The following is a 57671-nucleotide window of genomic DNA, read 5'->3' as shown; positions in this document are numbered from 1 at the left end:
CACCGGCTGTTTCGTTACCCTGCTGCTGTTGCTCAATACCCTGGTTCTGTTCGGGCCGCTAATGGTGTTTGCCCTGCTCAAACTGGTCCTGCCCGGTCGCTTGCGCGATTACGCATCAAATGCGGTGATGTGGATCGCCGAGACCTGGGCCGAAATCGACAAGCTGATCTTCCGCCTGTGCATCCCCACGCAATGGGACATTCGCGGCGGCGCTGACCTGCGGGTTGACACCTCCTATCTGGTGATCAGCAACCATCAGTCGTGGGTGGATATCCCGGCGTTGATCCATACCCTCAACCGGCGCACGCCGTTCTTCAAATTCTTTCTCAAGAAAGAACTGATCTGGGTGCCTTTCCTCGGTTTGGCATGGTGGGCGCTGGATTACCCGTTCATGAAGCGCTACACCAAAGCGTTTCTGGCGAAGAACCCGACGCTTGCCGGCAAGGATCTGGAAATCACCAAAGCCGCGTGCGAACTGTTCAAGCGCCAGCCAGTGACGGTGGTCAATTACCTGGAAGGCACCCGGTTCACGGCGGCGAAAAGCACTCAGCAGCAATCACCGTTCACCCATTTGCTCAAGCCCAAGGCCGGCGGCGTGGCGTTTGTGCTGGCGGCGTTGGGTGAACAGCTGGACGCCATTCTCGATGTGACGGTGGTGTATCCGCAGCAGAAGATTCCGGGTTTTTGGGATTTGATCAGCGGCAACGTGCCGAGGGTCATCATCGACATCAACACCCGCGAACTCGACCCCGCGTTGTGGCAGGGCGATTACGAGAACGATCCGGTGTTTCGCGAAACGGTCCAGAACTGGGTCAATCAGCTCTGGATCGAGAAGGACCGACGCATCGACGCCTTGCGCGCCGAGCGCCGCTGAATCAGCTGCCGGCGCCCCAGATTCCGCCCAGGTTCTGCAGCAGCGAACCGCCGACGCCCTGCTGACCGAGGTATTGCAGAATCAGCGGGGCAAACTGACCGATCATGCCGCTGTCCATGCCCAACGCGCTGAACGCATTGTTCAGGTCGTTGGTGTCCTTGACGTTACCCAAGGCGTTGTCCAGACCAGCCGCCTTGCCGGATGAACCGAGCAAACCGGCGAGGGCACCCAGCTCTCCCCCGCCAGACAGCGCGTCGATGCCCGGTACGTTTTTGGCCAGTTCCGAATAGTCGGTCGAACTCAATTGATTCTTCGCCAGACCGAGCATCGCGCCGGTGCCGCCAACGGCTTGTTGTGGTGTCACGTTCAACTGGCTGAGCACACCCAGCAAACCGGCAGTCTGCGACGTCGGCGCAGCCGCTGTGGCGGCGTTATCGCCCTTCATGCCCGAGATGGCATTGGCCGCATCGCTCAGGTTGAACTGGGCAAAGACCGGGCTGGCCGCCAGGGTCATGAGCGATGCCAGTGCAAAACCGCGTGAAATCCTCATCCAGACATCCTCTTGTGCCATGAAAACCGCCCAGCAATGGGCGGAAAAATCTGCCGTTTTGACTCGGCTTCTGCCGGCATGTTCCTCAGGCGTGCAGCCATTTTTATCTCGCTCACGTAGATAAAACGTGAAAGACCGGATGCCGCGCGATGAATGGCACGGCGGCTTGCCGACTGGGCCGGTGCTGTATCAATGGGCGTTGGCGGTGCTCTGAAACAAATTCGACACCGCGACTGTCCGGCGGCCCTATCAGTTCTGATAGTAGCCAACCTTGCCCGATTCCCCCACAGTGCAATCCTGAAACCAAGGACTTTTCAGGGAGCCCGGCCCATGCAGTCCAATCGTCAAATGCTGCTCTGCCATTACCGATACGATCCACTCGATCGGCTGGCTGCTATTGCTCCGTCGGAGCAAGCGAGCGCCCAGCGTTACTATCTCAACGATCGGTTGGCCACCGAGATTCAAGGTTCGGTGCAGCGTTCGATCATGCAACACGATGATCAACTGCTCGCGCAGCAACAGCGCCAGAGCGGCACCGTGGAAACCCGTTTGCTCGCGACCGATCGACAGCGTTCGGTGCTGAGCCTGCTTAATGCGAATCCGCCTTGTCCACTGGCCTATGCACCCTATGGCCATCGACCGCTGGGTAACGGTTTGGTCAGCCTGCTTGGCTTTAACGGCGAGCGGCCTGATCCGGTAACGGGGTGGTATTTGTTGGGGAATGGTTATCGAGCGTTCAACCCGGTATTGATGCGGTTTAACAGTCCGGACAGTTGGAGTCCGTTTGGGGAAGGTGGCCTGAATGCGTATGCGTATTGCAAGGGGGATTCAGTGAATCTTTCAGACCCCTACGGGCATGCGAGTGGCTGGGCATTGATCAGGCAGAATTTATCTAAAATAATTACAACCAACAACAGTTCTAAAGTTAAAAATCAACTTGCAACCCATCTCCCATCAACCACAACTAAAAATCTATCAAAATCGTCTATAGACATTTATCCAAGAAATTCACCCCCCCTCCCTCTTGATACATCCTTCATTGGATACCACGGTTCGACAGATAATAGTGCCGCCAGCTTACTCGCTGGAATAAACTCAAGGCACATGAACACTGCTAGCGGATTGAGTAGCGGAAGAGGGTTCTACGCATCTCCCACACTACAAACAGCAATTGACTTCTCAGAAGCTGCGGCCAGTTATATTCCCGGCAGCAGACCTCAACTATTTGATGTCCATGTTACAAACTTTGAATCAATGCGCCCAGGAGTAGATTACCGCTTTGCAACTATGGGAGAAGGAGGATTGAATTATAGAACGCTAGGAGAAATGGAAATTTTACTTCGCGAACCAATCTTTAAAGCAATTTCAATAAGGGCGCACGGAGAGCGAAAAAATATTGTGCTTCCCAAGGCATCCGAGGCTCCTTTTTGAATACCCATAAAAATGACGATTTTTACCAGCGACCCTATCCGTTCTGCCAGTAGGCAGCCATGTCCGATTGCGCCACAGTGAAACCGGAATCAGCAGACCTTATAGGGAGCCCTGCCCATGCGGCCCAACCGGGAAACACTTCTCTGCCACTACCACTACGACCCACTGGATCGGCTGATCGATTGTGCGCCCTTCGCACAAGCCACCACTCGGCGCTTTTACCTTAACGGTCGCCTGGCCACCGAGATTCAAGGCACAGAGCAGCGTTCGATCATGCAACACGATGATCAACTGCTCGCGCAGCAACAGCGCCAGAGCGGCACCGTGGAAACCCGTTTGCTCGCGACCGATCGACAGCGTTCGGTGCTGAGCCTGCTTAATGCGAATCCGCCTTGTCCACTGGCCTATGCACCCTATGGCCATCGACCGCTGGGTAACGGTTTGCTCAGCCTGCTTGGCTTTAACGGCGAGCGAGCTGATCCGATGACCGGACACTATTTGTTGGGTAATGGTTATCGAGCGTTCAACCCGGTGTTGATGCGGTTTAACAGTCCGGACAGATGGAGTCCGTTTGGAAGTGGCGGGTTAAATGCGTATGCATATTGTTCTGGAGATGCCGTTAATTTTCAGGACCCCAGCGGTCATAGCTTACTCTCTGCTCTGACTACACTCGCATCATCGGCCAAGCCTTATTTCAAAACCAGCAGGCAGCCAAATACCTGGAACTTACCAAACTACCTGACACCCAAAAACATGAGTCAAGAATTGATTGAAAGCGTAAACCGCAACCAACCCAGCACAAAAAGGATATTAACCAGTGCAGACAACGCGCTAAATCACGCAAAACTACTGAAATATAACGGCAAAGAAGTTCAACTCCTGACCACTTCAAAAAACAAACTGGACATTTATCAATCAAACCCAAAAGAAACCATCGAAAAATTTCAAGCTGAAATCAGCTACGACTCAAACAGCAGCGGCCCAACATTAAAAGAAGTCAGTCGAACACGGTACAACGAAGCATTAGATCGTCAATCTCAAATCACACTTCAAAACACTTACATCCTTAATAAAAAACTCCTCACAATTTTAGTCGAGCCAGGCAAAAGTATTCGAAGTTGACGTCCCACTGAAATTGATTTTTAAAGTGCGCTGGTCGGCAAGCCGATTTCGCTGGCGTCGCTACAGATCTTGAAAGGCCGAGCATCGCGCCCCTATCAGCTCTGATAGTAGCTGGCGTTCTCCGACTGGCGCACAGTGATATCCGCAACCTAACCACTCTTCGGAGAGTTCGGCCCATGCAAGCCAGCCCCTCAGTGGTAACGCTCCACACGTCCCCCTCAGGTATCAGAAATAAAAAGGGCGGCATTAAGCCACCCTTTTTTTGCTCCAAACTACTTACGCCGCACTAAACAACTTATGCGGATCAATCACAAACTTCTTCGGTACGCCCGCATCGAACTCGCCATACCCACGTGGCGCATCATCAAGGCTAATAACCTCCACGCCCACGATGTCAGCAATGTGAATGCGATCCCACATGATCGCCTGCATCAGCTGACGGTTGTACTTCATCACCGGGGTCTGGCCGGTGTGGAAGCTGTGGGATTTGGCCCAGCCCAGACCGAAGCGGATGCTCAGGCTGCCCATTTTCGCGGCTGCATCGACTGCACCCGGATCTTCAGTCACGTAGAGGCCTGGGATACCGATTTTGCCGGCAACACGAACTACGCCCATCAGCGAGTTGAGCACGGTGGCCGGAGCCTCGTGTTTCACGCCGTCATGGCCGTGACCGCGTGCTTCGAAGCCTACGGCGTCGACGGCGCAATCCACTTCTGGTTCACCCAGCAGTGCGGCGATCTGTTCGTGCAGCGGGGTGTCCAGCGAAAGGTCGGCGATTTCGAAGCCCTGCGCCTTGGCGTGTGCCAGTCGAACGGTGTTGACATCACCGATGATCACCACGGCTGCGCCCAACAGGCGAGCGGAAGCGGCAGCGGCCAGACCGACCGGGCCGGCGCCGGCGATGTACACGGTGCTGCCAGGGCCAACGCCGGCCGTCACTGCGCCGTGGTAACCGGTTGGCAGGATGTCGGAGAGGCAAGTCAGGTCGCGGATTTTTTCCATCGCGCGATCGCGATCAGGCAGTTTCAGCAGGTTGAAGTCAGCGTACGGCACCATCGCGTACTCGGCCTGGCCGCCAGTCCAGTCGCCCATGTCGACATAACCGTAAGCACCGCCCGGACGCGCCGGGTTCACGCTGAGGCAGACGCCGGTGTGCATTTCCTTGCAGGAACGGCAGCGCCCGCACGCCACGTTGAACGGCACGGACACCAGGTCGCCGATTTGCAGGTTCTCGACGTCGCTGCCCTTCTCGATCACTTCACCGGTGATCTCGTGACCCAATACCAGACCGGTTTGAGCGGTGGTACGACCGCGCACCATGTGCTGGTCAGAACCACAGATGTTGGTGGAAACCACGCGCAGAATGACAGCGTGATTGATCTTCCTGCCACGCGGGTCCTGCATTTTCGGATAGTCGATTTTCTGTATTTCGACTTTGCCATTGCCGAGATACACCACACCACGATTGCCAGACATGCTTTCACCTCGCTGTTGTTTTTATGTAGCGGTCGCGTCGCCATGGATCGGCGGCGCGTTGATTGCTCGGGTACAGATGCTGTTTATGTGTTGCTTGTAATGGCCTGATCGCTAGCAGGCTAGCTCCCACAATGATTCGGGTGAGCACAGGATTTTTGGACAACCCAAAACCCTGTGGGAGCTAGCCTGCTAGCGATGGCAATTTAAAGAACGACGGTGCGATTGGCGTTCAAAAACACGCGTCGTTCAATGTGATACCCAACCGCCCGGGCCAACGTCAGCCCCTCGATATCCCGCCCCTTGGCGATCAGGTCTTCCGGGTAGTGACTGTGGTCCACGACCTCTACGCCCTGAGCGATGATCGGTCCTTCGTCCAGGTCGTTGTTGATGTAGTGCGCCGTGGCGCCGACCAGCTTCACGCCTTTGTTATAGGCCTGGTGATACGGCTTGGCGCCTTTGAAACCGGGCAACAGGGAGTGATGGATGTTGATCGCCTTGCCATCGAGTTTGCGGCACAGCTCCGGCGACAAAACCTGCATGTAGCGCGCAAGGATCACCAGTTCGGCACCGGACTCTTCGATCACCTGCAACACCTGACGCTCTTGCGATGGCTTGTCGTTCGGGTCGAGCGGGAAGTGGTAATACGGAATCTGATGCCAGTCGGCCAACGGCTTGAGGTCCGGGTGGTTGGAGACCACGGCAGCGACGTCCATCGACAACTGGCCGATGCGTTGGCGGTAAAGCAAATCGTTGAGGCAGTGATCGGCCTTGGAGACCATGATCACCACTTTCGGCCGGTAGTTCGGCGGGGTCAGTTCGAAGATCATGCCAAAGGCCTGGCCACGCTCTTCCAGCCCTGCGCGGAAGGCTTGTTCGTCGAAGCCGTCAGGCTGACGGAATTCCACGCGAATGAAGAAACGACCCGAGAGACGGTCATCGAACGAATGGTGCTCGGTAACGTAGCAGCCCTGCTCGAACAGAAAGCGGGTCACCGCGTCCACGGTGCCGAGAACGCTGGGGCAGTCGGCGGTCAGAATCCATGTGTCTGGGGCGCGGCTCATAGTGCGGTGACTCCTGTTGTTATGGGCAACCGCTGCGCGGTTGATCGCCGGCAAGCTGGCTCCTAAAGGGTTTTGGTGCCCCTGTAGGAGCCGGCTTGCCGGCGAAAAATCTCAAGCCTGAACGCTAAGCCCGTACTCGGCCGCCGCATCCTGCAACCACAACCACCAGTAATCCGAGAAGCTGCGGCGAATCACCAGTTCCCAGGTGTCTTCGGCGGTGTGGCGGATCACCAGTTGCGACTTGGCAAACACGGTGCCGACAGCCTTGCCCACTGGAAAACTGTTCGGGTGCACGTCGTAGCTGGTGGATTTCATCAGCACCTGACGCACGTTCGGGCCGCTCAGTTCGAGGACTTGCTGGCCACCGCTGACATTGACGATCTGAATGTGCAGGTCGCCCAGCGCTTCACGGAGTTTTTGCTCGGCGGCGAACTCTTCGCCGGTCGGCACGATCAGCAGCCACTCATCAGGCCCGACCCATTGCAGGCTGGTTTCACCTTTGACGATGACGCTCAGGGCGCCCGGCAATTCGATGCCCAGGGCCTTGTGCACGCCAGCGGAAAACGCCGAATCATGGCCATCGCCACGGATCGTCAGGTGGCCGAGGAGTTTTTTCTCACGCACGATCACGCCGGCGTTTTTGCGGCCCTTGCCGACCAGGCTGGCGAGGTCGGCATGATGCAGCGACGACTCGGCCTTGGCCCCGGTGGTTGGGCGTTGTTGGTAAACATTGGCTACGGTCATAAAGCACCTGTTCCTGAATTCTGTTGGTTCCTGTGGTGGCTGCACTGCCGTCATCGCCAGCAGGCTAGCTCCCACATTCAACCGCGTTCCCCTGTGGGAGCTAGCCTGCTAGCGATTGGTAGCCCACCCACAGGTATCGAGGCCATTAAACGTTCTGGCGATCACCTTTCGGATCGAAGAACACCGAAGAAACGATTTCCGCCTCGATCACGCTGCCATCGGCCAGCGGTGCGAACACGCGCTCACCGATCCGCTTCAAGCCGCCCTTGACCACGCCCATGGCAAACGAATAGCCCAGGGAGTTGTGCAGGTAGCTGGAGGTGACGTGACCGACCATGGTCATCGGAATCGTCTGCTTGGTGTTGAACACCAGTTGCGCACCTTCCGGCAGCCATTTGGTCGGATCGATCGGCTTGAGGCCCACCAGTTGTTTGCGCTGATCACGCACGCAGTCTTCGCGGTTCATGCCACGCCAGCCGATCCACGAGAACGGTTTGGTGCGACCGACACACCAGCCCATGTTCAGGTCATCCGGAGTCATCGAGCTGTCAGTGTCCTGACCAACGATGATGAAGCCCTTCTCCGCCCGCAGGATGTGCATGGTTTCGGTGCCGTACGGCGTCAGGTTGTACTGCTTGCCGGCCTCGACGATTTTCTCGAGCACGCCCATGGCGTAGTCGGCTTGCACGTTGACTTCGTACGACAACTCACCGGTAAACGAAATCCGGAACACCCGCGCCGGCACACCGCCGACCAGGCCTTCTTTCCAGGTCATGAACGGGAAGGCTTCGTTGCTCAGGTCGATGTCGGTGACTTCGCTGAGCAGCTTGCGGCTGTTCGGCCCGGACAGGGTCATGGTTGCCCAGTGATCCGTCACGGAAGTGAAGTACACCTTCAGCTCTGGCCATTCGGTCTGGGAGTAGATTTCCAGCCATTGCAGCACGCGTGCCGCGCCGCCAGTGGTGGTGGTCATGACGAAGTGGTTGTCGGCGAGGCAAGCGGTAACGCCGTCGTCGAACACCATGCCGTCTTCTTTGCACATCAGACCGTAACGCGCCTTGCCCACGTCGAGCTTGGTCCAGGCGTTGGTGTAGATGCGGTTGAGGAACTCGCGCGCATCCGGGCCTTGAATGTCGATCTTGCCGAGGGTAGATGCGTCCAGCAGGCCGACGCTGTCGCGCACGGCTTTGCATTCGCGTTTCACGGCGGTGTGAATGTCTTCCCCGTTTTTCGGGAAGTACCATGGACGCTTCCACTGACCGACGTCTTCGAACTCGGCGCCATTCTTCACGTGCCAGTGATGCAGCGCGGTGTAACGGACAGGTTCGAAGATGTGCCCGCAGTGACGGCCGGCCACGGCACCGAATGTCACCGGCGTGTAGTTCGGACGGAACATGGTGGTGCCCATCTGCGGGATGGTCACGTTCAACGAACGGGCGGCGATGGCCAGACCGTTGACGTTGCCGAGCTTGCCCTGGTCAGTGCCGAAACCGAGCGCGGTGTAGCGTTTGACGTGCTCGACCGACTCGAAGCCTTCGCGGGTCGCCAGTTCGATGGCGGCGGCGGTGACGTCGTTTTGCAGGTCGACGAATTGCTTCGGTGCCCGTGCGGTGTTCTTTTCGTGCGGCACCTGGAACAGCGCCAACGTAGGTTCTTCCAGACGGCTCAGGGCTTTCGGCAGGGTGCCTTCAACCACGCTGAAACCGGCTTCGCTGGCGGCGCGAGCGCCACCTTCAAAACCATCGGCCAGCGAATCACCGAGGCCGTAGACGCCGTTGATGCCACCGACGCACACGCGTTTCTGCGGTGCTTCGCCCGGTACGAAACCGAGGATGTCTTCGCGCCAGATCGGCTTGCCACCCAGGTGTGAAGCCAGGTGAACCACCGGGCTGTACCCGCCAGAACTGGCGATCAGATCGCAATCGAGCCATTCGCCAGGACTGGTCACGGCGTGTGCTTTGACATCGATCGCGGCGACGCGAGCGGCGGTCACGTGCTTGCTGCCACGGGCCTCGATCACGGCGCTGCCGGTCAGGATGCGAATGCCTTTGGCACGCGCTTCTTCCACCAGCGCACCGCGAGGATTGCTGCGGGCGTCAGCGATGGCCACCACTTGCAGGCTGGCATCGAGCCAATCCAGGGCAACGCGGTAGGCGTGATCATTGTTGGTCGACAGCACCAGCTTTTTGCCCGGTGCCACGCCGTAACGACGAACGTAAGTCGAGACTGCACCGGCAAGCATGTTGCCCGGCACGTCGTTGTTGCCATAAACCAGCGGACGCTCGTGAGCGCCGGTCGCCAGGACCACGCGTTTGGCGCGAACCCGGTGGATGCGCTGGCGCACCTGGCCAATCGGGGCGCGGTCGCCGAGGTGATCGGTCAGGCGCTCGTGAATGGTCAGGAAGTTGTGGTCGTGGTAACCGTTGACCGTGGCGCGCGGCAACAGCAGCACGTCCGGGGTGTCTTTCAGTTCGGCAATGACGCTGGCGACCCACTCGGTGGCAGGCTTGCCGTCAAGGCTTTCGCGGGAATCCAGCAGGCTGCCGCCGAACTCTTCCTGCTCATCGGCCAGAATGACGCGAGCGCCGCTGCGAGCTGCTGCCAATGCGGCAGCCAGGCCCGCCGGGCCACCGCCGACGATCAGCACGTCGCAGTGCTGGTTCATGTAGTCGTAGGTGTCCGGATCGTTCTCGGTCGGCGAGCGGCCAAGGCCGGCAGCCTTACGGATGTACTTCTCGTAAGTCATCCAGAACGATTGCGGGTACATGAAGGTTTTGTAGTAGAAGCCCGGCGGCATCAGCTTGCCGCCGACCTTGCCGAGAATCCCCATCATGTCGTTGTTCACGCTTGGCCAGCCGTTGGTGCTGGTGGCGACCAGGCCTTGGTACAGCGCTTGTTGCGTGGCGCGTACGTTCGGAATTTGCGTAGCTTCGGTCGCGCCGATCTGCAGCACGGCGTTCGGCTCTTCGGCACCGGCGGCAAAGATGCCGCGCGGACGGGAATACTTGAAGCTGCGACCGATGATGTCGACGCCGTTGGCCAGCAGTGCAGCGGCCAGGGAATCGCCTTCAAAGCCTTTGTAGACCTGGCCGTTGAAGGTGAAGCTCAGCACTTTGTTGCGGTCGATCCGTCCGCCGTTGGACAGGCGATTGATCTGGCTCATACCTTCTCTCCCAGAGCCGTCGTAGCCGCTTTCGAGCTATCGGTCTTGTCGGTGAATTGTGGCTTGGTGCCGATCTTGTAGGTCTCGAGAATCTCGTAGGTCACGGTGTCGCGGGTGACGTTGAAGTACTGACGGCAACCGGCAACGTGATCCCAGAGTTCGTGGTGCAGACCGCGAGGGTTATCGCGGAAGAACATGTAGTCGCCCCACTCCTCGTCGGTGCAGCTGTTCGGATCCAGTGGGCGCGGGATGTGCGCCTGGCCGGATGCGTGGAATTCCTCTTCGGAGCGCAGTTCGCCGCAGTGAGGACAGAAGATATGCAACATGGGGATTTCTCCTGTTAGTGGGCAACCGCAGCAGCGCCGTGTTCATCGATCAACGCACCGTTGTGGAAACGGTCGATGGAGAAAGGTGCGGCCAATGGGTGCATTTCGCCCTTGGCCAGGCTTGCGGCAAACACGTTGCCCGAGCCAGGTGTTGCCTTGAAGCCACCGGTGCCCCAACCGCAGTTGAAGAACATGTTCGGGACCGGGGTTTTGGAGATGATCGGGCAGGCATCCGGCGTGGTGTCGACGATGCCGCCCCACTGCCGGTTCATGCGCACGCGGGACAACACCGGGAACATCTCGACGATGGCCTGGATGGTGTGCTCGATCACCGGGTACGAACCACGCTGGCCGTAGCCGTTGTAGCCGTCGATACCGGCGCCGATCACCAGGTCGCCCTTGTCGGACTGGCTGATGTAGCCGTGCACGGCGTTGGACATGATCACGCTGTCGATAATCGGTTTGATCGGCTCGGACACCAGCGCTTGCAGCGGGTGCGATTCGATCGGCAGACGGAAACCGGCGAGCTTGGCCATGTGCCCGGAGTTACCGGCAGTGACCACGCCGACGCGCTTGGCGCCGATGAAGCCCTTGTTGGTTTCAACGCCGATGCACACGCCGTTTTCCTTGCGGAAACCGATCACTTCGGTCTGCTGGATCAGGTCCACGCCCAGTGCGTCGGCGGCACGGGCAAAGCCCCACGCCACGGCATCGTGACGGGCCACGCCGCCGCGACGCTGAACGGTTGCGCCCATCACCGGGTAGCGAGTGTTCTTCGAGCAGTCGAGGTACGGGATCTCGTCGGCTACTTGCTTGGCATCGAGCAGTTCACCGTCCACGCCGTTGAGGCGGTTGGCGCTGACCCGACGCTCGGAATCACGAATGTCCTGCAGGGTGTGGCACAGGTTGTAAACGCCGCGCTGGGAGAACATCACGTTGTAGTTCAGGTCCTGGGACAGGCCTTCCCACAATTTCATCGCGTGTTCGTACAGGTGCGCCGATTCGTCCCACAGGTAGTTGGAGCGAACGATGGTGGTGTTGCGCGCGGTGTTACCGCCGCCCAGCCAGCCTTTCTCGACCACGGCCACGTTGGTGATGCCGTGTTCCTTGGCCAGGTAGTAAGCCGTGGCGAGACCATGCCCGCCACCGCCGACGATGACCACGTCATAGACCTTTTTAGGGGTCGGCGTGCGCCACATTTTCTGCCAGTTTTCGTGATGGCTGAGGGAGTGTTTGAAGAGGCCGAAGCCCGAGTAGCGTTGCATAGTCATTTACTCCAAAACCGCGCTCAGCGATAAACCGGGAAGTCCGCGCACAGGGCCGACACTTGCTGCGCGACATTGGCCTCGACATCAGCGTCGCCGAGGTTGTCGAGGATGTCGCAGATCCAACCGGCCAGCGTGACGCACTGGGTCACCTTGAAGCCGCGCGTGGTCACCGCCGGGGTGCCGATGCGCAGGCCGGAGGTCACGAACGGCGACTGTGGATCGTTCGGGACAGCGTTCTTGTTCACGGTGATGTGGGCGCGACCGAGTGCTGCGTCCGCCTCTTTGCCGGTGAGGCCCTGACGGATCAGGCTGACCAGGAACAGGTGGTTATCGGTGCCGCCGGACACTACATCGTAGCCGCGTTTGATAAATACGCCGGCCATGGCCTGGGCGTTGTCGATCACTTGTTGTTGGTAAGCCTTGAAACCTGGCTCCAGCGCTTCCTTGAAGCACACCGCCTTACCGGCGATCACATGCATCAGCGGACCGCCCTGGGCACCCGGGAACACGGCGGCGTTGAGTTTTTTCTCGATTTCTTCGTTGGCCTTGCACAGGATCAGGCCGCCACGCGGACCGCGCAGGGTCTTGTGGGTGGTGGTGGTGACCACATCGGCGTACGGCAGCGGGTTCGGGTACAGGCCGGCAGCGACCAGACCGGCGACGTGAGCCATGTCGACGAACAGCAGCGCGCCAACCTTGTCAGCGATCTGACGGAAACGCGGGAAATCGAGGGTCTTGGAGTAAGCCGAGAAGCCCGCAACGATCATCTTCGGCTTGCATTCCACGGCCAGACGCTCGACTTCGTCGTAGTCGATCAAGCCGGTCTTGGTGTCGATGCCGTACTGCACGGCGTTGTACAGCTTGCCCGAGGACGACACCTTGGCACCGTGGGTCAGGTGACCGCCGTGGGCCAGGCTCATGCCCAGAATGGTGTCGCCCGCCTGGATCAAGGCCAGGTAAACGGCGCTGTTCGCGGAAGAACCGGAGTGCGGCTGCACGTTCGCGTAATCGGCGCCGAACAGTTGCTTGGCGCGTTCGATGGCCAGCGCTTCAACTTTGTCGACGTGCTCGCAGCCACCGTAGTAGCGCTTGCCCGGATAGCCTTCGGCGTATTTGTTGGTCAGGCCGCTGCCCTGCGCTTCCATGACGCGTTTGCTGGTGTAGTTTTCGGACGCGATCAGCTCGATGTGATCTTCCTGGCGTTGCTCCTCGGCATTCATCGCCGCCAGCAGTGCATCGTCGTAACCCTTGATCTGGTCTTGCTTGCTGAACATCGCGTCTCTCCCAGCGGCATCTGTGCGCCATTCGTCTCGGTAAGGCACGGCGTTTCGGCAGTGCCCTTTGATAGCGATGGTATGACCGGCGCAGACAGGTCAAATGCCTACGGACGCCACGCAAAGGTGCGTTTACGACATGGCGGGAAATGACAGGCCAAGCCCCGTTCTCAAATCAGCGAGAAACCCTGTGGGAGCTGGCTTGCCAGCGATGGTGGCGGCACATTCAGCAGTGAAGGCGGCTGACCCACCGCTATCGCAGGCAAGCCAGCTCCCACAGGGTTATGCGGCAATGTGGCGGATGATTAGCAGCAGGAGGAAATGCAACGGATAGAAGGCATACGCCCAACGCTGCATCGGCGGCGGCTGGAAATGCCGGGCATGTCGCAACAGGAACAGCCCGAGCAATGGCGCGATCAGACAAGTGGCGATGCCGAGAACGGCTGCAACGCTACCGAACCGCGCGGCGTGATACAGCACCTCCCATTGATTGGCGGCCAGGCACACCAGCCCCGGAAACAGGCTGAAATACCAAGGCCGCCTCAACACCAGCAACATCGCCAGCGGCAACAGAACGCCGAAGAAACCAAACATCAGCCATTGCGGGAACAGCGCCGCCAGCGTTAGAGCGCCGACAGCCAACAGGCGCGATTGCAGCGTTGGCTGCTGCCAGCCACGCGCAACCAACAGCCCCAGCGCCAGCGTCGGCAACACGTTCAAAGTGTCGGGATCAGGAATGAACATCCTGTAAGGGATTTCGCTGATGACACTGAACAGCACCAACCAGCCCAGATAGCGCCATTGATGCGTTACTTGCCGTGAGCGCGCGAGGTTCGCCGCCATCGCCAGACAGAACCACGGGAATGCCAGTCGCCCGGGCACATACAGAAAATCGAGGGAATAACCGACATATCGCAGGTGATCGAGCACCATACTCAGCAGCGCCAGCCACTTCAGCAGATCCAGTGCCCCATCCCGTTGCGTCATGTGCATAATTGCCCGTCGTCTTTGTATTGTTCTGTCAGACGCATCCCGTGTGCTCGCCGGATGATCTTCGGTAAAGTGCGCACCATCATTGACCACGAGACGCTTCACCATAAGCGTCTCGACCACGGAAAGCAGGGCCATGACCGATAAGAGCCAACAATTCGCCAGCGACAACTATTCCGGTATCTGCCCTGAAGCCTGGGCTGCCATGGAAAAGGCCAACCACGGCCACCAGCGCGCATACGGCGACGATGAATGGACCGCTCGCGCGTCCGATGATTTCCGCAAACTGTTCGAAACCGACTGCGAAGTGTTCTTCGCCTTCAACGGCACCGCCGCCAACTCGTTGGCCCTGTCGTCACTGTGCCAGAGTTACCACAGCGTGATCTGCTCGGAAACCGCCCACGTCGAAACCGACGAATGCGGCGCCCCGGAATTCTTTTCCAACGGCTCCAAACTGCTGGTCGCCCGCACCGAGAACGGCAAGCTGACCCCGGAATCGATCCGCGAAGTGGCCCTCAAGCGCCAGGACATCCACTACCCGAAACCGCGCGTCGTGACCCTGACCCAGGCCACCGAAGTCGGCAGCGTCTACACCCCGGAAGAAATCCGCGCCATCAGCGCCACCTGTAAAGAACTCGGCCTGAACCTGCACATGGACGGCGCGCGCTTTTCCAACGCTTGCGCGTTCCTCGGCTGCACGCCGGCCGACCTGACCTGGAAGGCCGGTGTCGACGTGCTGTGCTTCGGCGGCACGAAAAACGGCATGGCCGTCGGCGAGGCGATTCTGTTCTTCAACCACAAACTGGCCGAAGACTTCGACTACCGCTGCAAACAGGCCGGGCAACTGGCCTCGAAAATGCGCTTCCTTTCGGCACCGTGGGTCGGGATTCTGGAAAACGACGCCTGGCTCAAATACGCCCGCCACGCCAACCATTGCGCGCAATTGCTCGCCCAGCTGGTCAGCGACATCCAGGGCGTGGAACTGATGTTCCCGGTGCAGGCCAACGGCGTGTTCCTGCAACTCTCGGAACCGGCCATCGCCGCACTGACCGCCAAGGGCTGGCGCTTCTACACCTTCATCGGCAACGGCGGCGCGCGCTTCATGTGCTCGTGGGACACCGAAGAAGAACGTGTTCGTGAGTTGGCGGCGGATATCCGCGAAGTGATGTCCCGCTAACGACACAAAACCTGCAGGAGCTGGCTTGCCAGCGATCGCCTCGACGCGGGATGCCCGACACACCGCCATCGCCGGCAAGCCGACTCCTACAATTTCGCATCAAAACACCCCTCTTCTGGACGACACAAAACCTGTAGGTGCTGGCTTGCCAGCGACCCAGGCGACTCTGCGTCTGTTCTGGCGCCATCGATGACTGCATGATCACGCCACACGCCTTGGTCTACATTGAATCGCTCAGATAACAATAATCAGGAGCGCACGCATGTCATTACAAGGCAAAACCCTGTTCATCACCGGCGCCAGTCGCGGGATTGGTCGCGAGATCGCGCTGCGAGCCGCACGGGATGGGGCCAACATTGTGATTGCGGCCAAAAGTGCCGAGCCGCATCCGAAGTTGCCGGGTACGATTTTCAGCGTCGCGAAGGAAGTTGAAGCCGTTGGCGGCAAGGCGCTGGCCTTGCAGGTGGATGTGCGCGATGAAGTCGCGGTGCGTGAAGCACTGGCCAAGGCCAATGAGCATTTCGGCGGCATCGATGCGCTGGTCAACAACGCCGGCGCCATCAAGCTGACCGGCGTTCAACACGTCGAGCTCAAACGCTTTGACCTGATGCACCAGATCAACACCCGCGCCGTGTTGCTGTGCAGTCAGGCCGCCCTGCCCTACCTGAAGAAGAGCAGCGGCCATATCCTCAACCTGTCACCGCCACTGAACCTGGCGACCCAGTGGTTCGCCCAATACGCCCCGTACACCGTGACCAAATACGGCATGAGCATGCTCACGCTGGGCATGAGCGAGGAATTCAAGCATTACGGCATCAGCGTCAACTCACTGTGGCCGCAGACCATGATCGCCACCGCCGCCATCGAGTTTCAGCTGGGCTCGCGGGAGTCGTTCAAGCATGCGCGTACGCCCGCAATCATGGCGGATGCTGCTCATGTGATTCTGGACAGCAGCGGTCGCCGCATTACCGGACGGTTGCTGATTGATGAAGAGATTCTGCGGGAGCATGGCGTGACCGAATTCGATCACTACCGCTTTGAACCCGGTACCAACGACAAGCTGATGACCGACTTGTTTGTGGACTGAAGCACCAATCCTTGTGGGAGCGAGCCTGCTCGCGATGAGGCCGTCATATCCAACAGAGATGTTGACTGACAGACCGCTATCGCGAGCAGGCTCGCTCCCACAGGTTTAAAACTCGATGCGCACATCACCCTTCGGCACGCTGCAGCACGAAAGAATGTATCCCTCGGCTTCGTCTTCCTCGGTGATCCCGCCGTTGTGGTCCATTTCGACCTCGCCTCCCAGCTTCATCACCTTGCACGTGCCGCAGATTCCCATCCCGCAGGCCTTTGGAATAAGCAGGCCCAGCTTGGCCGCCGCCGCATGCACGGTTTCACCTGGGGCCACGCGAATACTCTTGCCGGACGAGATAAATTCGACTTGATGCAGGTCCGCCAAATCGACTTCCGGCGCGTCGGCTGCAATTTCGGCCTGTTCCACCGCATCGGCACGGGCTTCCGGTGGCGTCGCGCCGAAGGATTCCTCGTGATACCGCTTCATGTCAAAACCGGCGGCTTCGAGCATGCGCTTGACCGCGTTCATGTACGGCGTCGGGCCGCAGCAGAACACTTCGCGCTCAAGGAAGTCCGGCGCCATCAGTTCCAGCATCTTGTGGTTCAGGTAACCGCGATAACCGGCCCACGGCTCGCCCAGGCCATGCTTCTCGCAAATCAGGTGCAGGCTGAAGTTGTCGATCCGCGACGCCATGTGTTCCAGCTCGCGGTGGTAAATGATGTCTTTCGGCGAACGGGCGCTGTGGATAAACACCATGTCGACGTTGCCGTTGGTGTCGTAGAACCAGCGTGTCATCGACATCACCGGTGTAATACCGACACCGCCGCTGAGGTAGAGCACTTTCGGCGCGGTGAAATCCATGGCGTTGAACAGCCCGACCGGACCGTGCACCGCCAGCTCCTGACCTTCATGCAGGGTGTCATGCAGCCAGTTCGACACCTTGCCGCCCGGTACGCGTTTGATGGTCACCGAGAAGCTGTACGGCACCGACGGCGAGCTGGAAATGGTGTAGGAGCGCATGATCGGCACGCCTTCGATTTCCAGCTCCAGGGTGACGAACTGACCCGGTTTGAAGAAGAACAGGATCGGCTGGTCGGCCATAAAACAGAAGGTGCGCACATCCCAGGTTTCCTGGATGACTTTGACGCAACGGACGATGTGTCGGCCATTGGCCCAGGTCTGGGTGGTTACCGGATTCAGGAAGCTGTTGGACATGCTGTTCTCCACCGCCGATGGTCGGCCTTATGTTGGCGATTCTGCGTATAGCGCGACCCACCCATTTACCTATCTGCGACATTCACATACTTATCGCGACCAGCCCGCAACTACCGGGGGTTGCGCGTCGGGAACAGATTGGGCCATGTCGCCCATGGATAAGGTTCCGCGCAACGCCGGCCCCACACTCGCCCCATACCAAGACACAACCTTTACACCTTGCGTAGCAAACCTGAGCAGCAACCTGATTAGCCACTTTCGCCGGCCACACAGAATGGCCTTGAGGATCACATCGATGGACGTCACCGCAAAAATCAGCCTGGGCGATCCGCTGGAACCCGCACGCAAGGCCACCGCACAGATGCTGCAAGAGCGCGAGCGCACTTTCTCGCTGCCGCAGCCGTTTTACTCTGACGAGCGGCTGTTTGATATCGACATGCAGGAGATCTTCCAGAAAGAGTGGTTGATCGCCGGCATGACCTGTGAGATTCCGACCAAGGGCAACTACCTGACCCTGCAAGTCGGCAAGAACCCGATCATCGTGATTCGTGGCGCCGAGGGCGTGGTTCACGCCTTCCACAACGTCTGCCGTCACCGCGGTTCGCGGCTGTGCACCAGCGAAAAAGGCAAAGTCGCCAAGCTGGTTTGCCACTACCACCAGTGGACCTACGAACTGGACGGTCGCCTGCTGTTCGCCGGCACCGAGATGGGCGCCGACTTCGACATGAAACAGTACGGCCTCAAACCGGTGAACGTGAAGACCGCCGGCGGCTACATCTTCATCAGCCTGTCGGAGAACCCGCCGGCCATCGATGACTTCCTGTCGACGCTCAACCATTACATGGAACCGTACGACATGGAGAACACCAAGGTGGCGGTGCAAACCACCTTGATGGAAAAGGCCAACTGGAAACTGGTACTGGAAAACAACCGCGAGTGCTATCACTGCAACGCGTCGCACCCGGAATTGCTGAAAACCCTGCTGGAATGGGACGACGTCACCGACCCACGTGCCGACCAGGCCTTCAAGGATCACGTCGCCGCCTCCGCCGCTGCCTGGGAAGCCGAGAAGATTCCTTACGCCCACGCCAGCTTCGGCCTGCGTAACCGCATCGTGCGCATGCCGCTGCTCAAGGGCACCGTGTCGATGACCCTGGACGGCAAACAGGGCTGCGCCAAACTCATGGGCCGCATCAAGAACCCGGACCTGGGCTCGATGCGCATCCTGCACCTGCCGCACTCGTGGAACCACTGCATGGGCGACCACATCATCGTCTTCACCGTGTGGCCGATCAGTGCTCAGGAAACCATGGTCACCACCAAGTGGATCGTGCACAAGGACGCGGTTGAAGGCGTGGACTACGACGTGGAGCGCATGCGCCAGGTCTGGGATGCGACCAACGACCAGGACCGTCGCCTGGCAGAAGAGAACCAGCGCGGGATCAACTCCACGGCGTACCAGCCGGGCCCTTACTCCAAGACTTACGAGTTTGGCGTGGTGAACTTTGTGGATTGGTACAGCGAGCGGTTGCTGAACAATCTGGGCGCGGAACCTGCGCCTTATCTCAAAGGGGTACCGGTTCAGGGTTAAAGATCAAAAGCATCGCGAGCAAGCTTGCTCCTACAGGCCCGGGTCGTTCACGAAATTGGCTTACGCCCCGATTCCCCTGTAGGAGCAAGCTTGCTCCGGGCGGCGTTCCGACGATAGCGTCATTCCTCGCCATACATCCCTTTCTGATTCTCCACCGCCTTAGAACTGTACGAAATATAATCTATTGCGTTCAGCACTATGCCGTTCGTGGCTTCCAGCCTTTCGCAAACAAGTTATCCACACATCCACCCACAGCTAATGGGGACAAGTGTCAGATGACGCGTAACTTTCTCCACAGAAACCAAAGAAAATCCGTGACTTATACAGAAGCAGGGTTTTAAACAGCGATTGGTTGTTTTTTGACCTGACAGCTGAAAGCCACGCAATACGTGGCCTGTAGCGGATGGCGAACACCTTATCCACAGAAGCGCCAACAGACTTTGGGGGCAACTTTTGCCCTGCTGTGGAAAAACGGTAGAGGTCACGAAAAATCAGGGGGTTACGTAGGTATTTATCCTCTAATCCAGCAAATTGAACGTTTTTTAATCACATCACTGAAAGGCCCTACCTATAAGGGTTACAGCGGTCAGCGAACATCTTATCCACAGAAGCGCCAACAGAGATTGGGGGCAAGTTTTGCATCGCTGACAAAGTTATCCCAAAAAAACGCGAGAAGGCTGCTAAGACTGAGCTGAAAATCTGCGTATGGATTGCATCCAACCCCCTACTTTGGCTGTTTCTTGGCGAGACACGCCTTTATCCACAAATTACCCACAGTACCTGTGGATAAAAACACTTCCCTCATCAACGGAGTGCTTATCTACGGAAGTCTTAACGCTTTCTACACAACAAATTATTGAACGCATTAACACCAAACATCGCCCACGGACTTTTTCCATCCCGTTCGAAACGTTTGAAATCCTCGCGAGAAAAAAGGCCGTCAAAACATTCAGTATTGATATTCGACGCCAGTATCTCACTGTAATTTTTTGCTGGCGCATCCGGAAACGCTAGTTTACGTCGCTGCAATATTTCATGAGGCAGCCTACCGGCAAATGCTCTCCGTAAAGGCATCTTCTCGACCCCATCGACGACCTTGTCTTTTGCGGCCAAACTCAAGGCCAGGCTTGTCACGTGCCTATCCAGAAAGGGTATTCCACACATGAATGCGTTCCTGTCTTAGGCTTCTTGATTTCTTGCAAATCAACTAATCAGATAATTATTCAGTATCGAATACCGCATTCATGACGTGTTGCGTTGAATATTATGATTACGCCTGAATACATTGGATGGGTCATATTTTCGCTTTGTCTGGAACAACCTGTCTCGTTCGATCGCACGTACAGCCTGGTCATTGTTTTCCCCCTCAAACGTGTAGTTCGAGTAGGAGGAATACCGTTGCCTGCTGGTTATGGATTCGACAGCGCCTTTTACCCAGCTCACGTATTTCAAGTCATCACTTGAGGCTAACCAACGAGCAGAAAACAGAATTCCATAATTTTTATCAACGATCGGGAGGGCAGATTCGACAGGCTTCTCAGGCCGGCGAGAGGGATTGAGATGCTCGATGGTGATGCTGCAATTGGAACCAGGAACTCCCTCAATCCACTTTAACAACAACGGCCATGTTTCCTCACCGAGCACGTCTGGGCAAACTGACTTCCAGTACCCTCTCATCGGCTGGGCGAAACGCTCGTCAGACCACGACTGCCATGACACGAAATCATTCGTCAGAAAAATGTGCTTGTGCGGCAATCCCAAATACTCTTCGAGCCTCACGATTTCCATGTGGTCTGCTGAGCCACTGAGACAAAAGTCGATAGAAAGACAGCAGCCTCGATCATGGCCCAGATTCTGGAGCACAGGCGCAACAACCAGATTTGACGGGCAATGTTTATCCAGATAGACGACAAGGCTGTTCAGCGCACCTTCAATGTCCTTATCAAATACCTCTATTGTTCCGCAATAGACACTGGGTAGTTTCGATAATCCATACCTGAATTCAAGCACAACACCGAAGTTTCCTCCCCCGCCTCGTAACGCCCACAGCAGGTCTTCATGGCCCGGATCTTCAGCCCTGACAACTTCACCCGAAGCCAGTAGAACATCCGCCCCCACTAAATTCTCACAAGTAAACCCATAAGTTCCCAGAAGCCAACCAATCCCACCACCCAAGGTTAAGCCGGCAATACCTGTATCACTGACTGTTCCGGTAGGGATGACGTAACCCTTCTGGCAGAGCGCTCGATCTACATCACCTAAACGAGCACCCGGAGAAACGCTCGCAACCCCCTTCGCTTCATCAATGACAACATCCCTGCAAATGGAAAAATCAAGAAGTATTCCTCCTTGAGTAGAACCAAATCCCGCGATATGGTGCCCGCCACCTCGAATGGCCAGTTCAATTTCATTGAGCGCCACATATTGAATAAGCTCTTTCAACGCTGATTGATTCTGTGTTCTTATAATCATTGCCGGATAGAGATTGTGCATTCGATTATAAAGCTGCCTGGCCGCCTCATAAGAACTGTCTTCAGGAAATATAATGCTGATGTCCGAATACTTGCTCAGCAGCGAATTTCCGAAATCTCCAAAGCCCATGACTATAAGCACCCGCACCAAATAATAAACTTCAGACTCGCATGAGAATTAATAATCTCCGCGCCGGCCTGCAACATTAAACCGGCACGAAGCTTAATAAGTCACTCTCTCCTCTGTAAAGCATTTTGACTTGTACATTTTCCATCTAAATATTTCCTGCAACCCCTACAAAAATTCTAACTCGCCAGCCACACTTTATGTGTATCAACACCTTTCGGAAATTAATATAGTGCTTAAATCCAATCACCAACATTGAATGCAGAAATATCAACACAATAAAAGAGAGTGGACATTTAGGAGATTGAGGATTGGCTACGAAGGCTGTTTTTTGCGCAAAGACACCCAGCGCTTAATTTCTAAGGCCTGCAGCAAAGGGCAAACAGGTTATCCACAGAGGCGCACACAGGCTTTGTGGGTAACCGCGATCAGATCCTGTTGAACGACTCTGCTGTGACCTCGAACCGCTTACAGAGAAACGTAGCTCACTAGGGCCACTGCATGAGGTAGGCATCGCCGGTCACCCGAATCATCGGGTGGGGCGTGATCTGGCAGGTATCGACGATACGAAAGCCCTGGCGCTCGTAGAACCGGCGGGCGCCGGTGTTGACGGCGTAGTCGATCAGGCTCAAACCCTTGAGGCCCAGCTGGCTGGCACGCTCGTGAGCGTGGGCGAGGAACTGCTTGCCGAGGCCCTGATTGCGCCAGCCCTCGTGCAGCGCGAGGCTGGAGATGTAGAGCGTGTCGGGGACTTCCATGTCGGCATACGGCGCCAGCACCGGGTCGGTCGTGGGCTCGGCCAATGGATCGTGGCGCATCACGTAGCTGTGCATCATGCCAATGACGTGGCCGTCTGCCTCGGCGATGAGGCAGTTCTGCCAGGAAAAATCCACGTCGTCACGGGCGTAACGGGCAGCGCCTACGTCCAGCAGATCCTGGCCGGGCTCGGCCAGTTGACTCCAGATGTAATCCGAAGCGCCTTCCGAGGAAATCTGGAACAAACGGGCAATCTCCCGCGCATCACTGCGCTGGGCCGAACGAAATTCAACGGTCATTACTTTTCCTTGCTCGCGATAGCGGTTTGTCAGACGACATCACTGTTGAATGCAAGTCCGACATCGCGAGCAAGCTCGCTCCCACAGTGGATAGCGGTTAGATCAAGTCAGCGAACCACGCCTTCCTCGATCAGCAACTTGAGAATCGCCTCGGCACCCGCTTGCGCAGTCACGCCTTTAAGCACTTGTCCGCCGCCGCCACTGGCCTTGGCCGTCGCGGCTTTCATCCGGTCTGCGCCGCTTTTGGCCTTGATCACCTTCAAGCGTTTAGGCCGCGGTTTGGCGGGTTGCAGCGTCGCAACCGCCAGCAGTTCATCGTCAATCACTTCGACTTCATCCGCCTGCAACACCCCGCGCCTGGCCGGGCCGTATGCGCTCTGCCGAGGCTTCGGCGCGGCGTTATCCACTGTCGCGAGAAACGGCAGCCGTACTTTCAAACGACGACGCTGACCACGGGGCAAGGCTTGCAGCACCAGCGCTGTACTGCCGTCGATGGATTCCACCTGAGCCAGCCCGACCACCAGCGGCCAGCCAAGGCTTTCCGCCAGCAGAAACGGCAGCATGCCCGAGCCTTCGCCGGTTTCTGCCTGGCTGCCGGTCAGCACGACTTGCGCGCCGGCATCGCGCAAATACGCGGTCAACGCCGGCAATGCATCGGCGCCCTGCGGTTGTTCCAGCACATGCAACTGTTCCAGGCCCATGCCCAGATAGGCGCGCAGCGCAGGCTCCGCGACGTCGCCGGCGTGCAGCACTTGCAGGTTATCCCCAGCCAGTTGCAAGCCCAGCTCCACCGCCCGCGCATCTTGCTCCGCGCGACGTGGTCGGCCGGAAGTCGGGTGGGCGCCTATGGACACCAGGCTGATGATTTTCGTGCTCATAACCCTTTCCTTCCCTTAAGCCGCATCGCGCTTGGCGTCGTTGCGGTAAGCCGCTACCGCATCGATCAAGGCTTGAAGAATCTCGGCGCTGTCGCCAATCACCGACAGGTCGGCCCGTTTGATCATGTCGCAGCCGGGGTCGAGGTTGATTGCCACCACCTTGTCGCAGGCACCGATGCCTTGCAGGTGCTGGATCGCCCCGGAAATCCCCACGGCCACGTAGACCCGCGCGGTGACCCAGGTGCCGGACGCGCCGACCTGACGGTCACGGGCCATGAAGCCATCGTCCACCGCCACCCGAGACGCGCCTTCGGTGGCGCCGAGCGCTTCGGCGGTCCTGTGGAAAAGTCCCCAGTCTTTCACCCCGTTGCCACCGGAGAAGATGAACTCGGCTTCGGCCATCGGAATTGCCGCCGGGTCCACCGCCACCGCGCCCAGGTCTTCGATACGCGACAAGCTGCGCGCTACGGTTGTGGATAACTCCACGGGCAACGCTTCGTGACGGGTTTCGCTGACCGGTTCGGCGCATTCGGCTGCGGCCAGAATCAGGCGTGCGACCGGACGGGCAAGGTCTTGTAACCCCGCACCGGCGCGGCCGATGCATTCCTGATCCTTGACCTGCCAGATCCGCGTGGCCGGGCGTTCGCCCAGGGCCGCGGCAAAGCGTCGACCGAGTTCACCGCCACCGCTGCGGCTGTCCGGCAGCAGCCAGTGACGCGGGCTGAACTGGTTATCCACAGCCCGCAGGCCCTGGACCCGTTGTTCCGGTGCATAACCACTGAATTCATCGCCATCCAGCACCAGCAAGCGATCGACGCCAGCGGTGGCGAAGGCGTTTTCCTTGTGCTCACCGAAGACCACGGCCAACACCGCGCCATCCTGGCCGGCCAATTGATGCGCCAGGCCGAGCAAGTCACGGTCGTGGCTGCTCAAGCGACCGCCGACCATGTCTGGCACCACGTTGATGTAGAACGCAGGTGCAGGCACTTGATGCAGCGGCAATTGAACTTCAACAACGGCCGAACGTTTGGTCGCACCGCCCTGTTGCGCGCCACTGCGGTCAATGCGCTTGATGCCGTTCGGGCCAATGAAACCGATGCCATGGAGATTTTTGCGGATGACGCCATTCGGCCCCATCCAGCTGTGTTGCGCCGGTTGCATGGCCGCGTGCAGCGGGTGCAGGCGGTTGCGGGCAATCCATTCGGCGCGGGGGTCGCGGCGGATAATGTCGCTCATCAGTGGGCCTCCGCAGGTTCACGTTGAGCCGGGGTGCCCGGTTTGCTTGGCGCTGCGTCTTCAAGCAATGCGTCGGCCACCAACTCGGCGATGTCCTTGATCAACGGACGTGGTTCGACCACGCCTTCGAGCATCGCGGTGCACTGTGGGCAACCCACGGCCACCAGTTCGGCGCCGGTTTCGCGGATGTCTTCCATGCGCATGTCGGGTATCCGTTGCTTGCCCGGAATGTCAGTGATCGGCGCACCGCCGCCACCGCCACAGCAGCGCGAGCGGAAACCGGAACGTTGCATCTCTTTCACTTCAATCCCGAGGGCGCGCAGCACTTCACGCGGCGCCTCGTACTCGCCGTTGTAGCGACCGAGGTAGCAGGGGTCGTGATAGGTCACGCTGCTGCCTTTGTGCTGGCCGAGATTGAGCGCACCCGCGTCGATGATTTCCGCCATGTAGGTGCTGTGGTGCTGCACCAGGTAGTTGCCGTCGAAGGCGCCGTATTCGTTTTTCAGCACGTGGAAGCTGTGCGGGTCACAGGTGACGATGCGGTTGAAGCTGTACTTGGCCAGGGTCTGGATGTTGCGTTTGGCCAACAGCTGGAAGGTTGCTTCGTCGCCCAGACGCCGGGCCACGTCGCCGCTGTCACGCTCTTCGAGACCAAGCACGGCGAAGTCGACTTTGGCCGCTTTCAGCACTTTGACGAAGGCGCGCAGGGTGCGCTGGTTGCGCATGTCGAAAGCGCCATCGCCGACCCAGAACAGCACGTCTGTGGATTTCTTTTCGCTGAGCAGATTGAGGTTCAAGTCCGCCGCCCAGTTCATCCGCCCGCCCGGCGCAAAACCGCCCGGGTTGTCGGTGGCGATCAGGTTTTCCAGGACTTCGGCGCCCTTGTTTGGGGTCGCGCCTTTTTCCAGGGTCAGATGGCGGCGCATGTCGACGATGGCATCGACGTGCTCGATCATCATTGGGCATTCCTCGACGCAGGCACGGCAGGTGGTGCAGGACCACAAGGTTTCGGCGTCTACCAGACCGTTGACGATCGGTTGATGCGGGTTGCCGGCGTGCTCGCCAATCGCTTTGCCCGGATACGGGCTGCCGGCGAACTTGGCGTCGGTGCCACCGGCGAGGCCGACCACCATGTCCTGAATCAGTTTTTTCGGGTTCAACGGCTGGCCGGCGGCGAACGCCGGGCAGGCTGCTTCACATTTACCGCACTGCACGCAGGCGTCGAAACCGAGCAGTTGGTTCCAGGTGAAATCCTTGGGTTTTTCCACACCCAGCGGTGCACTTGGATCGTTGAGGTCCAGCGGTTTCAAACCGGTGGAACGACCACCGCCAAAACGCTCGGCGCGACGGTGCCAGGCCAGGTGCAAAGCACCGGCGAAGGCGTGCTTCATCGGGCCGCCCCAGGTCATGCCGAAGAACAGTTCGCTAACGCCCCACAGCACGCCGATCCCGAGGATCACGGCCAGGATCCAGCCACCGAAGTTTTCCGGCAGGATACCCGCGACCGGCAGGGACACCAGGAAGAACGACGCCGAGAACGCCAACAGGCTTTTCGGCAAACGCATCCACGGGCCTTTGGACAAACGGGCCGGTGGGTTGCGTCGACGCAGGTACACGAATATCGCGCCGACGAACATCACGGCCGTCATCAGCAACAGTGCATAACCGAGGAAGCGGTTATGCAGGCCGAAACCGTGCACCAGAATCGCGAGCACAGCGGACGCCACCGCACCGCCGGCCGTAGCGACGTGGGTGTTGGCGATGTATTTGTCCCGCGCGACGACGTGGTGCAAGTCGACCATGTAACGCTTGGGCATGGCGAACAGGCCGCCGATCAGGTCGACTTTCGAAGCCCGGCCCCGGCGCCACATAGCCACCCGCCGCAACGCGCCCAGAACCGCAAGGCCCAGGGCAGCGAACAACAGGATTGGAAGAAGGGTGTTCAACATGGTGGAGCTCCCAAAGACCTCGGGGTCTTGCAGGTCGAGATGCCTTACTCGGTTCCTGTGGGAGCGGGCTTGCCCGCGATTGCATTTTGTCAGTCACATTTGCATTGACTGACCCACCGCTATCGCGGGCAAGCCCGCTCCCACAGGGTCATGTGCAAGCCGTTAGAAATCCTTGCACAACCGCAGTGCGTCATAGATCGCCGCATGGGTGTTGCGCTGGGCCACGCAGTCGCCGATGCGGAACAGCAAGTAGCCGTCGCCTGCTTGACTCAGCGAAGGTTGCGGCTTGATCGCGAACAAAGCTTCGACGTCCACCTGGCCTTTGTTGCGCGAGCCTTCCTTCATGGCGTAGTAGATTTCTTCGTCCGGACGCACGCCGTTTTCAACAACGACCTGGTCCACCACCCGCTCCTCTTTGGCACCGGTGTATTCGTTTTCCAGCACCGCCACCAGCTTGTCGCCTTCGCGGTAGACCTTCTCCAGCATCATGTCGCCGGTCATGATCACTTCTTTCGGGTACATGCTGCGGTAGTACGTCGGGAACGAGGTACCGCCAATCGCTACACCCGGCTTGATGTCGTCGGTGACGATCTCGACCTGGCTGCCCTTGTCGGCGAGGAAGTCGGCAGTCGACATCCCGGTGAACTCGCAAATGGTGTCGTAGACCAGCACGTTCTTGCCCGGTGCGACCTTGCCGTCGAGGATGTCCCAACTGCTGACGACCAGGCCTTCAGCCGCGCCCCAGTGCTCGTTCTGCTCCAGGAATGGATGACCGCCGACAGCGAGCACCACCACGTCCGGACGCAGGTCGAGAATGGTTGCCGCATCGGCGGCAACGCCCAGGCGCAGGTCGACTTTCAGACGCGCCAGCTCAAGCTGGAACCAGCGCGTGATACCGGCGATCTGGTCCCGTTGCGGGGCTTTCGACGCCGTCGTGATTTGCCCACCGATGAATTCTTTCTTCTCGAACAGGGTGACGTCGTGGCCACGTTCGGCGGACACGCGAGCCGCTTCCATCCCGGCCGGGCCGGCACCGACCACCACGACTTTGCGCTTCACACCGGTCGATTTCTCGATGATGTGTGGCACGCCCATGTATTCACGGGAGGTCGCGGCGTTCTGGATGCACAACACGTCCAGGCCCTGGTACTGACGGTCGATGCAGTAGTTGGCACCGACGCATTGCTTGATCTGGTCGATCTGACCCATTTTGATCTTGGCGATCAAGTGCGGGTCGGCAATGTGGGCACGGGTCATGCCGACCATGTCGACGTAACCGCCTTCCAGGATGCGGGTTGCCTGGTTTGGGTCTTTGATGTTCTGCGCGTGCAGCACAGGTACCTTGACCACTTCCTTGATACCGGCGGCCAAATGCAGGAACGGCTCCGGTGGATAACTCATGTTGGGGATAACGTTGGCCAGGGTGTTATGGGTGTCGCAACCCGAACCGACCACACCGATGAAGTCGAGCATGCCGGTGTCGTCGTAATACTTGGCGATTTGCTTCATGTCCTCATGGGACAGGCCGTCCGGATGGAATTCGTCACCGCACAGGCGGATACCGACACAGAAGTCCGGGCCCACTTCGGCACGCACGGCCTTGAGCACTTCCAGACCGAACTTCATCCGGCCCTCAAAGGTGCCGCCCCATTCGTCGGTACGCTTGTTGACCCGCGGGCTCCAGAACTGGTCGATCATGTGCTGGTGTACGGCGGACAATTCAATACCGTCCAGGCCACCGGCCTTGGCGCGACGCGCGGCCTGAGCGTAGTTGCCGATCACCCGCCAGATTTCTTCCGGCTCGATGGTTTTGCAAGTGGCACGGTGCACCGGCTCACGCACGCCCGACGGCGACATCAGCGTCGGCCAGTTGAAGCCGTCCCAACGCGAGCGACGGCCCATGTGGGTAATCTGAATCATGATCTTGGCGCCGTGCTTGTGCATGGCGTCGGCAAGATTCTGGAAGTGCGGAATGATGCGATCGGTGGACAGGTTCACCGAACTCCACCATTCCTGCGGGCTGTCGATGGCCACCACGGACGAACCGCCGCAGATCGCCAGGCCGATCCCGCCCTTGGCCTTCTCTTCGTAATACTTGACGTACCGATCGGTGGTCATGCCGCCGTCGGTCGCATAGACCTCGGCGTGCGCGGTGCTGAGCACGCGGTTACGGATGGTCAGTTTGCCGATCTGGATCGGCTGGAACATTGCTTCGAAAGCCATGGCGGGTTCCTCGACTTACAACGGCTTGACGGTGAACAAACCGTCGTCGTGGCCTTCTTCGGAGCCACCGTAGACTTGTTCGGCAACGGTGCGAATCTTGCTGCCGCGGGCCTGCAGAATCTGGTCCATGGCACCGGCAAACCAGCCAGTGAACATGTAGTCGACCTTGCGCCCGACCTTGCCGTAGACGTAGACGAACGCCGAGTGCTCGAGCTTGACGCTGGCGGTGCCTTTGTCGAGGTCGATGTCCTGGATCTTGAACAGGCCCCAGCCGCGCTGCGACAGGCGCTTCATGTAGTGCTCGAACACCGCGACGCCTTCCAGGCCATGGCATTCAGCTTCTTTTTCACACCAGTGCCAGGCGGATTTGTAGCCGGCCTTGTAGAGAATTTCGGCGTAGGCGTCGGCGCCCAACACTTCCTCGATGCCCATGTGGTTGTTGACGAAGAAATGACGCGGCACGTACAGCATCGGCAGGGCGTCGGAGGTCCAGACACCGGTTTCGCTGTCGACTTCGATAGGCAATTGCGGGGCGATCTTGGCCATGGAAACTTAACTCCAGAAAAATTTTGGTGTTGCCCCCGGCACGGACGGCCGGGGGAAAGGATTCTTCAGATGCGGCGGCTTATTCGCCCCAGACATCCTTCAAGACGTTGACCCAGTTCTCGCCCATGATCTTGCGGACCACGCGCTCGGAGTGGCCGCGCTTGAGCAGGGTTTCGGTCAGGTTCGGGAACTCGCCGACGGTGCGGATGCCCAGCGGGTTGATGATCTTGCCGAAGCTGGTCAGACGGCGGGCGTAGCCCTTGTCATGGGTCAGGTATTCGAAGAAGTCCTGGCCATGGCCCTGGGTGAAGTCGGTGCCGATGCCGATGGCGTCTTCGCCGACGATGTTCATGGTGTATTCGATCGCTTCGGCGTAGTCGTCGATGGTCGAATCGATGCCCTTGGCGAGGAACGGCGCGAACATGGTCACGCCGACGAAACCGCCGTGATCGGCGATGAATTTCAGCTCTTCATCGGACTTGTTGCGCGGGTGAATTTTCAGACCCGACGGCAGGCAATGGGAGTAGCAGACCGGTTTCTTCGATTCGAGGATGACTTCTTCGGACGTTTTCGAGCCGACGTGGGACAGGTCGCACATGACGCCAACGCGGTTCATCTCGGCAACGATTTCACGACCGAAGCCCGACAGGCCGCCATCGCGTTCGTAGCAACCGGTACCGACCAGATTCTGGGTGTTGTAGCACATCTGTACGATGCCGACGCCCAGCTGCTTGAACACCTCGACATAGCCGATCTGGTCTTCAAACGCGTGAGCATTCTGGAAGCCGAAGAGGATGCCGGTCTTGCCCTGCTCCTTGGCTTTACGGATGTCGGCGGTGGTGCGCACCGGAATCACCAGGTCACTGTTCTCGCGGATCAGCTTCTGGCTGGCGGCGATGTTGTTGACGGTGGCCTGAAAGCCCTCCCACACCGACACGGTGCAGTTGGCCGCGGTCAGACCGCCCTTGCGCATGTCTTCAAACAGCTCGCGGTTCCACTTGGCAATAATCAGCCCGTCGATAACGATGCTGTCGGCGTGCAATTCGGCTGGGCTCATCAGGCTGTCCCCTATTAGCGATTCGTGCGCCGAATCGTGTGCCGGCGCTTTGGGGCCAGCATATGCCTGAGGACCGGTGCAGCCGGGTGCAAAAACGACAGGGGGTTTGCCGAAAGCGTCAATCTGCGACAAAGGGTCGATATCGGGCCTGATCACCCGGCTGTTCAATGCCGGCCGCTTGGGCCAGAATTCGGCGCATTACTGGATGCTTACTGGATTTAGGGCGACGCAATGAAATCGATCTTCCTGGCTTTGGCACTGATAGCGACCGGCGTACAGGCAGCTGAAGAGTCCGACACCAACCCCTGCGATGCGGTCGAAAACGACGTCCAGACCCTGGAATGCTCGGTCTACAGCCGAACCACCGCCGAAGACCTGCTCAAGGACAACTACCAAAGCCTGACCGAGCGCATGCAAACGCTCTACGGCAAGAGCCCTTCGCAACTGGCCGACATCACCGCCAAAATCAAGGCCGCCCAGCAGCAATGGCTTAAAACCCGGGATGCCGATTGCGCGGTTGAAGCGTTTCCGGCGACCAGTGGCAGCAAGGCGTTCACCATTGCGCAGAATGACTGCGTGGCGCGGATGAGTGATGAGCGGTCGGAGTTTTTGGAGTCGATTGGGCAGGAGTGATGCAAACTCCGGCCAACCAGAGCGGTAAAGCTGCTTACTTCAGCCAGTAAAGGGATCGAAATGAAAATCTGCGGCATCGAAATCAAAGGCAGCGAAGCGATCATCGCCGTGGCCTCTCTCGACGATCAGGTGCTAAGCCACGTCGCGCTCAACACCAAGAAAATCGCCCTCGACGATGACGACGAGGCCGCCAACGTCAAGGTCTTTGCCGCTCAAGTGGCGTCGTTTGTTCGCGAGAATTCCATCGACCGGATCGCGATCAAGAAGCGCAGCAAGAAAGGCGAGTTCGCCGGTGGGCCGACGACGTTCAAGATCGAGGGTGTTTTTCAGTTGCTGGAGAGCTGCGAGGTGACGCTGTTGTCGCCGCAGACGATCAATGCGCAGAACAAGAAGTTTGATTTTGCGCTGCCGGCGACGCTGAACAAGTATCAGCATGAGGCTTACAAGGCGGCGTGTTCGGCGCTGGTGAAGAAGTAAGCGTTCTTTCTGGCGACACAAATCACCTGTGGGAGCCAGCCTGCTGGCGATGAGGGAGTAGCAGTCAACAACATTGTCGCCTGACACACCGCCATCGCCAGCAGGCTGGCTCCCACATTGGTTCTGTGTACCTGCATCAGGCGTTGGCAGTACGCCGGTCTTCCCGGGGGCAACGGGCAAAACGTGCCCGATAGCTGCGGGTGAAATACGACGGCGACTCAAACCCGCACGCGATGCTCACCTCCAGCACACTCATGTCTGTCTGCCGCAACAACTGCCGCGCTTTTTCCAGCCTTAGCCGCAGGTAGAAATTGCTCGGCGTGTCGTTCAGGTGCAGCCGAAACAACCGCTCCAACTGCCTGCGCGTCACCTTGATCGACTCGGCCAACTCCAGCGTGGTCAGCGGCGGTTCGCTGTGCTGTTCCATCTCCCCTATCACGTGAACGAGTTTCTTGTTGCTGATGCCATACCGCGTGGCGACTTCCATGCGCTGGTGGTCTTTGCGCGGGCGGATGCGGCCGAGCACGAATTGTTCACTGACCTGGATCGCCAGTTCCGGGCCGTGGGCCTGGGAAATGAGGTCGAGCATCAGGTCGATGGAAGCGGTGCCGCCGGCAGAGGTGATGCGTCGACGGTCTATCTCGAACAGCTCCTGGGTGACGCTGAGCTGTGGATAAGACTCCTTGAAGGCGTCGATGGCTTCCCAGTGCAGGGTCAGGCGATGGCCGTCGAGCAGGCCGGCTTCGGCGAGGACGAAGCTGCCGGTGTCGATGGCGCCAAGGGTCACGCCTTCGTTGTCCAGTCGACGCAGCCAGTGTTCCAGCGCCGGGGTGGCGAATTTCAACGGTTCGAAGCCGGCGACCACCAACAGCGTCGCACCTTTCTTCAGCGGTTCCAGCGCCGCATCGGCGTTCACCGACATGCCGTTGCTGGCCAACACCGCCCCGCCGTCTGCGCTCAGCACATGCCAGCGATACAGCTCGCCGCGAAAACGATTCGCAACCCGTAGCGGCTCGATGGCCGAGATGAAACCGATGGCCGAGAAACCCGGCATCAACATGAAGTAGAAATCCTGGGACATGGAGCGCACTCGGTTGGCGGGTAGTTGTTGATACGCCACTTGCGAGCGCCATTCAAGAGGTCAGGTCGCTGCAGTGCAAGAGCTGGTCGCCGCAGTGCGCTTTCACGGGGCCTTAGCTGCGTAACTTGGCATCACCGGCGCACAAAGACGACCGGACCCACAATAACGAACTGCCGAGGAAACCTGAGATGAAACGACTGATCAGCAGCTGTGTTCTTGCACTCAGCGGTACCGCTTTTCTGAGCGCCAGTGTCATGGCCGCCGAACCTGCATCGTGCCAGAACGTACGCATGGGCGTCGTGAACTGGACCGACGTGATCGCCACCAGCGCCATGACCCAGGTCTTGCTCGATGGCCTCGGCTACAACACCAAACAAACCAGCGCCTCCCAGCAAATCATCTTTGCCGGGATCCGCGACCAGCGCTTGGACTTGTTCCTGGGCTACTGGAACCCGTTGATGACCCAGACCATCACCCCGTTCGTCGATGGCAATCAGGTCAAAGTGCTTGAAGCGCCCAGCCTGAAAGACGCCCGCGCCACCCTCGCCGTGCCGACTTACCTCGCCGACAAGGGCCTGAAAACCTTCGCCGACATCGCCAAATTCGAGAAAGAGCTGGGCGGCAAGATTTACGGCATCGAGCCAGGCTCGGGTGCCAACACCCAGATCAAGGCGATGATCGCCAAGAACCAGTTTGGCCTCGGCAAATTCCAGCTAGTCGAGTCCAGTGAGGCCGGCATGCTTGCGGCGGTGGATCGCGCCGTACGCCGCAAAGAAGCCGTGGTGTTCTTCGGCTGGGCGCCGCACCCGATGAACGTCAACGTGAAGATGACTTACCTCACCGGCAGCGATGACGCGCTGGGCCCGAACGAAGGCATGGCCACCGTCTGGACCGTCACCGCGCCGAACTACACCGAGCAATGCCCGAACATCGGCCGCCTGCTGAGCAACCTGACCTACACCGCCGAAGACGAGAGCCGGATGATGCAGCCGCTGCTGGATCACAAGGACGCCTTCGAATCAGCCAAGCAATGGCTGAAAGATCACCCGCAAGACAAACAACGCTGGCTGGAAGGTGTGACCACCTTCGATGGCAAACCGGCGGCTGACAACCTGAAACTGACCAGCAAATAAACCCCGATTGAACCACCGACTCGCAGCCCTACGGGGCTGCGAACGGAATCATCACGCCTGCAAGGAACCCGCCTCATGAACCACGACGTCATCATCACCTGCGCACTTACCGGTGCTGGCGACACGACCAGCAAAAGCCCACACGTGCCGGTCACCCCGAAACAAATCGCCGCTGCCGCCGTGGAAGCCGCCAAGGCCGGCGCCACTGTGGTCCACTGCCACGTGCGCAACCCCGAAACCGGCAAGTTCAGCCGTGACGTGGCGCTGTACCGCGAAGTCATGGAGCGCATCCGCGAGGCCGACGTCGACATCATCGTCAACCTCACCGCCGGCATGGGCGGCGACCTGGAAATCGGCGCGGGCGAGAACCCGATGGAGTTCGGCCCGAACACCGATCTGGTCGGCCCGCTGACCCGTCTGGCCCACGTCGAAGAGCTGCTGCCGGAAATCTGCACCCTGGATTGCGGCACCCTGAACTTCGGCGACGGCGACACCATTTACGTCTCCACCCCGGCGCAGTTGCGTGCAGGCGCCAAACGCATTCAAGAGCTGGGCGTGAAAGCCGAGCTGGAAATTTTCGACACCGGTCACCTGTGGTTCGCCAAACAGTTGATCAAGGAAGGCCTGCTCGATGACCCGCTGTTCCAGCTCTGCCTGGGCATCCCGTGGGGCGCGCCGGCTGATACCACCACCATGAAAGCCATGGTCGATAACCTGCCGGCCAACGCCGTGTGGGCCGGTTTTGGTATCGGTCGCATGCAGATGCCGATGGCGGCGCAAGCGGTGCTGCTGGGCGGCAACGTGCGGGTCGGCCTGGAAGACAACATCTGGCTGGACAAAGGCGTGTTGGCGACCAACGGCCAATTGGTCGAACGCGCCTCGGAAATCCTCAGCCGTCTCGGCGCCCGGGTTCTGACGCCGGCGGAAGGCCGGGCAAAAATGGGCCTGACCAAGCGCGGTTAACCCCAACACCTTTCCCCCTGTGGGAGCGAGACCGGCTTGCCGGTGATGACGTCGGTGCAACCGAAGCATCATCTGCGACAGGAATACCGCCATCGCGAGCAGGCTCGCTCCCACAGTTTTTTCCGAGCCAAATTCAGGTAATCGCCATGAGCTTTATCACCGAAATCAAAACCTTCGCTGCCCTGGGCAGCGGTGTCATCGGCAGCGGTTGGGTGTCCCGCGCCCTCGCCCACGGCCTCGATGTGGTGGCCTGGGACCCGGCGCCCGGCGCCGAAGCGGCCCTGCGCAAACGCGTGGCCAATGCCTGGGGCGCACTGGAGAAACAAGGCCTGGCACCGGGCGCATCACAGGATCGGCTGCGCTTTGTCGCGACGATTGAAGAGTGTGTTCGCGACGCTGATTTCATTCAGGAAAGTGCCCCTGAGCGTCTGGAACTGAAACTGGAATTGCACAGCAAAATCAGCGCGGCGGCCAAGCCCAATGCACTGATCGGTTCCAGCACCTCAGGCCTGTTGCCAAGCGAGTTCTACGAGAGCTCGACCCATCCGGAACGCTGCGTCGTCGGTCACCCGTTCAACCCGGTGTATCTGCTGCCATTGGTGGAAGTGGTCGGCGGCAAGAACACGGCACCGCAAGCCGTTCAAGCGGCCATGAAAGTCTACGAATCCCTCGGCATGCGCCCGCTGCATGTGCGTAAAGAAGTGCCAGGGTTCATTGCCGACCGACTGCTCGAAGCGCTGTGGCGTGAGGCGCTGCACCTGGTCAACGACGGGGTGGCGACGACCGGGGAGATCGACGATGCGATTCGCTTTGGCGCGGGTCTGCGCTGGTCGTTCATGGGCACCTTCTTGACCTACACCCTGGCCGGTGGCGATGCCGGCATGCGGCACTTCATGGCGCAGTTCGGCCCGGCGTTGCAATTGCCGTGGACGTACCTGCCAGCGCCGGAACTGACCGACAAGCTGATTGATGATGTGGTGGACGGGACCAGTGATCAGCTGGGCAAACACAGCATTTCTGCGCTGGAACGCTATCGTGATGATTGCTTGCTGGCGGTGCTGGAGGCAGTGAAAACCACGAAAGAGAAGCATGGGATGAGCTTTAGCGAATAACAGGTCTGGCCCCATCGCGGGTAAGCCCGCTCCCACAGGATTTGTGAACAGCGCAAGAACTGTGGCAGCGGGCTTGCCCGCGATGAGGGCGGCGCAGTCACTACACCTATTGGATAAGTCCTCATGCCTACCCTCACCACTTACAGCACCACAATCATCCCCGATTGGGTCGACTACAACGGCCACCTGCGCGACGCGTTTTACCTGCTGATTTTCAGCTACGCCACCGATGCGCTGATGGACCGGCTAGGCATGGACAGCAACAACCGCGAAGCCAGCGGCCATTCACTGTTCACCCTCGAGCTGCACCTCAATTACCTGCATGAAGTGAAGCTCGACGCCGACGTTGAAGTGCGCACTCAGATCATCGCTCACGACAGCAAACGCCTGCACCTCTATCACAGCCTGCATCTGGTCGGTGACGACAAAGAGCTGGCGGGCAACGAACAAATGCTGCTGCACGTCGACCTTGCCGGTCCCCGCTCCGCGCCGTTCAGCGAAGAAACGCTAGGCAAGCTGCAAGCCATCGTTGCGCAACAAACCGACCTGCCCACCCCGGACTACATTGGCCGAGTGATCGCGCTGCCCCCCAAAAAATAACAAGGAGATCGCCATGAACACCGCCGCCGCTTTTGCCGACTTCCGTACCTATCCGTTGATCAGCGCGCTGAGTGGCGTGCAGGCCTTGGCGGATCGCGTTCTGGTGACATGGGCTGATACCCGTGTCAGCCCTTTTCATCATCAATGGCTGCGGGACAACTGCCCGTGCCCGCAATGCGTCTACACAGTGACCCGTGAGCAGGTGCTGGAAATCGTCGACGTTGCGCAAGACCTGATGCCGGCAGAGACGAGCATCGACCCTGAGGGCTGTCTCCGCATCCAGTGGCAGGACGGTCATCTCAGCCGCTTCGATCCGGGCTGGTTACGGGCCCACGCCTATGACGACCAATCCCGCGCCGAACGCCGGGCCGGCAAGCCAAAATCCCGGCTGTGGAAAAGCGACTTGTCGCTGCCGGTGTTCGATTATCAAGCGCTGATGAATGATAACGATGCCTTGTTGCAATGGCTGCTGGCGGTACGCGATATCGGCCTGACACAAGTGCGCGGCGTGCCCACCGAACCCGGTTCGCTGAAGCTGATCGCACAACGTATTTCCTTCATCCGCGAGAGCAATTTCGGTGTGTTGTTCAACGTGCAGTCCAAGGCCGATGCCGACAGCAACGCCTACACCGCGTTCAACCTGCCATTGCACAGCGACCTGCCCACCCGGGAGTTGCAACCGGGACTGCAATTTCTACATTGCCTGGTCAATGATGCCGACGGTGGTGAAAGCATCTTCGTCGACGGTTTTGCCATCGCCGAAGCACTGCGCGAGGAAGATCCCGAGTCGTTCAAAGCGCTGTGTGAAGTCCCCGTGGAGTTTCGCAACAAGGACCGTCACAGCGACTATCGCTGTCTCGCGCCGATCATTGCTTTGGATGCCTTGGGGCAGATTTCCGAAATCCGCATGGCGAACTTTTTGCGCGGACCTTTTGATGCTTCGGTGGAGGAAATGCCCAGACTGTATCGCGCCTACCGGCGCTTCATTGCGATGACTCGCGAGGCGCGCTTTCGGGTGATGACGCGGCTCAATCCGGGGGAGATGTGGTGTTTTGATAACCGCCGCACGCTTCACGCGCGCAATGCCTTCGACCCCGCCAGCGGCGCCCGGCATTTCCAGGGATGCTATGTGGATCGGGATGAGTTGTTGTCGCGGATCCTCGTGCTCCAACGCTAGACCGCATCATCGTTCATCGCGGGCAAGCCACGCTCCCACAGGTTTGGCGTCGTTCGCCAGATCTGCGGCCACCCCAGTCCTGTGGGAGCTGGCTTGCCAGCGATGGCGGTCGCACAGGCAACACCCAATTCCCGCACCCACAGACAAAAAAAGCCCCGATCAAGCCGTGACAGGATCGGGGCAGAGGTGGGTACTGTTGAGGAGCCGTTGCGCGAGGGTGACCAAACCTTCGTGAAGCCAGCTGAATCCAGTGTGCCCACTCTGCCCTCTCGAAAGTTAGCCGAAAACGACCTGTTCATAGGTATTGCGGCCATTGCGACAAATCGTCCTTGCCGACGCCAACAGCCCCTACGAGAATCGAACCACGACACCGTTCCCTGAAGAAGGATTGCGTCATGATGCACGCCGATTTGATTGACCAGGAAGACCTGTTGGGCCAGCTGAAATCGTTGGGCTTTCAAGTTCCGAACGGCTCCACCGCCGAGCAGGCTTGCGAGTGCGCGGTGCGAGGATTGAACGATGAACGGGCGATAGTACTGCGCACCATGGTCAAGCAGATGTACACCAGCAGCGCGACCATTTTGCCGGCGGTGCGTCAGGCTATCGACAAGCAACTGCTGCCGGCGTTGGCGCAATACCAACAAAGCCATCGCGCCTGATAAGACGCCATCGCGGGCAAGCACGCTCCTACAGTTTTTTGGGGCGGATTGCAGATTTGTGATCCGCCCAAACCCTTGTGGGAGCGGGCTTGCCCGCGATGAAATCGCCTCGATTTAAAGCCTTACGCTGGCGAATGTCGACTCGTTGCGCGCCTGACTCAACGCCGACAACGGCCCGGACAACGGCGACAGCACCAATGCTTGCGGCAGCGGCATCATCGCCACTTGTTGCGTGGTGTTGGACCCTACGCGCTCGTCACGCGGTGGAATGCCGAAGTATTCGCGGTAGCACTTGGAGAAGTGCGGCGTGGACACGAAGCCACATACCGACGCCACTTCGATGATCGACATCGGCGTTTGCTTGAGCAACTGCCGGGCACGGATCAGGCGCAGCTTGAGGTAGTAACGCGACGGCGAGCAGTGCAGGTACTTCTGGAACAATCGCTCGAGTTGCCGACGGGACACGGCGACGTACACCGCCAGTTCGTCGAGGTCGATCGGCTCTTCCAGGTTGGCCTCCATCAGCGCGACGATTTCCTGCAACTTCGGCTGGTTGGTGCCGAGCATGTGCTTGAGCGGCACGCGCTGGTGATCCTGTTCGTTACGGATGCGCTCGTAGACAAACATCTCCGAAATCGCCGCCGACAGTTCACGCCCATGATCACGGCTGATCAAGTGCAGCATCATGTCTAGCGGCGCGGTGCCGCCGGAGCTGGTGAAACGGTTACGGTCGAGGGTGAACAGGCGCGTGCTCATGACAACGCGCGGGAAAGCTTCCTGCATCGAGGCCAGACATTCCCAGTGCACGCTGCAATCGAAACCGTCCAGCAGGCCGGCGCAGGCCAGGGCCCAGCTGCCGGTGCAGACCGCACCGAGACGCTTGGATTGACGCGCCTGGCTTTGCAGCCATGAGACGTGTTCGCGAGTCACGGTGCGCTGAATGCCGATACCGCCGCAGACAATGATGGTGTCCATGGGGGGTGCTTTGTGCATGGAGGCGTCGGGGGTGATCTGCAGACCGTCACTGGCCCAGACCTGACCGCCGTCGACGGTGAGCGTGGTCCAGCGATACAGCTCGCGACCGGACAATTGGTTGGCCATACGCAGAGGTTCTACGGCGGAGGCCAGAGAAATCAGCGTGAAATTGTCCAGCAGCAGAAAGCCGATGGATTGAGGCGCACGGTTCTGGGGTTGGGCCCCGGAGTTGAACGTCGTCATCGCGGTATCTCCTCACACAAAGCGGGTGATGGCCTCAGGCGGAGGCTCTTGTTATTGCCATCGTTCTCGCGTGGGAGACGGGCTTTGTAATGACAGAGCAAATGCCATGCCTAAAATTGAATGCACGTTCAATAACTCCTGAAAACGACGTCGCGGCGTGTCTATATAAGCCGTGCGCAGAGTGGGGGTTATAAGTGCCATTAACGGTAGAAAGCGCTCTGCCCCGTTGGGCTTGAGCAAATCGGTAGCACTTGTGGGAACAGGGCTACGGCGACCTGAGGGAGAGTGTCACCGCAAGCACAGGTGACAGGCGGTAATGGCCAGACTGGGTTCCTGATCAGGGGAAGTCGCTTATCTGTAAGCGACGCGCCAAAACGTGGCGCGTTTCAATTCCTGTGTTCACTTAGCGCGCAGTTTTGACTGGTCTGACGCTATCGCTGGCAAGCTCCCACAAGGTTCTGCTGTGTGGCATAGATAGCCTTCACACCAGAGATCCCTGTGGGAGCTGGCTTGCCAGCGATTGGGGCGACGCGGAATCAGCACTCCACCGCACTCACCGCCAACCCACCCCGCGATGTCTCTTTATATTTGTCATGCATATCCGCCCCGGTATCACGCATGGTGCGGATCACCCGGTCCAGCGAAATAAAGTGCTGACCATCGCCGCGCAACGCCATCTGCGCCGCGTTGATCGCTTTCACCGCAGCAATCGCATTGCGCTCGATGCACGGCACCTGCACCAGCCCGCCGACCGGGTCGCAGGTCAGTCCGAGGTTGTGCTCAAGGCCGATTTCCGCTGCGTTGCACAACTGCTCCGGGGTGGCGCCGAGAATCTCCGCCAACCCCGCCGCCGCCATCGCGCACGCCGAACCGACTTCGCCCTGGCAACCGACTTCCGCACCGGAAATAGAGGCGTTCTTCTTGCACAGAATCCCCACCGCTGCGGCACTGAGGAAGTAGTCGACCACGTTGGCCTCCGTCACCACCTCGCTGAACTTCATGAAATAGTGCAACACCGCCGGAATGATCCCCGCAGCACCATTGGTCGGCGCCGTAACCATGCGCCCACCGGCCGCGTTTTCTTCGTTGACCGCCAGGGCGAACAGGTTGACCCACTCCATCGCGCTCAGGGTCGAGCCGATGACGTTGGGCTTGTTCAGCTCTTGCAGGCTACGGTGCAATTTGGCCGCACGGCGGCGCACGTTCAGACCTCCGGGCAGGATGCCTTCGTGCTTGAGGCCTTGCTCGACGCAATCCTGCATGGCCCGCCAGAGCTTCATCAGCCCGGCGCGGATTTCGTCTTCGCTGCGCCAGACCTTCTCGTTGGCCATCATCAATTCAGCCACGCGCAGGTTGTGCTGCTTGCAGAGGCTGAGCAGTTCGACAGCGCTGGAGAATTCGTACGGCAACTCGGTGCGATCCAGATCCACCACGCCGCTGGAGGCTTGCGCTTCATCGACGACAAAACCGCCGCCGATGGAATAGTAAGTGTCGCGATGCAGCTCGCCCTCATCGCCTTCGGCAATCAGGGTCATGGCGTTGGGGTGGAATGGCAGGTTTTCGTCGATCAGGCGCATGTCCCGGGCCCAGATGAACGGCACTGATAAACGACCGTCGAGCAGCAGCGTGTGGGTTTCGCGCAGGGTTTCGATGCGAATGCCGATTTGCGACGGATCGATCGCATCCGGCCACTCACCCATCAGGCCCATGATCACCGCGTTGTCGCTGCCGTGACCGATGCCGGTGGCCGACAACGAACCATAAAGCTGAACTTCGATGCGCCGCACTTGTTCCAAAAGACCCTGCTCACGCAAACCTTGCACGAACAGCGCCGCGGCGCGCATCGGCCCTACGGTGTGCGAACTGGAAGGGCCGATGCCGATTTTGAACAGGTCGAAAACGCTGATAGCCATTACTGCCGAACTCCTGGATATGCCAACTCCAGGCGCAGAAGCGCCCGGTGACGGAGCTGCTACGCTCAAGCTGCAATCCGTCGGGATGGCCGCATCATCAGGCTTTTATCGTGTGGTTCGACGTCTCACACCGACGCACTCATGCCCAGCAACGCCGCAGGTCTTTTACGTAGCATTTCCGCCGTTTTTTTGCGGTTCAGAACGGCAAAAGGGCCTGAAAAAATCTGTAAACGACGTCACCGACACTGGATGCGACCATCCCTGTACTGGATACGACGCACCCTGTAGGCGTCAGATTTTCACTGGTACATGATCGTATCGACTCGATTGCAAGGCGCCGTGGTAGAGATGTCTCCAAAACGCCATCCAACCGCAACCTATAAGTGCGGTGGTCCACAGTCGGAACACTGCCAAAAAAAACACCAAGGAGTCCATCCATGAAAGGTTCCCCGTCGTTGTTGTTGGCCGCCATGCTGAGTCTGCCGTTACTGGCTCAAGCCGCAGAACCCGCTCAGTGCAGTACCGTAAACTTCTCCGATGTCGGCTGGACTGACATTACTGTCACCACCGCCACCACCAGCGTCGTCCTAGATGCCCTGGGCTACAAAACCAAAACCACCATGATTTCCGTGCCGGTGACCTACAAGTCGCTGGCCGATGGCAAGAACATGGACGTATTCCTGGGTAACTGGATGCCGACCATGGAAAACGACATCAAGGCCTACCGCGATACTGGCACCGTGGATACCCTGCGCGCCAACCTGGAAAACGCAAAATACACACTCGCCGTCCCCGAAGAGTTGTATAACAAAGGCCTGAAGGATTTCGCCGACATTGCCAAGTTCAAGAAAGAACTCGACGGCAAGATCTACGGCATCGAACCGGGTAACGACGGCAACCGTCTGATCCAGAGCATGATCGACAAGGACGCCTTCGGCCTGAAAGCAGCCGGCTTCAAGGTAGTCGAGTCCAGCGAGGCAGGCATGCTCTCGCAAGTCGATCGCGCCCAGCGCCGCAACACCGCCGTGGTGTTCCTGGGCTGGGAACCGCACCCGATGAACACGCGTTTCAAGATGAAGTACCTGACCGGCGGCGACGATTATTTCGGCCCCAACTTCGGTCAGGCGACCATCTTCACCAACACCCGCAAGGGTTACGCCCAGGAATGCAGCAACGTTGGACAGTTGCTGAAAAACCTGGTGTTCACCCTCGACATGGAAAGCACGCTGATGGGCAACGTCCTGGACGACAAAATGAAGCCTGACGCGGCCGCCAAGGCCTGGCTGAAAAAGAATCCACAGGTGCTCGATACCTGGCTCGCTGGCGTGACCACCATTGACGGTAAACCAGGCCTGGAGGCCGTTAAAGCCAAGCTCGCGCAGCCTTGAATTAAGAAGCATCGCTTACGCCGGACGGCTTCGGTCGTCCGGGCTGTTTATTTCCTTGCATGCGGACGTTCACTACCATGCTGATTGATCAGAAAATCCCTTTAGGCCAGTACATCGCGGGCTTCGTTGAATGGTTGACGCAACACGGCGCCAACACCTTCGACGCCATTGCCGTGTCCCTGGAAACGATGATCCACGGCGTGACTTTCGCGCTGACCTGGTTCAACCCGCTGGCATTGATCGGCCTCATCGCGCTACTGGCACACTTCATTCAACGAAAATGGGGACTGACGGTCTTCGTCATCGCCTCCTTCCTGCTGATCCTCAATCTGGGGTACTGGCAGGAAACCATGGAAACCCTCGCCCAGGTGTTGTTCGCCACCCTGGTCTGCGTGGTCATCGGCGTGCCACTGGGCATCGTCGCCGCGCACAAACCGATGTTCTACACCGTGATGCGTCCGGTGCTCGATCTGATGCAGACCGTACCGACCTTCGTTTACCTCATTCCTACCCTGACCCTCTTCGGTCTGGGTGTGGTCCCTGGTCTGATCTCCACGGTGGTGTTCGCGATTGCCGCGCCCATCCGCCTGACTTACCTGGGCATTCGCGATGTTCCACAGGAACTGATGGACGCCGGCAAAGCCTTCGGCTGCTCGCGCCGTCAACTGCTCTCACGGATTGAACTGCCCCACGCCATGCCAAGCATCGCGGCCGGTATCACCCAGTGCATCATGCTGTCGTTGTCGATGGTGGTGATCGCGGCACTGGTGGGCGCCGACGGCCTGGGCAAACCCGTGGTCAACGCACTGAACACTGCTGATATCGCCCTCGGCTTCGAAGCCGGCCTGGCGATCGTATTGCTGGCGATCATGCTCGACCGTATCTGCAAACAACCCGACGCTAAAGTAGGGGGTGACGCATGAGCATTATTCGCTTCGAAGACGTCGACGTAATCTTCTCCAAGGACCCGCGTGAGGCGCTCAAGCTCCTCGACCAGGGCATGACCCGCGACCAGATCCTGAAAAAGACCGGGCAGATTGTCGGTGTCGAAAAGGCCAGCCTGGATATCGAGAAAGGCGAAATCTGCGTGCTGATGGGCCTGTCCGGCTCTGGCAAATCCAGTCTGCTGCGTTGCATCAACGGCCTCAACACCGTGAGCCGCGGCAAGCTGTTCGTCGAGCACGAAGGCAAGCAGATCGACATTGCTTCCTGTACCCCGGCGGAACTGAAAATGATGCGCACCAAACGCATCGCCATGGTGTTCCAGAAATTCGCCCTGATGCCGTGGCTGACGGTGCGCGAGAACATCAGTTTCGGTCTGGAAATGCAGGGCCGCCCCGAGAAAGAACGCCGCAAACTGGTGGACGAAAAGCTTGAGCTGGTGGGACTGACTCAGTGGCGCAACAAGAAGCCCGACGAACTCTCCGGCGGTATGCAACAACGTGTAGGCCTGGCCCGCGCGCTGGCGATGGACGCCGACATTCTGCTGATGGACGAACCGTTCTCGGCCCTCGACCCGCTTATCCGCCAAGGCCTGCAGGACGAGCTGCTGGAGCTGCAAAGCAAGCTGAACAAAACCATCGTCTTCGTGAGTCACGACCTCGATGAAGCCCTGAAGCTGGGCAGCCGTATCGCGATCATGAAAGACGGTCGGATCGTGCAATACAGCAAACCCGAAGAAATCGTCCTCAACCCGGCGGACGACTATGTGCGGACCTTCGTTGCCCACACCAATCCGCTGAACGTTTTGTGCGGTCGCAGCCTGATGCGCACCCTGGACAACTGCAAGCGCATCAACGGTTCGGTCTGCCTGGATCCGGGCGGCGATTCGTGGCTGGACCTGGCGGAAGGCAACACCATCAAAGGCGCACGCCAGAACGGTGCGAGCCTGGACCTGCAGAACTGGATCCCGGGGCAGGCGGTTGAAGGCCTGGAACGTCGGCCGACGCTGGTGGACTCGAACATCGGCATGCGCGATGCGCTGCTGATTCGTTATCAGACCGGCAACAAACTGGTGCTACACGACAACAATCATGTGGTCGGGATTCTCGGTGACAGCGAGCTGTATCACGCGCTGCTCGGCAAGAACCTGGGGTAAGGCAGCACACACAAAAACGCCGCGAGAGGATCGCGGCGTTTTTGTTTATGGGATATCGGGTCAATCAGGTTGCGGCTGATGGCCCCATCGCGGGCAAGCCCGCTCCCACAGGTACCGAGTCAGAGATGCATTTTTGTGCTCGACACAAAACCCTGTGGGAGCGGGCTTGCCCGCGATGAAGGCGACGCGGTGTCACTGAAACACCGCGCCCCTCTCAACTTAGCTATACACCCGGCCAAGGAGCTGCCGATGGCTTTCAAACTGATCGAGCACGTCACGAGTGATCTGATCCTGAGTGAAGCCCATCAAGTCGTAGTCCTGGCTGCCGTTGTGCAGATACACCTCGGCGCGGTAGTAACGGGCGCGCGGCTCATCGGCACTTTCAGCCGACACCGTGTCACTCGCCGCAGCCAGATAGCCATCCAGGCTCACTTCGTAGACAAAAGGGTTGCCCTCTTCCATCTCGATGCGCACGCCCATGCAACGCTTGGACTTACCGAGCAACGTTTGCACGTCCAGGCCTTGAGCGCGCAATTGCACCGCCGCGTCTTCCAGCGCCGGGCTGACTTGCTTGTCCATGAAACGCTGAACGATAGACTGGTTCGGTTGCAGGTCCAACTGGGTCAAACGCTCGCTGAAGCCACGACGACCGCGTGCCGCCAGTTCCGCTTGCTCCTGTTCGATCTGCACGTCCTGGCGCATGGCCTTGTGCAAGCCGAACATGAAGAACACCAGCACCACCGAGAACGGCAGACCGGCCAGCACCACCATGGTTTGCATGGCTTCGAAGTTACCGGCGAACAGCAGGCCGATGGTCACCAGGGTAATCACCACCGACCAGAAGATCCGCAGCCAGTGCGGCGCATCTTCGTCAACGTTGCCACCCTTGCAGGACAGGTTGGCCATCATCACCGCGCCGGAATCCGCCGGGGTCAGGAACAACACGAAACCGACAAAGATCGACACGCCGATCACAATCTTCGACGCCGGGTAATGCTCCAGCAACTGGTAGATCGCCATCGACGGCTGTTCCAGCGCCGTCTTCCCAAGCTCCACCGCCCCATGGTTCATCACCAGGTCCAGGGCCGAGTTACCGAAGATCGACAGCCACGCCAGGGTGAACCCCAACGGAATCAGCAGCACGCCGGCCACCAATTCACGCACCGTGCGACCACGGGAAATACGCGCGATGAACATGCCCACGAATGGCGCCCAGGAAATCCACCAGGCCCAGTAGAACAGGGTCCACAGGCCCAACCAGCGGTCGGACTTCTCACTGTCGCCTTCGTAGACGTAAAGGTCGAACGTCTTCAGCACCACGCCGTTGAGGTAGTCACCCACGTTCTGCACGAAACCGTTGAGCAAGTGCAGGGTCGGGCCAAACAGCAGCACGAAAATCAGCAGACCGCTGAACAGCACGATGTTCAGGTTGGACAGGCGACGGATGCCGTTTTCCACGCCGGACACGGCCGCGATGGTCGCGACGGTGCTCATCACGATGATCACGATCAGCAGGTTGGTGTTGCTGTGCTCCATGCCGAACAGGTTTTCCAGGCCCGACGACACTTGCAGCGAACCAATCCCCAGGTTCGTCACCAGACCCAGCAGGGTCACGAACATGCCGAAGCCGTCCACCGCGTGACCGGCCGCGCCTTTGACCCAACGCTCACCGACCAGCGGATACAGCGCCGAACGCAACGCCAGCGGCTGGTTGTGCCGATAAGCAAAGTACGCCACGGCCAGGCCGACCAGCGCGTAGATCGCCCAACCGTGCAGACCCCAGTGCAGGAAAGTCAGCTGCACCGCCTGACGCGCGGCCATGTTGCTGGCCGAAACGCCTTCCGGCGGATTGAAGTAGTGGTCCAGCGGCTCGGAAGCACCGAAATACAACAGCGAGATGCCGATACCCGACGAGAACAGCATCCCCGCCCAGGCACCATAGCTGAAGTCCGGGGTGTCATCCTTGCTGCCCAGTTTGAGCTTGCCGTAGGACGAAAACGCCAGGCCGACCACAAATACCAGGTAAGCGGCGATCACCACCATGTAGTACCAGCCGAAACTGCGGGACAGCCACGCCTGGGCGATGCCGAGCAATCTGCCAGCCTCTTGCGGGGCAATGATCAGAATGGCGGTCAACAGCAAAATCAGCGCGGTAGAGGTGTAGAACACCCAACCGTTGACCGTCACCTTCTCGGGCGGGGTCTTTATTAGAGAGGCAGAACTCATGGCACAGATGCTCCAGGCAGTGCGAGAGAAGAACACAAGGCAACGCGGTACCCGACCAATCGGTTAGTTGGCAGCCGACCGACGGGTGATATAAAGACACCCCGAAAAAAGCCCGAAGCCCGGAACGCCGGGGCGTAGGGGTTTCGAGCCGCTTTGGATGTCGGTTTATCGCCATTTACACGTAGGAAAAATCTGTAAGCAGCGACGATTTGTCGCAGATCTTATTCTTTGTTGATTGAACGTTCAATCAAAACAAAATAGACTGGCCCTCAATCCGATAGACGTTTTACGTCCGCCGGAAGGCCTAAGGAGATGTGCAAGATGCCCAAGGTCGGTATGCAACCCATCCGCCGCCAGCAATTGATCGAAGCCACATTGCAGGCGGTTGATCAGGTCGGAATGGGGGACGCCAGCATTGCGCTGATCGCCCGTTTGGCCGGTGTCTCGAATGGCATCATCAGTCACTATTTTCAGGACAAGAACGGCCTGATCGCTGCCACGGCGCAGTATCTGATGAGTGTCCTCAGCGAGAACGTCACCGTGCGCCGTCAGGCGCTGACAGATGACAGCCCGCGGGCGCATCTGCAGGTGATCATCGAAGGCAACTTCGACGCCAGCCAGGTCAATGGCCCGGCAATGAAAACCTGGCTGGCCTTCTGGGCCACCAGCATGCACCACCCGTCTTTGCACAGGTTGCAGCGGATCAACGATCACCGTCTGTATTCCAACCTGTGCTGCCAGTTCCGCCGCGTATTGCCGCTCGATGATGCGCGCAGTGCAGCCCGGGGCCTGGCGGCGTTGATTGACGGTTTGTGGTTGCGGGGGGCGCTGTCGGGAGATGCTTTCGACACGGAGCAGGCGCACCGGATCGCTTACGAATACATGGATTTCCAATTGGCCAAGCAGGTGAGTTAGAGCACACATAAACGCTCAACCCCTGAACTGCTGCCGATCGGTGTTGCCACACTTGTATGGCTTCACCGCGGTGGCCTACGCCAACCACTTATGCACTTGCGAGGACACTATGGCCCGTTTCGAACTGCAAAAACTCTACATCGATGGCGGTTACTCCGACGCCAGCAGCGACGCCACTTTCGAAGCCATCAACCCGGCTAACGGTGAAGTCCTCGCAAAAGTACAACGTGCGACCAAGGAAGACGTCGAGCGCGCCGTTGTCAGCGCCGAAAAGGGCCAGAAAATCTGGGCTGCGATGACCGCCATGGAGCGTTCGCGCATCCTGCGTCGCGCCGTGGACATCCTGCGCGAGCGCAACGATGAACTGGCCGCCCTGGAAACCCTGGACACCGGCAAGTCGTTCTCCGAAACCAAGTACGTCGACATCGTTACCGGCGCTGACGTGCTGGAATACTACGCAGGCCTGGTGCCCGCCATCGAAGGCGAGCAGATCCCGCTGCGCACTACGTCTTTCGTCTACACCCGTCGCGAGCCGCTGGGCGTTGTCGCCGGCATCGGCGCGTGGAACTACCCGATCCAGATCGCCCTGTGGAAATCCGCACCCGCCCTGGCGGCCGGTAACGCGATGATCTTCAAGCCAAGCGAAGTCACGTCCCTGACCACGCTGAAACTGGCCGAGATCTACACCGAGGCAGGCCTGCCAGCCGGCGTGTTCAACGTGTTGACCGGCAGCGGCCGTGAAGTCGGCACCTGGTTGACCGAGCACCCGCGCATCGAAAAAATCTCCTTCACCGGCGGCACCGACACCGGCAAGAAGGTCATGGCCAGCGCTTCCGCTTCGTCCTTGAAAGACGTGACCATGGAACTGGGCGGCAAATCCCCGCTGATCATTTTCGACGATGCCGATCTCGATCGCGCCGCCGACACCGCGATGATGGCCAACTTCTACAGCTCCGGCCAGGTTTGCACCAACGGCACTCGGGTGTTCGTACCGACTCATCTGAAAGCCGCTTTCGAAGCCAAGATCGCCGAGCGCGTTGCCCGTATCCGCATCGGCAACCCGGAAGACGAAAACACCAACTTCGGCCCGCTGGTCAGCTTCGCCCACATGGAAAGCGTATTGGGTTACATCGCCAAAGGTAAGGAAGAAGGCGCTCGCGTTCTGTGCGGCGGCAGCCGTCTGACCGAAGGCGAATTCGCCAAAGGCGCGTTCGTGGCACCGACGGTGTTCACCGATTGCACCGACGAGATGACCATCGTTCGCGAAGAAATCTTCGGCCCGGTGATGGCGATCCTGACTTACGAAACCGAAGAAGAAGTGATCCGTCGTGCCAACGACACCGACTTCGGCCTGGCCGCAGGCGTCGTCACCAAGGACCTGAACCGCGCTCACCGCGTGATTCATCAACTGGAAGCCGGTATCTGCTGGATCAACGCCTGGGGCGAGTCCGACGCGAAGATGCCGGTCGGCGGCTACAAGCAGTCGGGTGTTGGTCGTGAGAATGGCATCAGCTCGCTGAACAACTTCACACGCATCAAATCGGTACAGGTTGAGCTGGGCGATTACGCCTCGGTGTTCTAAGACCCGGGTCTTGTATTGCCAGCGGGTCCGCCTTCGCTGGCAAGCCAGCTCCCACAGGTTTGGTGTTGCCCACCAAATCTGTGGCAACCCCGATCCCTGTGGGAGCGGGCTTGCCCGCGATCGAGTGCGCAGCACTCGCCAGACCTGACCAACTTCAAAGAGGGTGCATTCAATGTCCCAAGAATTCGACTACATCATCATCGGTGCCGGCTCCGCCGGTAACACCCTGGCGACCCGTCTGACTGAAGACGAAGGCGTCACCGTCCTGCTGCTCGAAGCGGGCGGCCCGGATTATCGTCTCGATTTCCGCACACAAATGCCGGCCGCCCTGGCGTTCCCGCTGCAAGGCCGTCGCTACAACTGGGCCTACGAAACCGATCCTGAGCCACACATGGACGGTCGTCGGATGGAATGCGGTCGCGGCAAGGGCCTCGGCGGTTCTTCGCTGATCAACGGCATGTGCTACATCCGCGGCAACGCGATGGACTACGACAACTGGGCCAAGCTTCCAGGTCTGGAAGACTGGGACTACCTGAACTGCCTGCCCTATTTCCGCAAGGCCGAAACCCGCGACATCGGCCCGAACGACTACCACGGTGGCGAAGGTCCGGTCAGCGTGACCACGCCGAAGGCTGGTAACAACCCGCTGTTCCACGCCATGGTTGAAGCCGGCGTACAAGCCGGTTACCCGCGCACCGAAGACTTGAACGGTTACCAGCAGGAAGGCTTCGGCCCGATGGACCGTACCGTGACGCCGAACGGCCGTCGCGCCAGCACCGCTCGCGGTTACCTGGATACTGCCAAAAAGCGCTCGACCCTGACCATCGTTACCCACGCCCTGACCGACAAGATCCTGTTCGAAGGCAAGCGTGCGGTCGGCGTGCGTTACCTGATCGGCGCCGCTGAAGAGCGCGTTGAAGCCCGCGCCCGTAAAGAAGTGCTGCTGTGCTCCGGCGCCATCGCGTCGCCGCAGATCCTGCAACGCTCCGGCGTCGGCCCGGCCGAACTGCTGAACAAGCTCGACATCCCGGTGGTCCATGACCTGCCAGGCGTCGGCGAAAACCTGCAGGATCACCTCGAGCTGTACCTGCAATACGCCTGCACCCAACCCGTCTCGCTGTACCCGTCGCTGCTCTGGTACAACCAGCCGGCCATCGGTGCCGAGTGGCTGTTCAACGGCACCGGTATCGGCGCCAGCAATCAGTTCGAAGCCGGCGGTTTCATCCGTTCCCGTCCGGAATTCGATTGGCCGAACATCCAGTACCACTTCCTGCCGGTCGCGATTAACTACAACGGCAGCAACGGCGTGAAAGAGCACGGTTTCCAGGCGCACATGGGGTCCATGCGTTCGCCGAGCCGTGGTCGCATCCAGGCCAAGTCGAAGGACCCGCGCGAGTACCCGAGCATCCTGTTCAACTACATGGCTACCGAGCAGGACTGGCAGGAATTTCGCGACGGCATCCGCCTGACCCGTGAAATCATGCAACAGCCTGCGCTGGACGCTTTCCGTGGCCGCGAAATCAGCCCGGGCATCGACGTGCAAACCGATGAGCAGCTCGACAAGTTCATCCGCGAACACGCCGAAACCGCGTTCCATCCGTCATGCTCCTGCAAAATGGGCACCGACGACATGGCCGTGGTCGATGGCGAAGGTCGAGTGCACGGAATGCAAGGTCTGCGCGTGGTCGATGCCTCGATCATGCCGATCATCACCACCGGCAACCTGAACGCGCCAACGATCATGATCGCCGAGAAAATCGCCGACAAGATCCGTGGTCGCAAGCCATTGCCGCGCAGCACGGCCGATTACTACGTGGCCGGTGATGCACCGGTGCGTGGTAAGCCGATGCGGGATGTGACACTGGCTGCTCAGTAATATCAGGCGCTTGTTCAAACAACCGTCAACCTCCCGGGGTCGGCGGTTTTTTTTGCCTAACACAAGTTAACCGCTCAGCCAGCTACATACACACCAAGCAACTAAATAATTACACTCCCTGTTAACAACAGCTAGTAACACTTCCAATTACACACATTTAAAAATTTCCACTAGTATTCGCGCCCGGCTCAACCTAGCCTCAATGAATATTTGAAGGAAATCAAGACCTTGCAGTGCATCGACAAAACTACGGACGTCAGTTTTTTCAGAGAAGAAATATCTAAAGAAAAAACAGTTTTTTTGGATTTTGGCTATTTGGCTGGTGTCATTGAGTCTTGGTGGAAAAAAAATAACAATCAAGGCACGCACGCTTTAAAATCCCAATTAATCAACCTCTTTTTGACCTACTTGCGCACAGAAGACACTGCCCACTTTGGCACGGTAGGTCTTAGGAATGGCCACGCAGCTATTTGTATAACAAATATTTTCAACCTAGACTCGCCAAAACTGGCTCTGACAGTGCACGAGGCTTTGGCCGACCTGTTCCACCTTACTGATATAAAGTACGAATACGAAGAACACAAAGCATTGTTTCTAAAGCCGTCGGCAGAAAAACATCGTGAATGGGGCAACGGACACGGTGATATCACTCCACACTCCGACGATCTATATGAAAACCTGGATGTAGACTATTTAGCCCTAACCGTTTGCCGCGACATCACAAAAACCCCCACCGCTTACTACTTTCCTAGCTCGTTGCTGTGCGAGCTGAACGATCAAGAGATTCACGAACTACTAACAATGGAAGCTGCGTTTATATCCGGCAAAAACGTTAGCGGCTTAAAAAAACGGGTTCGCCAAGTAGTCAAATTTTCCGAAATCTACGGCTTTCAATTTTCGCTGGATTTCCGAATTGATCCGCAGAACGGTGCACGGATGCGCGCGGTAAACGGCGGCCAACATGTCCTAGACAAAATACGTTCTGGCCTTAGCAGCGCAAAAAATCATGTCTCAATTGCTGAAACCGGCACGTTCCTTATCGTGGCCAACCACAAGGTACTGCACGCACGGCCGATGCTGAATCTCGATGCCGACCAGGTTCGTGCCCATGCGAACAACTCCACGTTCAATAATACGCCCCGGCTCTTGTTCCGAAGCAAAGGTCCTAGAAAGCAATACTACGCACTGAATGAAACAGCTTGTACTCGGGAGGCCTGTTAATGGTTGCCGCGCACGTACGCGCCCCATCTTCATCCGGCAACGTATTTAAAGAAGGGGCTCGCGATGCAATCACGTTCGGCGTCGCATTCATCTTTCTTTACCTCTCGATTGGCGCTCTAAGCGCCTCGCAATCACTAACTTTAAGCCAATCCCTTGCAACGACTCTGTTTATATTTTCTACCCCATTACAATTTTTGATAGTACAGAACCATAACGACGGATGGATTTTACTCCCTATCATCGTGGCTCTCAACGCTCGCTTTGTACTACTTTCCGCAACACTTGCGCCGCATATAAGAAATACTTCCACCGCGGCCATCATGGCCTCGTTAGTTCTTATTACGCCTTCGATATTCACCGGATGCGTCACTCGATTTAAACGAAGAGTAGACCACCCATTTAGCTACATGATCGGGTTGGGGCTCCCGATATTTGGCGTGTCGGTTATTTGCACCTATATCGGGTTCGTTGCTGGTGCAAAATTGACGTCGCCAATTATCTATGCAGCCATGACACTCCTGTTACCGTTACAGTTCACCGCGTTGGCTGGTAAACACTGGCCTCACTATGCGGAAGTTTCGGGTTACTGGCTGGGCTTTGTCGCTGCGCCACTGCTGGTCTACTTGTTCAGAGATTACAGCCTGCTCTGCACACCTTTCATAATTGGCGGTTTGATCGTGCTTATTGAAAACAGTTACAAAAAACGAGTCAGGATGGGCTCATGACAATCTGGCTTCTTATCGCATTTTCTGCCTGTACAGCCTTTGCATTTAGGGCCCTGCCCTTCGCCTTCAAAAACAGCAGCGCGCTCACACAAACCCAAGGTTCGTTTTATCGCTTTATCAGCTACAGCGCGCAAGCTATGTTGGGGGTAATCATATACGACACTGCTTTCAACAAGATGGATGCATTAACACTGATACAGCAGTTTCAAATTCTGGACGCGCTGAAACTGTTTCTGCTCGTGGGCACCTTCATCGCAGTCGCCAAAACGAAGAAGATCCTGCCTTCTTTCTTTGCAAGCCTACTCATCTATGTGACAGCGTTCGCTTATCTGAACGGTTAAAAGCAGCCTCCGTCTGGAGAGGTCTAGATCGCGAGCAGTCTTCAACGGGCTGTTCGTGAACTTAAGATCATCAGGCCACCTCGGTACGCGCGTTCTAAACTCCGTGAGCCTTTCCCACACAGCCTCACCCTTGATCTACCCCTCCCCCAAGCCTAATCTAGCGCCACGCAAACGTTTCACCTCTCGCCCTTCGCAACACCGCTGCACCGCCACTCCAGACCAAGGAGGTTCCCGAATGTTCGATTTCCACCCTCAGCTCAAGCAGCGCTTCGCTGCCTTACGCACGGGCGCTGAATTTTTTTCGCTGCGTTATGTGCGCGAGTCCGGCCAGTTCCTGTCGGTGCGCAAGAACGTCGCCGAACCTCCGAGCCTGAGCCGTGACGAAGGTGCGATGTTGACCGTGCGCGTCAACGGCGTCGAAGCCTACGCCGCGACCAACGACCTGTCGCAATCCGGCCTGCAAGCTGCGCTGGAAAAAGCCGAGCAACAAGCCCGCCGACTCAAGCCCCACGCCCTGCTCGACCTGCGCGATCACGCCGTCTCCAGCGACCGCGCCGATTACTTCTCACCGAATTTCGATCAGCCTTTCCCGTCCCTGAGCGACTGCTATCAACTGCTCGGCGCCGAATCCGCGTCCGTGCCCACGGACGAGCGACTGGTGAACTGGCAGGTGAGCATCGGCATCACCAACGTCGAACAGATCTACCTCAGCAGCGCCGGCGCTGAGCTGCGCCAGGCCCAGCGTTTTGTCTACCCGAGCCTGGAAGTCACCGCCTACGACGGCAGTGACAGCCAGACCCGAACCCTGGGCCGTGAAAACTTCGGCCAACAAGGCGGCTTTGATGTGATCAGCCGCTGCGGCCTCGTGGGTGCAGGTCCGAAAGTCGCCGATCAGGCGCTGCAATTGCTGCTGGCACCGAACACCCCGCAAGGCCCGCGCGACCTGTTGTTGATGCCCGACCAGATGATGCTGCAGATCCACGAATCCATCGGTCACCCGCTGGAGCTGGACCGCATCCTCGGTGACGAGCGCAATTACGCCGGCACCAGTTTCGTCAAGGCAGAAGACTTCGGTCATCTGCAATACGGGTCGACACTGCTCAACGTGACCTTCGACCCGGACATCCCCGAGCAGCTCGCCAGCTATGGCCATGACGACGACGGCACTGCCGCCAGCAAGCAACTTCTGATCAAGGAAGGCTTGCTGCTGCGTCCACTGGGCGGTGCGCTGTCGCAATTCCGTGCCGGCATGGACGGCGTCGCCAACAGCCGCGCCTGCGGCTGGAATCGCCCGCCGATCGATCGCATGGCCAACCTGAACATCGAGCCTGGCGACCAGCCGCTTGAGCAACTGATCGGCAACATCGAGCACGGTATTTTGATGAGCACCAACCGTTCCTGGTCGATCGACGATGCACGCAACAAATTCCAGTTCGGTTGCGAATGGGCTCAGTTGATTGAAAACGGCGAACTCAAAGGCGTGGTGAAAAACCCGAACTACCGGGCGATTTCCGCACAGTTCTGGAAAAGCCTCAGCGCCGTTGGCGACGCCAGCACCTTCAAGGTTCTGGGCACGCCGAACTGCGGCAAGGGCGAGCCGAATCAGGTGATCCGTGTCGGCCATGCGTCCCCGGCCTGTGTGTTCAGCAATGTGGATGTGTTTGGGGGAGACGCCTGATGACTACGTCAAACAATCAGGCCGATGGGTTCAAGGCCTTGGTCAACTGGCTGCGCGACGCGATTCGCGAACCGGAACAATTCACCCTCAGCTACGCCGCCGAGTCGTCGGCCTTTGTACGTTTCAACCACGCCAAGGTGCGTCAGGCCGGACAGGTTCAGCAGGCGAGTGTCGGTTTCAAACTGATCAACGAGGGGCGGCATGCCGACCTCGACATCACGCTGTCGGGCGACGCTGAAGTCGACCTCCAGCGTTTGGCCGAAGGGCTGCAACAGTTGCGCGACACCCTGCCGCTGCTGCCGCAGGATCCATACCTGCTGCTCAATCACAACGGCTGGCAGAGCAAGAACGTACAGGCGCATCCGCTGCCGGACACCGAGCAAGTGGTCGCCGAAATCGCCCAGGCTGCCGAAGGCCTGGACCTGGTCGGCTTCTACGCTGCAGGTCCGATCAGTCGTGGTTTCGCCAGCTCTTCAGGCGCGTTCGGCTGGCACCAGGCCAACAGCTTCAACTTCGACTTCAGCCTGTTCCATGCAAACGGCCAGGCGGTAAAAGCCAGCTATGCCGGGCATGACTGGAGCAGCGAAGGGTTTGCCCGGCGCTTCCAGCAGGCACGTGAGCAGCTTGAATTCCTGGGTCGTCCATTGCGTACGTTGGCACCGGGTCAGTATCGCGCTTACCTGGCGCCGGCCGCGCTGGAAGAGATCATGGGCATGTTGTCCTGGGGTGGCTTCTCTGCGCAGTCGATTGCCAGCAAGAGCAGCCCGCTGCAGAAACTTTACGCGGGCGACCATTCGTTCAGTCCGCTGGTGTCCCTCGACGAGCACGTCAGCGGCTCGTTGAGCCCGGCCTTTTCGGGTGAGGGGTATCCACGCAGTGACCTGAAGCTGATCGTCGAAGGCAAGGCTGGCGCGCAATTGGTCGGTTCACGCAGCGCCGCCGAATACGGCCTGACGGCCAACGGCGCCAGCGGCGGCGAATCGCCGACCGCGCTGAATATGGCGCCAGGCGCACTGCCGGACTCGGAGATCCTCAAGCAGTTGGGCACGGGTTTGTACATCAGCAACCTCTGGCACCTGAACTACTCGGACCAGCCGGGAGCACGCATGACCGGGATGACACGGTTTGCGACGTTCTGGGTCGAGAACGGCGAGATACAGGCGCCGGTCAGCACCATGCGTTTTGATGACAGTGCTTACAGCCTGCTGGGTTCGCAGCTGGAAGCGTTGACCGAAGAGCGCGAGCTGTTGCTGTCGGCGAGCACCTACAGTCAGCGGGCCACGGCATCGGCGTTGTTGCCGGGTGCACTGATCAGAAAACTCACGTTGACCCTGTAAACGCACGCCCTGCAGGAGCGTCGACCGGCCGCTCCTGCAGGATCGGTGTGTTATTCAAATTGACAAGAGGTCCCATGCCCAACCGCCTGCCTCTCGACGCCGTCACCGCCCGCTGGTTGCCGTGGGTCGTCGCCATTGCCTTCTTCATGCAGTCCCTCGACGGGACCATCCTCAACACGGCCCTGCCGGCCATGGCCCGCGACCTGGCGGAAGACCCATTGCGCATGCAAGGCGTAATCATTGCCTACATGCTCACCGTCGCCCTTCTGATCCCCGCCTCAGGCTGGATTGCCGATCGCTTCGGCACCAAGAAAATCTTCTTCGGCGCGATCCTGTTGTTCAGTTTCGGCTCATTGCTCTGCGCCCTGTCGAGCAGCCTGAGCATGCTGATCGGCGCCCGAGTAATTCAGGGCCTGGGCGGTGCGCTGATGCTCCC

49 protein-coding genes (2 of these 49 only partly in view) are annotated in these 57671 nt (G+C 58.8%); 26 read left to right on the top strand and 23 right to left on the bottom strand.

Annotation, left to right across the window (positions count from 1 at the left end):
• A protein-coding gene (locus tag F8N43_RS15405; protein ID WP_150634802.1) for an acyltransferase crosses the window boundary here: on the top strand, positions 1 to 874 show its 3' portion. The gene continues 14 nt to the left of window position 1, outside the view; 874 of the gene's 888 nt are visible here — the last part of the coding sequence; its start codon lies off the left edge, out of view; its stop codon occupies positions 872 to 874.
• Between the two features lies 1 nt (position 875).
• On the opposite strand, the gene F8N43_RS15400 is transcribed toward F8N43_RS15405, so the two are convergent.
• Positions 876 to 1424 carry a DUF2780 domain-containing protein gene (locus F8N43_RS15400; protein WP_150634803.1) on the bottom strand — a complete coding sequence of 183 codons (549 nt, stop codon included), beginning with the start codon at positions 1422 to 1424 and terminating at the stop codon, positions 876 to 878.
• A gap of 330 nt (positions 1425 to 1754) precedes the next feature.
• Between F8N43_RS15400 and F8N43_RS15395 the strand changes: the two genes are divergently transcribed.
• Both F8N43_RS15395 and F8N43_RS15390 read left to right on the top strand, forming a co-directional pair.
• Positions 1755 to 2855, top strand: a complete 1101-nt coding sequence (locus F8N43_RS15395) for an RHS repeat-associated core domain-containing protein (RefSeq protein ID WP_150653993.1) — start codon at positions 1755 to 1757, stop codon at positions 2853 to 2855.
• Positions 2856 to 2972: 117 nt separating this feature from the next.
• Positions 2973 to 3977, top strand: coding sequence for an RHS repeat-associated core domain-containing protein (locus F8N43_RS15390; RefSeq protein ID WP_150653992.1), 1005 nt, complete (start codon positions 2973 to 2975; stop codon positions 3975 to 3977).
• Between the two features lie 276 nt (positions 3978 to 4253).
• Here the strand turns inward: F8N43_RS15390 and fdhA are convergent, their stop codons facing one another.
• The 8 genes from fdhA to F8N43_RS15350 form a co-directional block, all read right to left on the bottom strand.
• Positions 4254 to 5453: a formaldehyde dehydrogenase, glutathione-independent gene (fdhA, locus tag F8N43_RS15385; RefSeq protein ID WP_007947729.1), complete on the bottom strand. Its 1200-nt coding sequence runs from the start codon at positions 5451 to 5453 to the stop codon at positions 4254 to 4256.
• Between the two features lie 203 nt (positions 5454 to 5656).
• Entirely contained in the window at positions 5657 to 6514 is an 858-nt protein-coding gene (gene purU, locus F8N43_RS15380; RefSeq protein ID WP_123513155.1) for a formyltetrahydrofolate deformylase, read from the bottom strand.
• A gap of 111 nt (positions 6515 to 6625) precedes the next feature.
• Positions 6626 to 7258 (bottom strand): sarcosine oxidase subunit gamma, encoded by a 633-nt coding sequence (locus F8N43_RS15375; RefSeq protein ID WP_150634434.1) that lies wholly within the window; start codon positions 7256 to 7258, stop codon positions 6626 to 6628.
• Between the two features lie 145 nt (positions 7259 to 7403).
• Positions 7404 to 10421 (bottom strand): sarcosine oxidase subunit alpha, encoded by a 3018-nt coding sequence (locus tag F8N43_RS15370; protein WP_150634433.1) that lies wholly within the window; start codon positions 10419 to 10421, stop codon positions 7404 to 7406.
• On the bottom strand, positions 10418 to 10747 hold the full coding sequence (locus F8N43_RS15365) for a sarcosine oxidase subunit delta (protein WP_150634432.1): 330 nt from the start codon (positions 10745 to 10747) through the stop codon (positions 10418 to 10420). The genes F8N43_RS15370 and F8N43_RS15365 overlap by 4 nt, the downstream gene beginning before the upstream one ends.
• A 14-nt stretch (positions 10748 to 10761) precedes the next feature.
• Complete coding sequence (locus tag F8N43_RS15360; RefSeq protein ID WP_007947735.1) at positions 10762 to 12012, bottom strand: sarcosine oxidase subunit beta; 1251 nt, start codon at positions 12010 to 12012, stop codon at positions 10762 to 10764.
• Positions 12013 to 12035: 23 nt separating this feature from the next.
• Positions 12036 to 13289, bottom strand: a complete 1254-nt coding sequence (gene glyA, locus F8N43_RS15355) for a serine hydroxymethyltransferase (RefSeq protein WP_150634431.1) — start codon at positions 13287 to 13289, stop codon at positions 12036 to 12038.
• A 282-nt stretch (positions 13290 to 13571) separates the two neighbouring features.
• A complete protein-coding gene (locus F8N43_RS15350) occupies positions 13572 to 14282 on the bottom strand; it encodes a TraX family protein (protein ID WP_150634430.1) in 711 nt (236 codons plus the stop codon).
• Between the two features lie 133 nt (positions 14283 to 14415).
• On the opposite strand from F8N43_RS15350, the gene F8N43_RS15345 reads away from it, so the two are divergent.
• A complete protein-coding gene (locus tag F8N43_RS15345; protein WP_150653991.1) occupies positions 14416 to 15456 on the top strand; it encodes a low specificity L-threonine aldolase in 1041 nt (346 codons plus the stop codon).
• A gap of 262 nt (positions 15457 to 15718) precedes the next feature.
• The gene (locus tag F8N43_RS15340; protein WP_150653990.1) at positions 15719 to 16543 is read left to right on the top strand and encodes an SDR family oxidoreductase; all 825 of its coding nucleotides are present in this window, start codon (positions 15719 to 15721) and stop codon (positions 16541 to 16543) included.
• 105 nt (positions 16544 to 16648) lie between these two features.
• Here the strand turns inward: F8N43_RS15340 and gbcB are convergent, their stop codons facing one another.
• Positions 16649 to 17749 carry a glycine-betaine demethylase subunit GbcB gene (gene gbcB / locus F8N43_RS15335; protein ID WP_150634427.1) on the bottom strand — a complete coding sequence of 367 codons (1101 nt, stop codon included), beginning with the start codon at positions 17747 to 17749 and terminating at the stop codon, positions 16649 to 16651.
• 295 nt (positions 17750 to 18044) lie between these two features.
• Between gbcB and gbcA the strand changes: the two genes are divergently transcribed.
• Positions 18045 to 19340 (top strand): glycine-betaine demethylase subunit GbcA, encoded by a 1296-nt coding sequence (gene gbcA, locus F8N43_RS15325; protein ID WP_150634425.1) that lies wholly within the window; start codon positions 18045 to 18047, stop codon positions 19338 to 19340.
• Between the two features lie 831 nt (positions 19341 to 20171).
• On the opposite strand, the gene F8N43_RS15320 is transcribed toward gbcA, so the two are convergent.
• The 9 genes from F8N43_RS15320 to F8N43_RS15275 all read right to left on the bottom strand — a co-directional run bounded on the left by F8N43_RS15320 (position 20172) and on the right by F8N43_RS15275 (position 30882).
• The gene (locus F8N43_RS15320) at positions 20172 to 20504 is read right to left on the bottom strand and encodes an asparagine synthase-related protein (RefSeq protein ID WP_150653989.1); all 333 of its coding nucleotides are present in this window, start codon (positions 20502 to 20504) and stop codon (positions 20172 to 20174) included.
• Between the two features lie 78 nt (positions 20505 to 20582).
• Entirely contained in the window at positions 20583 to 21941 is a 1359-nt protein-coding gene (locus F8N43_RS15315; RefSeq protein ID WP_150653988.1) for an FAD-dependent oxidoreductase, read from the bottom strand.
• 485 nt (positions 21942 to 22426) lie between these two features.
• A complete protein-coding gene (locus F8N43_RS15310; protein WP_150639096.1) occupies positions 22427 to 22993 on the bottom strand; it encodes a GNAT family N-acetyltransferase in 567 nt (188 codons plus the stop codon).
• 107 nt (positions 22994 to 23100) lie between these two features.
• On the bottom strand, positions 23101 to 23871 hold the full coding sequence (locus F8N43_RS15300) for an electron transfer flavoprotein subunit beta (protein ID WP_150653987.1): 771 nt from the start codon (positions 23869 to 23871) through the stop codon (positions 23101 to 23103).
• A 15-nt stretch (positions 23872 to 23886) separates the two neighbouring features.
• Positions 23887 to 25107: an electron transfer flavoprotein subunit alpha/FixB family protein gene (locus F8N43_RS15295; protein WP_150653986.1), complete on the bottom strand. Its 1221-nt coding sequence runs from the start codon at positions 25105 to 25107 to the stop codon at positions 23887 to 23889.
• Positions 25107 to 27056, bottom strand: a complete 1950-nt coding sequence (gene dgcB, locus F8N43_RS15290; RefSeq protein ID WP_150653985.1) for a dimethylglycine demethylation protein DgcB — start codon at positions 27054 to 27056, stop codon at positions 25107 to 25109. The genes F8N43_RS15295 and dgcB overlap by 1 nt, the downstream gene beginning before the upstream one ends.
• A gap of 162 nt (positions 27057 to 27218) precedes the next feature.
• Positions 27219 to 29279 (bottom strand): dimethylglycine demethylation protein DgcA, encoded by a 2061-nt coding sequence (gene dgcA, locus F8N43_RS15285; protein WP_150634418.1) that lies wholly within the window; start codon positions 29277 to 29279, stop codon positions 27219 to 27221.
• Positions 29280 to 29294: 15 nt separating this feature from the next.
• Positions 29295 to 29825 (bottom strand): DUF5943 domain-containing protein, encoded by a 531-nt coding sequence (locus tag F8N43_RS15280; RefSeq protein WP_008033249.1) that lies wholly within the window; start codon positions 29823 to 29825, stop codon positions 29295 to 29297.
• A 79-nt stretch (positions 29826 to 29904) separates the two neighbouring features.
• Positions 29905 to 30882 carry a dipeptidase gene (locus tag F8N43_RS15275; protein WP_008033250.1) on the bottom strand — a complete coding sequence of 326 codons (978 nt, stop codon included), beginning with the start codon at positions 30880 to 30882 and terminating at the stop codon, positions 29905 to 29907.
• A 231-nt stretch (positions 30883 to 31113) separates the two neighbouring features.
• Here F8N43_RS15275 and F8N43_RS15265 point away from each other — a divergent pair, with 231 nt between their 5' ends.
• Together F8N43_RS15265 and F8N43_RS15260 are read left to right on the top strand one after the other, a co-directional pair.
• The gene (locus F8N43_RS15265) at positions 31114 to 31515 is read left to right on the top strand and encodes a lysozyme inhibitor LprI family protein (RefSeq protein WP_150634416.1); all 402 of its coding nucleotides are present in this window, start codon (positions 31114 to 31116) and stop codon (positions 31513 to 31515) included.
• A gap of 60 nt (positions 31516 to 31575) precedes the next feature.
• Positions 31576 to 31992 carry a DUF3010 family protein gene (locus F8N43_RS15260; RefSeq protein ID WP_150634415.1) on the top strand — a complete coding sequence of 139 codons (417 nt, stop codon included), beginning with the start codon at positions 31576 to 31578 and terminating at the stop codon, positions 31990 to 31992.
• Between the two features lie 136 nt (positions 31993 to 32128).
• Here F8N43_RS15260 and F8N43_RS15255 read toward each other — a convergent pair whose 3' ends face one another.
• The gene (locus F8N43_RS15255) at positions 32129 to 33073 is read right to left on the bottom strand and encodes a GlxA family transcriptional regulator (protein WP_150653984.1); all 945 of its coding nucleotides are present in this window, start codon (positions 33071 to 33073) and stop codon (positions 32129 to 32131) included.
• Between the two features lie 188 nt (positions 33074 to 33261).
• On the opposite strand from F8N43_RS15255, the gene choX reads away from it, so the two are divergent.
• The 6 genes from choX to F8N43_RS15220 all read left to right on the top strand — a co-directional run bounded on the left by choX (position 33262) and on the right by F8N43_RS15220 (position 38717).
• Positions 33262 to 34206 (top strand): choline ABC transporter substrate-binding protein, encoded by a 945-nt coding sequence (gene choX, locus F8N43_RS15250; protein ID WP_150634413.1) that lies wholly within the window; start codon positions 33262 to 33264, stop codon positions 34204 to 34206.
• Between the two features lie 75 nt (positions 34207 to 34281).
• The gene (locus F8N43_RS15245; RefSeq protein ID WP_017341199.1) at positions 34282 to 35169 is read left to right on the top strand and encodes a 3-keto-5-aminohexanoate cleavage protein; all 888 of its coding nucleotides are present in this window, start codon (positions 34282 to 34284) and stop codon (positions 35167 to 35169) included.
• Between the two features lie 146 nt (positions 35170 to 35315).
• Complete coding sequence (locus tag F8N43_RS15240) at positions 35316 to 36281, top strand: L-carnitine dehydrogenase (protein ID WP_150633765.1); 966 nt, start codon at positions 35316 to 35318, stop codon at positions 36279 to 36281.
• 123 nt (positions 36282 to 36404) lie between these two features.
• Positions 36405 to 36881: a thioesterase family protein gene (locus tag F8N43_RS15235; RefSeq protein WP_150633764.1), complete on the top strand. Its 477-nt coding sequence runs from the start codon at positions 36405 to 36407 to the stop codon at positions 36879 to 36881.
• A 13-nt stretch (positions 36882 to 36894) separates the two neighbouring features.
• Positions 36895 to 38058, top strand: a complete 1164-nt coding sequence (locus F8N43_RS15230; RefSeq protein WP_150633763.1) for a gamma-butyrobetaine dioxygenase — start codon at positions 36895 to 36897, stop codon at positions 38056 to 38058.
• Positions 38059 to 38453: 395 nt separating this feature from the next.
• Complete coding sequence (locus F8N43_RS15220; protein ID WP_150633762.1) at positions 38454 to 38717, top strand: hypothetical protein; 264 nt, start codon at positions 38454 to 38456, stop codon at positions 38715 to 38717.
• Positions 38718 to 38831: 114 nt separating this feature from the next.
• Here the strand turns inward: F8N43_RS15220 and F8N43_RS15215 are convergent, their stop codons facing one another.
• Together F8N43_RS15215 and F8N43_RS15210 are read right to left on the bottom strand one after the other, a co-directional pair.
• Positions 38832 to 39935 (bottom strand): GlxA family transcriptional regulator, encoded by a 1104-nt coding sequence (locus F8N43_RS15215; RefSeq protein WP_150633761.1) that lies wholly within the window; start codon positions 39933 to 39935, stop codon positions 38832 to 38834.
• 536 nt (positions 39936 to 40471) lie between these two features.
• Positions 40472 to 41848, bottom strand: coding sequence for an L-serine ammonia-lyase (locus tag F8N43_RS15210; protein WP_150633760.1), 1377 nt, complete (start codon positions 41846 to 41848; stop codon positions 40472 to 40474).
• 437 nt (positions 41849 to 42285) lie between these two features.
• On the opposite strand from F8N43_RS15210, the gene F8N43_RS15205 reads away from it, so the two are divergent.
• The 3 genes from F8N43_RS15205 (at position 42286) to choV (ending at position 45334) form a co-directional block, all read left to right on the top strand.
• The gene (locus tag F8N43_RS15205; RefSeq protein ID WP_150653983.1) at positions 42286 to 43236 is read left to right on the top strand and encodes a choline ABC transporter substrate-binding protein; all 951 of its coding nucleotides are present in this window, start codon (positions 42286 to 42288) and stop codon (positions 43234 to 43236) included.
• A 77-nt stretch (positions 43237 to 43313) separates the two neighbouring features.
• Positions 43314 to 44159 (top strand): choline ABC transporter permease subunit, encoded by an 846-nt coding sequence (gene choW, locus F8N43_RS15200; protein WP_150633758.1) that lies wholly within the window; start codon positions 43314 to 43316, stop codon positions 44157 to 44159.
• A complete protein-coding gene (gene choV, locus F8N43_RS15195; RefSeq protein WP_150633757.1) occupies positions 44156 to 45334 on the top strand; it encodes a choline ABC transporter ATP-binding protein in 1179 nt (392 codons plus the stop codon). Before choW ends, choV begins: the two co-directional genes overlap by 4 nt.
• 219 nt (positions 45335 to 45553) lie before the next feature.
• Here the strand turns inward: choV and F8N43_RS15190 are convergent, their stop codons facing one another.
• Positions 45554 to 47503 carry a BCCT family transporter gene (locus F8N43_RS15190; RefSeq protein WP_224787833.1) on the bottom strand — a complete coding sequence of 650 codons (1950 nt, stop codon included), beginning with the start codon at positions 47501 to 47503 and terminating at the stop codon, positions 45554 to 45556.
• Positions 47504 to 47881: 378 nt separating this feature from the next.
• Between F8N43_RS15190 and betI the strand changes: the two genes are divergently transcribed.
• From betI to mdtD, 9 genes are all read left to right on the top strand, one after another.
• Positions 47882 to 48475, top strand: coding sequence for a transcriptional regulator BetI (gene betI / locus F8N43_RS15185; protein ID WP_150633755.1), 594 nt, complete (start codon positions 47882 to 47884; stop codon positions 48473 to 48475).
• A 109-nt stretch (positions 48476 to 48584) separates the two neighbouring features.
• On the top strand, positions 48585 to 50057 hold the full coding sequence (gene betB / locus F8N43_RS15180; RefSeq protein WP_150633754.1) for a betaine-aldehyde dehydrogenase: 1473 nt from the start codon (positions 48585 to 48587) through the stop codon (positions 50055 to 50057).
• 172 nt (positions 50058 to 50229) lie between these two features.
• Positions 50230 to 51933: a choline dehydrogenase gene (betA, locus tag F8N43_RS15175; protein ID WP_150653982.1), complete on the top strand. Its 1704-nt coding sequence runs from the start codon at positions 50230 to 50232 to the stop codon at positions 51931 to 51933.
• 228 nt (positions 51934 to 52161) lie between these two features.
• On the top strand, positions 52162 to 53154 hold the full coding sequence (locus tag F8N43_RS15170) for a hypothetical protein (protein WP_150653981.1): 993 nt from the start codon (positions 52162 to 52164) through the stop codon (positions 53152 to 53154).
• Entirely contained in the window at positions 53154 to 53879 is a 726-nt protein-coding gene (locus F8N43_RS15165) for an AzlC family ABC transporter permease (protein ID WP_150653980.1), read from the top strand. The genes F8N43_RS15170 and F8N43_RS15165 overlap by 1 nt, the downstream gene beginning before the upstream one ends.
• Positions 53876 to 54220 carry an AzlD domain-containing protein gene (locus F8N43_RS15160; RefSeq protein ID WP_150653979.1) on the top strand — a complete coding sequence of 115 codons (345 nt, stop codon included), beginning with the start codon at positions 53876 to 53878 and terminating at the stop codon, positions 54218 to 54220. Before F8N43_RS15165 ends, F8N43_RS15160 begins: the two co-directional genes overlap by 4 nt.
• 235 nt (positions 54221 to 54455) lie before the next feature.
• On the top strand, positions 54456 to 55898 hold the full coding sequence (locus tag F8N43_RS15155; RefSeq protein WP_150633752.1) for a TldD/PmbA family protein: 1443 nt from the start codon (positions 54456 to 54458) through the stop codon (positions 55896 to 55898).
• A complete protein-coding gene (locus F8N43_RS15150; RefSeq protein ID WP_150653978.1) occupies positions 55898 to 57235 on the top strand; it encodes a TldD/PmbA family protein in 1338 nt (445 codons plus the stop codon). The genes F8N43_RS15155 and F8N43_RS15150 overlap by 1 nt, the downstream gene beginning before the upstream one ends.
• 74 nt (positions 57236 to 57309) lie before the next feature.
• Positions 57310 to 57671, top strand: the 5' end (the start) of a protein-coding gene (mdtD, locus tag F8N43_RS15145; protein WP_150633750.1) for a multidrug transporter subunit MdtD. It continues 1066 nt past the right edge of the window; only the first 362 of its 1428 coding nucleotides appear in the window; its start codon is at positions 57310 to 57312; its stop codon lies off the right edge, out of view.

The sequence above is a fragment of the Pseudomonas fluorescens genome (genome assembly GCF_902498065.1).
Taxonomy (GTDB): Bacteria; Pseudomonadota; Gammaproteobacteria; order Pseudomonadales; family Pseudomonadaceae; genus Aquipseudomonas; species Aquipseudomonas fluorescens_BJ.
Note: the sequence above shows the minus strand (reverse complement) of the source record. Positions and strands in the feature narration are given on the sequence as shown.

Coding starts and splice junctions, on each gene's coding strand:
- dgcA (WP_150634418.1), bottom strand. CDS start 29,279: ATGGCTTTCGAAGCAATGTTCCAGCCGATCCAGATCGGCAAACTGACC.
- betI (WP_150633755.1), top strand. CDS start 47,882: ATGCCCAAGGTCGGTATGCAACCCATCCGCCGCCAGCAATTGATCGAA.
- F8N43_RS15300 (WP_150653987.1), bottom strand. CDS start 23,871: ATGAGCACGAAAATCATCAGCCTGGTGTCCATAGGCGCCCACCCGACT.
- F8N43_RS15400 (WP_150634803.1), bottom strand. CDS start 1,424: ATGAGGATTTCACGCGGTTTTGCACTGGCATCGCTCATGACCCTGGCG.
- F8N43_RS15365 (WP_150634432.1), bottom strand. CDS start 10,747: ATGTTGCATATCTTCTGTCCTCACTGCGGCGAACTGCGCTCCGAAGAG.
- fdhA (WP_007947729.1), bottom strand. CDS start 5,453: ATGTCTGGCAATCGTGGTGTGGTGTATCTCGGCAATGGCAAAGTCGAA.
- F8N43_RS15220 (WP_150633762.1), top strand. CDS start 38,454: ATGATGCACGCCGATTTGATTGACCAGGAAGACCTGTTGGGCCAGCTG.
- F8N43_RS15275 (WP_008033250.1), bottom strand. CDS start 30,882: ATGAGCCCAGCCGAATTGCACGCCGACAGCATCGTTATCGACGGGCTG.
- F8N43_RS15350 (WP_150634430.1), bottom strand. CDS start 14,282: ATGCACATGACGCAACGGGATGGGGCACTGGATCTGCTGAAGTGGCTG.
- betB (WP_150633754.1), top strand. CDS start 48,585: ATGGCCCGTTTCGAACTGCAAAAACTCTACATCGATGGCGGTTACTCC.
- F8N43_RS15310 (WP_150639096.1), bottom strand. CDS start 22,993: ATGACCGTTGAATTTCGTTCGGCCCAGCGCAGTGATGCGCGGGAGATT.
- F8N43_RS15230 (WP_150633763.1), top strand. CDS start 36,895: ATGAACACCGCCGCCGCTTTTGCCGACTTCCGTACCTATCCGTTGATC.
- dgcB (WP_150653985.1), bottom strand. CDS start 27,056: ATGTTGAACACCCTTCTTCCAATCCTGTTGTTCGCTGCCCTGGGCCTT.
- F8N43_RS15210 (WP_150633760.1), bottom strand. CDS start 41,848: ATGGCTATCAGCGTTTTCGACCTGTTCAAAATCGGCATCGGCCCTTCC.
- F8N43_RS15205 (WP_150653983.1), top strand. CDS start 42,286: ATGAAAGGTTCCCCGTCGTTGTTGTTGGCCGCCATGCTGAGTCTGCCG.
- purU (WP_123513155.1), bottom strand. CDS start 6,514: ATGAGCCGCGCCCCAGACACATGGATTCTGACCGCCGACTGCCCCAGC.
- F8N43_RS15395 (WP_150653993.1), top strand. CDS start 1,755: ATGCAGTCCAATCGTCAAATGCTGCTCTGCCATTACCGATACGATCCA.
- F8N43_RS15370 (WP_150634433.1), bottom strand. CDS start 10,421: ATGAGCCAGATCAATCGCCTGTCCAACGGCGGACGGATCGACCGCAAC.
- F8N43_RS15320 (WP_150653989.1), bottom strand. CDS start 20,504: ATGTGTGGAATACCCTTTCTGGATAGGCACGTGACAAGCCTGGCCTTG.
- F8N43_RS15215 (WP_150633761.1), bottom strand. CDS start 39,935: ATGACGACGTTCAACTCCGGGGCCCAACCCCAGAACCGTGCGCCTCAA.
- F8N43_RS15235 (WP_150633764.1), top strand. CDS start 36,405: ATGCCTACCCTCACCACTTACAGCACCACAATCATCCCCGATTGGGTC.
- F8N43_RS15280 (WP_008033249.1), bottom strand. CDS start 29,825: ATGGCCAAGATCGCCCCGCAATTGCCTATCGAAGTCGACAGCGAAACC.
- F8N43_RS15240 (WP_150633765.1), top strand. CDS start 35,316: ATGAGCTTTATCACCGAAATCAAAACCTTCGCTGCCCTGGGCAGCGGT.
- F8N43_RS15375 (WP_150634434.1), bottom strand. CDS start 7,258: ATGACCGTAGCCAATGTTTACCAACAACGCCCAACCACCGGGGCCAAG.
- gbcB (WP_150634427.1), bottom strand. CDS start 17,749: ATGTCCAACAGCTTCCTGAATCCGGTAACCACCCAGACCTGGGCCAAT.
- F8N43_RS15255 (WP_150653984.1), bottom strand. CDS start 33,073: ATGTCCCAGGATTTCTACTTCATGTTGATGCCGGGTTTCTCGGCCATC.
- F8N43_RS15155 (WP_150633752.1), top strand. CDS start 54,456: ATGTTCGATTTCCACCCTCAGCTCAAGCAGCGCTTCGCTGCCTTACGC.
- F8N43_RS15260 (WP_150634415.1), top strand. CDS start 31,576: ATGAAAATCTGCGGCATCGAAATCAAAGGCAGCGAAGCGATCATCGCC.
- glyA (WP_150634431.1), bottom strand. CDS start 13,289: ATGTTCAGCAAGCAAGACCAGATCAAGGGTTACGACGATGCACTGCTG.
- choV (WP_150633757.1), top strand. CDS start 44,156: ATGAGCATTATTCGCTTCGAAGACGTCGACGTAATCTTCTCCAAGGAC.
- F8N43_RS15150 (WP_150653978.1), top strand. CDS start 55,898: ATGACTACGTCAAACAATCAGGCCGATGGGTTCAAGGCCTTGGTCAAC.
- F8N43_RS15360 (WP_007947735.1), bottom strand. CDS start 12,012: ATGCAACGCTACTCGGGCTTCGGCCTCTTCAAACACTCCCTCAGCCAT.
- F8N43_RS15295 (WP_150653986.1), bottom strand. CDS start 25,107: ATGAGCGACATTATCCGCCGCGACCCCCGCGCCGAATGGATTGCCCGC.
- F8N43_RS15165 (WP_150653980.1), top strand. CDS start 53,154: ATGGTTGCCGCGCACGTACGCGCCCCATCTTCATCCGGCAACGTATTT.
- choW (WP_150633758.1), top strand. CDS start 43,314: ATGCTGATTGATCAGAAAATCCCTTTAGGCCAGTACATCGCGGGCTTC.
- F8N43_RS15160 (WP_150653979.1), top strand. CDS start 53,876: ATGACAATCTGGCTTCTTATCGCATTTTCTGCCTGTACAGCCTTTGCA.
- F8N43_RS15245 (WP_017341199.1), top strand. CDS start 34,282: ATGAACCACGACGTCATCATCACCTGCGCACTTACCGGTGCTGGCGAC.
- F8N43_RS15315 (WP_150653988.1), bottom strand. CDS start 21,941: ATGGGCTTTGGAGATTTCGGAAATTCGCTGCTGAGCAAGTATTCGGAC.
- betA (WP_150653982.1), top strand. CDS start 50,230: ATGTCCCAAGAATTCGACTACATCATCATCGGTGCCGGCTCCGCCGGT.
- F8N43_RS15340 (WP_150653990.1), top strand. CDS start 15,719: ATGTCATTACAAGGCAAAACCCTGTTCATCACCGGCGCCAGTCGCGGG.
- F8N43_RS15345 (WP_150653991.1), top strand. CDS start 14,416: ATGACCGATAAGAGCCAACAATTCGCCAGCGACAACTATTCCGGTATC.
- F8N43_RS15265 (WP_150634416.1), top strand. CDS start 31,114: ATGAAATCGATCTTCCTGGCTTTGGCACTGATAGCGACCGGCGTACAG.
- F8N43_RS15390 (WP_150653992.1), top strand. CDS start 2,973: ATGCGGCCCAACCGGGAAACACTTCTCTGCCACTACCACTACGACCCA.
- choX (WP_150634413.1), top strand. CDS start 33,262: ATGAAACGACTGATCAGCAGCTGTGTTCTTGCACTCAGCGGTACCGCT.
- gbcA (WP_150634425.1), top strand. CDS start 18,045: ATGGACGTCACCGCAAAAATCAGCCTGGGCGATCCGCTGGAACCCGCA.